Source organism: Rhizobium sp. KNZ14-9A (assembly GCF_056755015.1).
Genome location: NZ_JBPGXB010000002.1, coordinates 4406344 through 4462571, shown reverse-complemented (window position 1 = coordinate 4462571; position 56228 = coordinate 4406344). Strand labels below are relative to the sequence as shown.

Sequence of the window (56228 nt, the reverse complement as noted above, 5' to 3'; positions counted from 1 at the left end):
TCCAGCTTCGGCCTTGCCGCGCATGCGACGAAATGTTTTTCTCCTTCAGGGGATTTAACAATTCGATCATTGTCGAAGGGATGAGCCATGGCAGATCCGCAAGGAGAGACCACGGCAAGAACTGCGGAAAACTCGGCCTCTGCCGCCCGCAGAAGCGGCTATTGGCTGATCGCCGTCGTGCTGGCGATGCTGGCGGGGCTGCCCCTTGCCGTCTGGCTTGATATCAGCGACCTCTCCGAAAGTGCGCTGCGCCGGCAGGCGCGGGACATGAGTTCGCTCGTCACCAGCATACGCTCCTATTATTCAGCGAATGTCGTCGGCAGAGTGCTCGCCGCCCATCAGGCGGGCGATGTCAGCGGCACGGTCGTCTCACACAACTATGCCAATATTCCAGGCGCCATTCCGCTGCCCGCCACGCTTTCGCTGGAACTCGGCGACGTCATCAAGGAGCAGCAGGCCAACATCACCTATCGCTTCCTCTCCGACCTGCCCTTCAAGAATCGCGCGCCTCACGATCTCGACCATTTCGAAACGGCATCACTCGCATCCTTGCGCGCCAACTCCAGCCAAACGCTGACCGACCTCACCCGCGTCGGATTTACAGATACACTGCGGCTTATCACGCCTGTGATCATGGGCCAGGCTTGCGTCGCCTGTCACAACACTCATCCTGAAAGCCCGAAGAAGGATTGGAAGGTAGGCGATGTGCGCGGCATTCAGGAAGTCATCATCCGCCAGCCCTATGCGAGCAACGTTCTCGCCTTCAAATATCTGCTCTGCTATTTCTTCTTCGTCGCCATCATCGGCATCAGCTTCATTGTTCTGCAGCGCCAGCAGACACGCGTCATCCACAGTGCCAACCGCGATCTTGAAGCGGCTAACGAATTCCTCGCCAGCGTTTCCCTAAAGATTTCCCGCTATCTCTCGCCGCAGATCTACAAGAGCATCTTCAGCGGCCAGAAGGATGTGGTCGTCCATACCGAGCGAAAGCGCCTGACGATCTTCTTCTCCGACATCAAGGATTTCACCGCCACGACCGAGCGTCTGCAGCCGGAAGCACTGACGGAAATGCTGAACGAATATTTGACCGAAATGTCCACGATTGCGCTCAAACATGGCGGCACGGTGGACAAGTTCATAGGCGATGCCATGCTGGTCTTCTTCGGCGATCCGGAAACCAAGGGAGCAGAAGAAGATGCCAAGGCTTGTCTGCGCATGGCAGTCGACATGCAACGCCGGCTCGGCGAACTGAAAGAGAGATGGCGCCGGAACGGCACGGAAGAGCCCTTCGTGGTGCGCATGGGAATTAATAGCGGCTATTGCAACGTCGGCAATTTCGGCAGCAGTGACCGCATGGACTATACGATCATCGGTGCCGAAGCGAACCTCGCCGCACGCCTGCAATCGATCGCCCAGGGTGGGGAGGTCGTCATCAGCTACGAAACCTATGCGCTGGTGAAAGATATTGTTGATGCCCATCCTTTGCCGCCGATTACCATGAAGGGCATCCAGCGGGAGATCGTACCCTACGCCGTGGACGGACTGATGCTCGGCGCCGATCACAAGAGCCGCGTTCTCAGCGAACATCTGGCCGGACTGGACCTGCATCTGGACACGGCTCGGCTTGAGCCAGCGGATCGCTCCCGTGTTATCGCCGCGCTGAAGGAAGCGATCGCAGCTCTGGACGAAACGAAACCCGAGAAGGCACGCTCCTAGCTCCGTACAGGCATGGGCGGGATTTTTCCGCCCGATCGCATATCCCTTCTGGACTTCATTCCGTCGATCTGATATTTCGCAACACCAATCGCAAGGCCGCGGCCGCGCGAACGTTATTTTTTTGCCCCAGGCGCTGCGCCGCCTTTCGGCATTAACCAAACCAAAGGAACGTGATTCTCGTGCAGGTACTTGTCCGCGATAACAATGTTGACCAGGCTCTCCGCGCTCTCAAGAAGAAGATGCAGCGCGAAGGTATTTTTCGCGAAATGAAGATGCGCGACTACTACGAAAAGCCGTCGCAGAAGCGTGCTCGCGAGAAGGCTGAGGCTGTTCGTCGTGTTCGCAAGCTGGCCCGCAAGCGCGCTCAGCGCGAAGGTCTGGTTGCAGCACGCTGAGGCGGTGCCGTCGTTTTTTCGACGTTTTCAGGTGCATGTGTGGCGGGGGCGATCAGTGTCGCCGCCGCCTTTTTAATTTTTTGCCGCTGAAGATTGCATATCCGTTTGTCCGGATATGATGCATGGGGAAAGCGAGCCCGAATGGCTGTCATAACCTTCAATCCGTCCCGCTCTTTGCGTTCGCAGAAATCGGTCATGCTTGTCTCGCTGGCGCTTGCCGCCGCGCTCGGCCTTGCCGGTTGTGAAACGACCAACACCTCGGATGCCGTGATCCGCATCGACAAGGCACAGGGCTCGCAGGAAAACATCGCTTCGCTGACCGGCGTCATCAACGCCAATCCGCGCGATCCGGAAGGCTACAATGTTCGCGGCTCCGCCTATGGTCGCGGCGGCGAATTCCGCAAAGCGCTTGACGACTTCAACACCGCGCTGCAGATCAACCCGCGCTTCTTCCAGGCCTATGCCAACCGTGCGCTGGTCTACCGCAACATGGGCCAACAGGCCCAGGCGATCGCCGATTACAATGCCGCCCTGCAGATCAATCCGAGCTATGACGTCGCCTATATCGGTCGCGGCAATGTCTACCGCATGGCCGGCCAGGACGATCAGGCTTTCAATGATTTCTCAAAAGCGATTCAGCTCGGCACGACCGATGGTCGCGCCTATCACAATCGCGGTCTGATCTATCAGAAGCGTAATCAGCAGGACAAGGCGATCGACGACTTCTCCAAGGCGATCTCGCTGTCGCCGAATTCACCCGAGCCCTATAACGGCCGCGGCATTTCCTATATCGCGCTGAATGACAACGACAACGCATTCGCCGACTTCAACCACGCGATCGAGCTCAACGGCAACCTCGCCGAATCCTGGGCAAACCAGGCTCTCGTCTATGAGCGCCGTGGTGAGAAGGACAAGGCAATCCGCTCCTACCGCCACGCTGTCGGCCTCGATCCGAAATACCAGCCGGCCCGGGATGGACTTGCCCGCGTCGGCGGCACCACCGGTTGACGGATAACGGAAAGAGGTGGCGACGATGACAGCGAAACCGCATGTGATCGTCGTCGGCGCCGGCATCATCGGTGCCTCGATTGCCTGGCATCTCACACACAAGGGTGCAGCAGTCACCGTCGTTGGCGAAGAACTCGGCGGCGTGGCGACACCCTGCTCTTTTGCCTGGATCAATGCGAGCTGGGGCAATCCCGAATTCTATTTCCATTTTCGCCGTCGGGCGATGGCCGAATGGAAGCGACTGGCACGGGAACTGCCCGGCCTGCCGCTCGCCTGGTGCGGCGGTCTCTGCTGGGATAGGCCGGCGGCAGCTCTCGAAGCCTATGCCGATGAACATGGCCGCTGGGGCTACGGTATCAGCCGGCTGAACCGGGAAGAAAGCGCGCTGCTCGAACCCGGCCTTGGCGAATATCCGGATTTCGCCCTCTATATCGCAGAAGAAGGTGCGGCGGAGCCTGTTGCCGCCGCACGTTTGATGCTTGCTGATGCCGAGGCACATGGCGCGACATTCGTTCATGCCACGGTCAACGGTCTGTTGCAGAGTGCCGGACGAATCGTCGGGCTTGTCACGTCGGAAGGCATGTTCGAAGCCGATCATGTCGTGCTGGCCGCAGGTGCAGGCTCAGTTCCGATCGCCGCCTCAGCGGGGATCACATTGCCGCTGTCCGCACCGGCCGGCCTGATCGTGCACTCCCGTCCTGTCTCGAAGCGGTTGAACGGCCTCGTCATGACACCGCAGCTGCATATGCGCCAGACGGCGGAAGGCCGTATCATCGCCGGCTCGGATTTCGGTGGCGGCGATCCCGGTGAAGATCATCAGGCAAGTGCAGCGGAACTCTTCGCACGCGTGAAAGCGATGATCATAGACAATGCCGATCTGAAGTTCGATTTTTTCACAGTCGGCTATCGCCCGACACCGGCTGATGGTTTTCCCATCATCGGCAATGCGGGCCTGCCGGGTCTCTATGTCACGGTCATGCACTCCGGTGTCACGCTTGCTCCGCTTGCGGGCCTTCTTGCTGCCGACGAGCTTCTGTCAGGCAAGAGTGACGAAAGCCTCATGCCCTTCCGGTTGCAGCGCTTCACCGACGCAGAATAGTCCATAAAAAATTGACGATTTTGCACCTGACTATTTTAGTAGGTTGCAACCAAATGCCCCGCCCCCTAACATGATCCCGCTTTGATAGCGGGCTATTGGGCGGTACGAAATGTAAGGGGCGTTTGCGAGCGATGCGGATTCTTGCTTTCGTTAGACTCTGCGAAACCGAGCTTCCCCAGCATCCAGTCCCGGCAGTTCGGGGGCGGTATCGATGAGGTTCGCCGTACGTCTTTTTCCGAAAGCTTCCATCGGAACATATCTTATCGCCATGGCCGTGGCGATTGCGCTGCCGATCTTTGCCTTCGTTGCTCTTCTTCTCATGCAGCTGGAAGACAATCAGCGGTCTACGCTCAAGCGCGAAACCGCGCAGGATGCGCTCGCCCTCTCACGCACCATCGACCGCCAGCTTCAGGATATGGCAACGACGCTTCGGCTGCTGTCCTCCTCGCCGGAGCTGGAGAGCGGCGACTATGAGTCTTTCTACAATCGCACGGAAACAGCGCTGCGCGGCGATACGCTCTATGTGATCGCCGTCGACAGGGCCGGGCAGCAATTTCTGAATACTCGTCGCGCCTTCGGCACGCCACTCGGCAAGACGACGAACATCGCGGCTTTGGAAGCCGCGATGAAGTCCGGCCGGATCGAAGCCTCCGACGTCTTCATGGGCGCGACGAGCGGCATGTGGGTCTATAACGTCACCCTGCCGCGTGACGAGGATCCTGTCGCCGCATTGATCATCACCCAGAATGCCACCGATCTTGCAAAGCTCGTCACGACAGAGGGCCTTGCCTCCGGCTGGTCGGCGGCGGTCATCGATCAGGGTGGTCATGTCGTGGCGAGCCGCGGCCCTGCCAATCTGCAGCCTGGCGAACCCTTCGACCCGCGCATCCTGCCTTCGCTCGTCGCATCCAGCGGCGTTTTCGAAGACAGCGATATCCTCCCACATGCCCTGTTGGGCTATGCGCAAATTCCCGGTTGGTCCTGGAAGACCGTGGTATGGGGGCCGATCGCCACCGCCCAGGCACCGATCCTCAGCACCTGGCGCTTCCTGTTGATCGGCGGCCTCGTGCTGCTGCTCGTTGCCGTACTTGCCACCTATGCCGTTGCCCGGCAGGTCCGCTCGACGATCCGCGAAATAGCAGACATGGCGAACCGGCTCGGCGAAGGCCATATCGTCTCTCCCGTCGAAACCAGTGTCATCGAGGCCAACCAGGTGGCGATTGCGCTTTCCAACGCCTCTTTCGACCGTAGCCAGAGCGAAGACCGGCTGCGCTTCGTCATGCATGAGCTGGTTCATCGCACCAAGAACCTGCTGACGCTTGTTCTCGCAATGATGCGCCAGCTCTCCAAGCAGGCCGACAGCGTCGAGACATTCCGGCTGGCCGTCGCTCACCGCCTTGAGGGACTCGTGCGCTCGATCGAGCTTCTGACGGGCGAGCAATGGTCCGGCGTCTCGCTGCATCGCGTCATCGATATTCATCTCCAGGCCTTTCCACAGGCTCGCGAGCAGGTGAAAATCGAGGGCATGGATTTCATCCTCAAGCCCGATGCCGTGCAGAATCTCGGCCTGGCGCTGCATGAACTCGCCACCAATTCGGTGAAGTACGGAGCGCTCTCCGTACCACAGGGCCGTGTGCGCTTCGAATGGCAGCCAGCAGAGGACAACATGTTGCGTTTCACCTGGACTGAAAGCGGTGGCCCGCCCGTCAGCCCGCCGTCGCGCACCGGTTTCGGCACCACCGTCATCAAGGCGCATGCCGCCTCCGCTTTCCGGGGCAAGGTCGATGTCGACTTCCGCCCGGAAGGTCTCGTCTGGACCCTCACAGCCCAGCGTGGGACGATGGAGCGCGAGTAGCGCAAGCGGAACAATCACTGCAATCGCCCGTTTCGAACAGGTCATTCAAAAGGAGAAGGACCATGTTCAAGCAAACCATGATTGCCGCGGCAATCGTTTCGGCTGCAACTTGGGCCAGTTCGGCCGCGGCAGCCGACTATATGTCGCTTGGCCGGCTCGTCTGCGGATCGGATGGCGGCCAGGGACTGATCGTCACTTCTGAGAAAAACCTGATTTGCACCTATACGCCGGCTTCCGGTGGCCCTAAGGCGGTCTATGCCGGCAAGATCGAGAAATTCGGCATCGATATCGGCCAGACCGGCAAGAGCGTGATGATCTGGCAGGTGCTCGCCAAGACCGGCATCAACATTCCTGATTTCGCACTCGCCGGCGAATATTACGGCATCGGCGCAGATGCCAGCCTCGGCGCCGGTGGAGGTGCCAAAGTCATTGCCGGTGGCACCGACAAGGCTTTCATGCTGCAGCCGCTGAACCTGCAGGCGCAAGAAGGTCTCAATCTCGCCATCGGTGTCGAGAAGATGACGCTGGTGCCGGGCGAGATCTGAAGTGCACCGATAAAAGAAAAGCCTGCCGAAGCGGGCTTTTCGGTTAGTGGGCGATTGCCTTGTTGATCTCTTCGGTCACCTTCTTGGCGTCCCCGAGCAGCATCATCGTGCCGTCCTTGTAGAACAGCGTGTTGTCGATGCCGGCGTAACCCGAGCCGAGCGAACGCTTGACGAAGAGGCAGGTTTTGGCCTTGTCGACGTCAAGGATCGGCATGCCGTAGATCGGCGAGGACTTGTCGTCGCGCGCCGCCGGGTTGGTGACGTCATTGGCGCCAATGACATAGGCGACATCGGCCTGGGCGAATTCCGAGTTGATGTCCTCAAGCTCGAAGACTTCGTCATAGGACACATTGGCCTCGGCAAGCAGCACGTTCATATGACCCGGCATGCGGCCGGCGACCGGATGAATCGCATACTTTACTTCCACGCCGTTCTTCTTGAGATTGTCGGCGAGTTCGCGCAACGCATGTTGTGCCTGCGCCACCGCCATGCCGTAGCCCGGCACGATGATGACCTTGGAGGCATTCGCCATCAGGTAGGCCGCATCCTCGGCCGAGCCGAGCTTGACGATCTTCTCCGACGTATCCGCAGCGCCGCCTGCCATCTCGCCGCCGAAACCGCCGAGGATGACGGAAAGGAAAGAGCGGTTCATGCCCTTGCACATGATGTAGGACAGGATCGCACCCGATGAGCCGACCAGCGCACCGGTAATGATAAGCGCCAGATTGCCGAGCGTGAAGCCGATGCCGGCGGCAGCCCAACCCGAATAGGAATTCAGCATCGACACGACGACAGGCATGTCTGCGCCGCCGATCGGCACGATCAGCAGGATGCCGAGTAACAGCGAGAGCGCAACGACCGCCCAGAAATCCAGGTGGCTCTCAGTAACCGCCAGACTGATGATGAAGAGCACGATCAGGACAGCGAGGGCGATGTTGATCAGGTGGCGGAAGGGCAAAAGGATCGGCTTGCCGGACATACGTCCATCGAGCTTCAGGAAGGCGATGATCGAGCCGGTGAAGGTCAGCGCGCCGATCGCCACACCGATCGCCATTTCGATGCGTGCTTCCGTATGGATCTGGCCAATCTCGCCGATACCGAAGGCATCAGGCGTATAGAGCGCCGATGCCGCGACCAGAACCGCGGCAAGACCAACCAGCGAATGGAAGCCGGCAACGAGCTGCGGCATCGAGGTCATGGCAATGGTGCGGGCAATATAGGCGCCGGCGCTGCCGCCGATGGCAAGACCGAGAATGATGAGCACGAAGCCGCCGAAGTCAGGCGTCGCCAGCACCAGCGTCGTGAGGATGGCAATCCCCATGCCGATCATGCCGTAGAGATTGCCCTTGCGGCTAGTCGCCGGATGCGAGAGCCCGCGCAACGCAAGGATGAAGAGAACGCCGGAGACGAGATAGAGGAAGGCTGCAAGATTGGTCATCGGCCCCTCACTTGTCCTTCTTGCGGTACATCGCCAGCATGCGCTGCGTGACGAGGAAGCCGCCGAAGATATTCACGGAGACGAGCACGAGCGCCACGAAACCGAAGCCGGTCGCAAGACCACTTGTCGAAATGCCGACGGCGAGCAGCGCACCAACGACAATGACCGAGGAGATCGCGTTGGTAACGGCCATCAACGGCGTATGTAGCGCCGGCGTTACCGACCAGACGACGTAGTAGCCGACGAAGATCGACAGCACGAAGATCGCGAACTGGAAGACGAAGGGATCGATTGCACCGCCGGTGGCGGCACTTGCCGCTTCAGGCGCCTGGGCAGCAGCGGTGATGACCGCGGTGACGGCCTGGTCGAGTTGCTCCAGAGCCTTGTCCATTGCTTCACTGGCCATCAGTTATCCCCCTTCTTGGCGCCGCCGAATGCCGGATGCACGACATCCCCCGCATAGGTCAGAATCGTCGCCCTAATGAGCTCGTCCTCGAGGTTGAGCACGACCGATTTCGTTTCCTTGCTCACCATCGTCTCCAGGAAGGTGACGAGGTTCTTGGCGTAAAGCGCTGAGGCGCTGGCCGCCACACGGCCCGCCATGTTCGGAAAGCCGATCACCTTCACACCTTCGACATCGGCGACCTGCCCGGGAACCACACCTTCAATATTGCCGCCCCGCTCGACTGCGAGATCGACAGCAACCGCCCCCGGCTTCATCGAGGCCAGCATGGTGCGCGAGACGAGCCGCGGCGCCGGACGGCCGGGAATGAGAGCCGTGGTAATGACGATGTCCTGCTTGGCGATGTGCTCGGTCACGAGCGCAGCCTGCTTCGCCTGATAGTCGGCCGACATTTCCTTGGCATAGCCGCCGGCCGTTTCCGCCGCCTTGAACTCGTCATCCTCGACGGCGATGAACTTCGCGCCGAGCGAAGCAACCTGTTCCTTCGCTGCGGGGCGAACATCGGTTGCCGAAACGGCGGCACCGAGACGGCGCGCCGTCGCAATCGCCTGGAGGCCGGCAACGCCCGCACCCATGACGAAAACCTTGGCGGCAGGAATAGTACCCGCTGCCGTCATCATCATCGGCATGGCGCGATCATAGACGACGGCTGCCTCGATGACCGCCTGATAGCCTGCAAGATTGGCCTGCGACGAAAGCACATCCATGGACTGCGCACGGGTGATGCGCGGCATCAGCTCCATCGCGAAGGTGGAAAGACCGGCGCGGGCCATCGCGGCGACTGCCTCGTCATTGCCATAGGGATCCATGATGGCAATGACGACGGCACCCGTCTTATAGCCGGAAATTTCGCTTTCGCTCGGCCGGCGGACCTTGAGGATCACATCGGCGGACGCGGCATCTGCGAACGTGCCGATTGCGGCGCCCACGGCCTCGAACTCACAATCCGGAATGCGAGAAAGTGCCCCTGCGCCCGCTTCGACGATGACATCGAAGCCGAGCGACTTTATCTTTTTCACGGTTTCGACAGACGCGGCAACGCGCGTCTCATCGCCCGTGATTTCCTTTGCTACGAAAACGATATTGGCCAACTGCCCCCTCCTCCGGGTCAGCTGGGCCGTGGCAGGCTGCTTGCCTGCACGGGCCAAGCATCTACATCACAAAGTTCGGAAGACCGTGTCTTCCCGCAGGCCGCGCTTAGCGGAGCAGGAAGATGCCGGCAACGAGGATGATGAGGAAGACGAGGATGCCGCCGAGGAAACCGGCGCCGCCGAAGAAACCGGCAGCCATGGCAAGCATCAGGGCGATCAGAAGCATCGAGCCGTATTTCGTGCCGGCAATGAACATGTTGTAGGTCTTTTCATGTTCCTTGTAGTCCATCGGCGCGCCGGTCTCGACCGGTCCGGTATGATGTTCGGCCATGAATATCGTCTCCCTGAAATGCCTTAGCGCTGCCTGATTCCCTCGCCTCGGCGAGGCAAATCCCCACCCGCAGGGATTACACAATGACGGGCGAAAGCGCAATGCATGAGAATGCCGCAGGGACACTCCGCAACGACCTCATCAGAGCGAGGAAGAAGACCTGAACGATCGTGTGGGGAGTGGGCGACAGATACGGTCTTCGCCTGCCACCCAACCCCTCATCTGCCCTCACGGACATCAACTCTCTACCGCGAAGAAAGGGAAATCACAGCGGCAGGTCAGTGCCGAGTTCTCCTGGCGGCACGAAACGCGCCGTCGGAATGATGGTGAGCGGCGGCAACGTGTCGTTCGGATTGCGCGAAAACATCATGCGCTGCTCGCTGGCGCCGGAGATGAAGAAGGGGTAACGCGTCAACAGCTTGCGCCCGACCTCGACCACATTCGTCGCCATCAGCGTCACGTCAACCCCGTAACTCTTCGCCAGTCGGCCAGGCACAATGGTATCGGCGTAGAAGACCCGCTTGTAGAAGGCGGCATGCGGGGGCCGGACGGACTGAATAACGCGGTCAGCCCGGAAATACGCTGCCGCAACGATGGCGGGTCTCAGCGTCAGATAGGGAACCCATGGCATGTTGGCGGTGATCTCCGGATCGGCCGCGAAACGCGCCGGGTCGATCAAGGTCAGCCCGGCGTCCAAAAGCTCATCCATCGCCTCGGGAAAGGCCTCTCCGGACCGGCTGATACGATGCTCCGGCGTCACATGGTGAATTCGGATCGTACTGACCAGTTCACCATAATAGTAGAGACCGAAGATATAGGCATAGCTGTCGAAATCGACATCATCTAAGAGACCCTCCGGGGCAAGCGACAGCGCGCCGTGGGCCTTGTAGGCCTTGTAGCGCAACCGCTCCACCTCTTCCATGTCTTCGCTGCTTTCGACACGGCGATATTCGACATGATCCAGAATTTCCAGGATTTTCCTGCTGAAATCGCCACGCGTAAAAAGTGTGTCTGACATTCTCTTGATCCGCTCGTTAACGGATCATTAATCATACGCCGCCGATATATAGGCAAGAAAATCTGAGAATTTGCGTTAAATTTAAATTATTAAGGTTAACGGCGTGCGAGATTTTTCGGCTGAACAACCAATCACCTGCAGGCGGCTCAGGCGGCCTTGGTGCGACGGCGCTGGACGGTGCGGCGGCCGATGATGCCCTCTTGCAGCAGCGTGATGTTCTGGGAAGGTACGGGCGGCGAGAAAACATAGCCCTGCACGAGATCGGCGCTGCGGTATTTGTTGAGCAGCGCCAGCTGCTCCTCGGTCTCCACACCCTCGATGACGATCTTCAAACCCAGTTCGCGGGCGAGATTGACCGTGCCGCGCAAGAGCTTGAGGCGGCGCGCATCCTCGACGATGTTGCGCACGAAGGAGCGGTCGATCTTGACGATATCGAGCGGCAGCGTGTCGAGATAGCTGAGGCTGGAGAAGCCGGTGCCGAAATCGTCGATGGCGATGGTGATGCCGCGGGACCTGAGCTCCGCCAGGATGGCGCGCACCGCCGCCGGTTCGTCGATCAGGCAGCTCTCGGTAACCTCGAGATGCAACCGCGCCGCGGCGAGGCCGGAATGAGCAAGCGCATCGGCGACGACTGAAAGGATGTCAGCATCGCGCAGATCCCGCGCTGAAAGGTTGACCGAGACGGCGATATGTTCCGGCCAGGTCATGCATTCGCTGCAGGCCTTGAATAGCACGAAACGAGTGATGTCGGAGATGATGCCCATATCCTCGGCGAGCCGGATGAAGACGTCGGGTGGGATCGAACCCCTCTCCGGATGCACCCAGCGCGCCAAGGCCTCGGCACATTCGATCCGCGAGCCGTCGGCCCTGAACATCGGCTGGAAGACGAGATGCAGCGCTTGGGCCGAGACCGCGTCGCGTAAATCCGCCTTCAGCTTCTGCTGTTCGATATAGCGGCCGTCCATCTCCCGCTCGAAGCCTGAGATACCGCCCTTGAAACGCGACTTGCTTTCGAACAGGGCAAGGTCGGCCTTGACGCTCCATTCGTCCATCGCGAACGCATCGCTTTCGAGGATCGCATAGCCGGCGCTGAGCGAAACGAGAAAGGTTACTTCATCGACCTCGTAGCGGCCCTGGATCGCGGCGTGAACGCGGCGGATTTCGCGGTCGAGCGACGCCTGCTCCTTAGCACGCGGGAAGAACAGGATGAACTGATCTCCCATCAGCCGACCGAGAATGGCATTCCCGGAGGCCTGCTTGATGCGGGCGGCGATAGCGCAGAGCAGATGGTCGCCGGTCACATGGCCGCGCATGTCGTTGACATGTTTGAACTCGTCGATATCGAGCACCATGAAGCCGAGCGGCCCGTTCTTCTTCGGATACTTGGCAAAATACTCCTGCACCAGCTGGCCGAAATATTCCCGGTTGGGCAGGCCGGTCAGCGCGTCGAAACGCACCATGTGCAGGATCTTCTGCTCCGCCTTCACCCGGCTCGACACGTCCTCGAAGATCAGCACGGCGCCGCCGTCCGTCCTGCGGCTGGCGGAGAATTCGAGCGACAGGCTCTCGGGAAAATGAATGAGCGTGCGCGACAGGCTGCCCTCGGCGACCTGGGTGAGTTGGCGCAGGATGAGCTCCGGCTGCGAGCCATCCATGAAGCTGTAGCGCGCGCCATAGCGCAGCACGGCACCGAGATCGCGGTCCTTCAGCCGCTCCGGCGCACCGATCTTCAGAAGCTCGCAGGCCTTGCGATTGACCACCTGGATGCGGTTTTCGGCATCGACCATGACGAGGCCGTGCGGCATGTTGTTGAGCGCCGTATCGAAACGGTCGGCGATGATGGTGATTTCCCGGCGCGCAATGACGTTCTCATAGAGAAACTCGCGCACGCCGTTCGCCATGGCCCGCGTCGTCAGCCAGAAAGGAATGAGGAAGATCGAAAGCACGCCGCGATAGAAATCCAGCGCCAGGAGGCTGCAGACGATCATCGGCAGGCAGCAGAAGAGCGTCTGGAGGTCGACTGCGAAGCGCGAGCCGTAGTTGCGGCCGACGACGGAAACCATGGTCGCCATGGTGACGGAAATGCAGGCAAGCTCCGCAAATGAATCATGCACGACGAAGATGGCGTAGCCACTGGCGATGCCGAGGAGCGCGGTGGTGCAGGCTCCACTGGCAACGAGAATCCGCTCCCAACGCTCGATTCCGGCGTGCGACAGGCTCTGCTTGTCGACACGATCGAACCGCCGGAAGATCACCATGCGAGCGCTGAAGACCAGAAGGAAGGCGACTGACAGCAGGATGTAGATGGAGTACTGCGTCTTGGCAGCCACGGCAAGGCACGTCGCAACATGCACAATCACGCCAACAAGAAGCGTCATGCGGTTCCCGGACAGGGAACTCACAAACGACAGATACACATCCTTAGGGACCCTGTTCGGGTTATGTGGCTTCATCCATACTTTCCCTGTGCGCGGGAAATGTAAATCGAACCCTTTAAAAATTGATTTCAAACGGTTCAAACATTTGGTCAATTTTTCTAAAACCCTAGGATGAACCACGCATCCCAGGCGCGATAATGCAGCTTTCTCGCGAGGTTTTTGAAAAATATATCCGCGCCTGAGTTGCCGGAATTTTCCAACGGGATCACAGGGTCTAGCCGTATACGACTATACTCCAAGGCGGGTCATTTATCCTTCCAATTTCAAAAACCCTGGTTTACACCGGTTGCAGGGGAAGAACTGCCGAAAACGGCAAGATAATAAGGGGAGGCGAATGTCGGTATTCCTGGCCGTCAGTCGGCTGATCGACTCGATCAGCGAGTTCATTGGCAAACTATCCGAATATATGGTGTTGTTCTGCTGCCTGATCAGCGCCGGCAATGCCGTCGTCCGCTACGCCTTCAACTACAGTTCAAACGGCTGGCTCGAGATCCAGTGGTATCTCTTCGCCTTCGTCGTGGTGCTCGGCGCCTCGCATGCGCTGCGCAACAACGAGCATGTCCGCGTTGATCTGATCTATGGTTCGGTTTCCGACAGGGCGAAGATCTGGATCGACATCGTTGGCCTCATCCTCTTCCTCATTCCCGTCTGCATCTTCCTCACCTGGGTCTCCTGGCCCTTCTTTGCGCTTTCCTACCGGCAGGGGGAAATATCGGGCAACGCCGGCGGGCTGATCCGCTGGCCCGTCAAGCTGGTCCTTGTCGCCGGTTTCGCGCTGCTCTCCCTTCAGGGCGTTTCCGAGCTGATTAAGCGGATCGCAGCCGTTACCGGCCATATCAGCATCGACACGAAATACGAAAAGCCGCTGCAGTAACGCGCCCCTGGAGGAACGGATTTGTTTGATTTCGGCATCATTCCGCCGGCCATGTTCCTGGGCATGGTCATCTTTATGCTCTACGGCTTTCCGGTCGCCTTTTCGCTGGCCGCCGTCGGCCTGTTCTTCGGCATCGTCGGTATCGTCACCGGCCATTTCGACGAAGCCCTCCTGCAGGCGCTGCCGCTGCGCTTCTTCGGCATCGTCTCCAACGACCTCTTGCTTGCCATTCCCTTTTTCACCTTCATGGGCGCGGTGCTGGAGCGTTGTGGGCTGGCCGAAGACCTGCTCGAAGGCACCGGCAAGCTCTTCGGTGGCATTCCCGGCGGCCTGGCCTATGCTGTCATCCTCGTCGGCGCCGTGCTTGGCGCGATCACCGGCACCGTGGCCGCCTCGGTCATCACCATGGGTGTGATTTCGCTACCGATCATGCTGCGCTACGGCTACAATCCGCGCCTTGCTACCGGCGTCATCGCCGCCTCCGGCACAATCACCCAGGTGATCCCGCCCTCGCTGGTACTCGTCGTTCTCGCCGACCAGCTCGGCAAATCGGTCGGCGACATGTATCGCGGCGCGATCGGCCCGTCGATCCTGCAGGTGGCGATCTTCGTGCTCTTCATCCTGGTGCTGTCGATCGTCCGGCCAAAATCGATGCCGCCGCTGCCAAAAGAAGTGCGCGGCGACTTCAATTGGGCGCTGCTCATGAAGGTGCTGATGGGCATGGTGCCGTCGATCGTGCTGATCTTCCTCGTGCTCGGCACGATCTTCATGGGTCTTGCGACGCCGACGGAAGCCGGCGCGCTCGGCGTCGTCGGCGCCATGGTGCTCGCGGCCATGAACCGGCGCCTCACCTGGCCGCTGATCCGCGAGGCGATGACATCGACCACGCACATCACCTCCATGGTTGTGATGATCCTTATCGGTTCCACCTGTTTCAGCCTGGTCTTCCAGGGCATGGACGGCTCGCGCTGGATCGAGCATATGCTCTCAGGCATTCCCGGCGGCCCGGTCGGTTTTCTGATCTTTGTCAACATCTTCATCTTCGTGCTCGCCTTCTTCCTCGATTTCTTCGAGATCGCCTTCATCGTCATCCCGATGCTCGCCCCGGTCGCCTCCAATCTCGGCATCGACCTGATCTGGTTCGGCGTGCTGATCTGCGTCAACATGCAGACGAGCTTCATGCACCCGCCCTTTGGCTTTGCGCTCTTCTACCTGCGCTCGATCGCCGGCCGCGAGGTCAAGACCTCGGATATTTACATGGGTGCGCTTCCATGGGTCGGCATGCAGCTGATCCTGGTGGCGATCGTGATCTTCTGGCCACAATCGGTGACCTACTGGCTGGACCATGGCCCGAAGGTCGACCCGAACTCTATCAAGATTGAAGTCCCGGGCTTCGGCGGTCAGCTCGGCTTGCCCCCGCTCGGCGGCAACAATGGCTCGCCGCAGATCCCGGGCCTGACCCTGCCGGCCCTGCCGAGCGCGCCTCCGCCTCTACCTGCGCAGTAGAGCAATTCCAGTAAAAGTGTGCAGCGGTTTGCGTCCGGAATTGCGTGAAAAACAAAGAAATAGAGGAAAACAAAAGCCCCGGATTTTCATCCGGGGCTCTTTTATTGATATCGCCGAGAAGAGGAAGATCTCTTAGATCTTACCCGCGCGCTGCTGGATCATCATGAACGTATCGAACGTGTATTCCGAGAGCTGCATCCAGAGATAGGCATCCCGCTTGAAAGCAGTCTGGTCATCGTAGATCTTCTTGAAATATTGGTTCGTGCCTGAGATTTCGTCGTAGATGCCCATCGCGGCCTGGAAGCAGGCTTCCATGATCTCCTGGCTGAACGGCCGCAGCGTTGCGCCTTCCGCAACAAGCTGCTTCAGCGCGCTCGGGTTCTTCGTATCGTATTTTGCCAGCATGTTTGTGTTGGCGAAGGCACAGGCGTCGTTGAGCGCTGCCTGATAGTGCTTCGGCAGGCTGCTCCACTTATCGAGATTGAAGAAGGCATGCACCGTCGGGCCACCTTCCCACCAGCCCGGGTAATAGTAGTACTTCGCCACCTTGTGGAAGCCGAGCTTCAAGTCGTCATAGGGGCCGACGAATTCTGCCGCATCGATCGTTCCCTTTTCCAGCGCCGGATAGATGTCGCCGCCGGCGATCTGCTGCGGGATGACGCCCACTTTCTCCATGACGCGGCCAGCGAGACCGGCAATGCGCATCTTGACGCCCTTGAGATCGTCGAGCGTATTGATTTCCTTGCGGAACCAGCCGCCCATCTGCGCTCCGGTATTGCCGGCCGGCAGGGCATACATGCCCTGTGTGGCATAGAATTCGTTCATCAGTGTATTGCCGTTGCCCTGGTAAAACCAGGCATTGGTCAGGCGGCTGTTCAGTCCAAACGGAATGGCCGTTCCGATGGCGTAGGTCGGATCCTTGCCGACGAAATAATAGGAGGTGGTGTGGGCTGCCTCGACAGTACCCGCCGCCACCGCATCGACGGCCTGCAGGCCGGGGACGATTTCGCCGGCTGCGAAAGGCTGGATCGTGAAATTACCGTCCGTGGCAGCCGAAACATGCTTGGCAATATCTTCGGCGCCGCCGTAGATCGTGTCCAGGCTCTTCGGAAACGACGAGGTCATACGCCAGGCAATCTTCGGGTTTTCCTGCGCAATTGCAGGTGCTGCCAAAGCAGTCGCGGCAACGGCACCGGCGCCGGCTGTTCCCGCCTTTTTCATAAATGAACGACGATCCATCAAAAACCTCCCGTATAGATGGCACTGCGTGGTCAATCCTCACCCCTACCCGCAGTAATGGCAAAGCTAAGCATGGCGGAAGAAGCGTTTCAAGCTTTAGTCTATTAGTCTTTGGGATCACGACGCTTCTGTGGCACACGCCACACATCCATCGGAATCAGCAGCTTAGCTGTATCGTGCCGGCCGCTTCCGCGATGAAGCGACCGGGCTTGCCTTCAGGAGAAACGATCAATGATGATCGTCGTCCTCGTCGTCATGCTCATGTTTCAGCCAGGTGCAGAGTTCGGCCGGAAGCAGTTTTTCGTAGGCGTCGTCGCTGCCCACGAACTCTCCGAGATCCCTGACGCTGACGAAACCGACATTCGGGAAATGCTCCGCAGCGCTGCGCAGGAATTCGAACTTCTCGTCGCCGATACCAACCATGACATAGTAAATCTGCGATTCAGCCTGTTCGGCCTTCTGCAGCAAGTCCCAGGCCGCGTCCCTGTCGGAATTCTCCCCGTCTGTCAGGAAATAATTGATTGCCGGAATGCCCGATCGCGTTTCTTCACCGAAGGCGTCGCGCCGCATGCCGAAGATCATGCCGAGCAGGCCACCTGCCTCTTCTTCCTCCATCAGCCCGTAAGTCATGAGGTTCGAGCGGATGACCGGACCGTAGTCAGTGCCGCCCCACAGGATCGGCTGGACTTCCTTGTTGCCGACAATCTCGCGCTGAATGTAGCCCTCGTAATTCTTGGCCGTGGCAGGCGTCAGTGACGCCATATTCTGCTTGTTGGAAAAAGCCCAGGTATCGATACGGCCATCATCGTCGAAATAGAGAGCGACGGGAAGGATACGCTCCAGCGCTGCCTGCACCGCGCCGGATTTGAAAAGGTCGCTCATGGAGCCAGAGACATCGATATTGATGCCGACCTGCGCCGGAATGCGCTCGTGAATGCCCTGCTTCTGCAAAACGAAGCCGACGCGGCGAACCTCTTCCTCCGGTTTCTGTAGCTTGAATGTCGTCACGGCCTATTCCTCTCCAGTTTGAGTTTTCCAAGAATGCGGGTGTGAAGGTCGCGAAGCGGCACCGTTGTCCTTGCCTGCTCCGCCGATTGAGCGGTTAGGGCTGCGGAATATGCCGCATGCCAGGCAGGCAGGTCTTCCTGCAATAGGCCCTCGGCCAAGCGGGCGAGCGCTTCGATTTCCTGCGAGACGGCCGCAACGGTCCAGATACTCATCTCGACGGTCGCCTTCGTGGCCGAAAGGCTTGATGTCCGTGTCTCCAGTGCTTCAGACTGCGAGGCATAATGAGCCTGCCGCTCGCGGTCGGACAGTTGAAGGCTACTGATGTGGTGGACGAGAAATCGACCGGCAAGAATATGCCCGGCAAGGTTATTCGAGAGTGACTTATAGGCCTTGCCAACAGCACGTACCTGCTTGGCAACGGCAACAATCTCGGGCGCAAGCACGTTAAGTTCAGTCGCCAAAGCCCGCACCTCCGGATAGAGGCGAGAAAAAAGGCCGGCAGGATCACGGGGCGCGGCTAGAGCCTTGACGGTATTGAGAAAACCGCCGCGGACAGCAAACACCCTGTCCGGATCGAGGTCCGTCAGGCGCTGCAGCAATCCGGCCGCGAACCGTCTGCCCTCTGCCACAACTTCACTGCTGACGATCTCGAGTTCGCTTTCCGCCAGTCTGCCGTGCTCGGTCTGCAGAGCAGCACCAAAGCGGACCACATCATCGAAATAATGATCATCGAGATTGGTGCTGTCGACGATCCGCAACGCCGCTTTTGCCACAGCCTCGGTCGCATTCGCATCCATGCCCCGGAGGTCGGCGATGCCGCAGGAGATGCGTTGCCTCACCTCCCCGGCGGCTAGAACCCGTGGGCGATCGCCCTTGGGCGTGGGAGAACGGGGCGCACCGAAGAGTATCTTCGGCTGATTTCCGTCCTTCGGAGCGGCGACAGGCTCGGGCGCGGCACTTTCCGGGAAAAGCACCCTGGGCGATCCGCCCGGCTTTTTCTCCGGCGGTTCATCTGCCTTGCCGCTGGTCAAGCAGAGCCTCCGCTCAGCCGAGATAGGCCTGGATGACATCGCCGAGCCCGGCATTCGATCCCGCGCCGACGGCATAGAATTTCCAGGATCCGTCCGCCTGCTTCAGGAAGGACGCAACCTGGATCGTCGTCTTGCCGGCAAATTCGGCCGTCAGCTGATAGCGGCAGAGCTCGTCGTCCATGGCATCGCAGACTTCGATATAGGCGTTCTTGACCTTGCCGAAATCCTGCTTCTTGCGAGCAGCATCGTGGATCGTTGCCCAAACGGCGAGCTCGGAAATCTCGTGCGGCAGCTTCGCCAGCACGATCTTGAACTCCTCGCGAAACCCCTCGTCGTGATGACCGCCGCCATGATGATCGTCATCGTCATCGGGCTCCGGCTTCGTGAGAGCGCCGCGTCCGGTGCGGTCGTCGCGCTCATGCCACATCGAGCCGTCATCCGTCTGGAAGGATCCATCGGCATTCTTGGACAGTGATCCCTCGGGATTGCTGGAGCTGCGCACGAATGCGTAACACAGTGCATGCGAACCGTCATTGTAGAGCCGCGCCCGGTTTAAATCGCCACCGGGATGAACCAGCGCAAAACAATGGACATCGAGGTCGAAGGCCGGGCCGGAGCCTTCCGGCGGATCCCAGACCAATCCGGAATGAACGAGCTGGATCTCTTTCTGGATCTGGAACGACTGACCCTTGTTGAGATTGAAGGTTGCCATGCGCTGTCTTCTCCTGAGGTCTCAGATCGGGCGGGCAATCACGATCTGGCGTGCTTGTTCAAGCTTGGTACGGGCGGCGGCATAACGCTCCTTGTTGCGCTCGCCTTCGGCAACGACCTTGTCGGCGATCGCCCGCAGCCGCTGGGCGGTACCGAGCACAAGATCGGCATCCGCAAGCCGGGTTTCGCCAGCTGCCTTGACCGCATTGACCGAAACATCTTCGAGCACCTGCGAGCCATATTGCTGCAGCGAGGCCCGCAGCTCACGCCGCATGGCATTGATCTGCTGGATCGACTGCATCTGGAAGAGCGCATGCAGCCTGATCAGGATCGACTTGATGTCGTTGAATTCGGCATTGGCAGAGGAGACGGTGTCAGCGAGCGTCGCAAGAGCCGCACCCCGCGCAATGCCGATCGAGTCGAGATCCGTCGGCGCCTTGGCGTAAGCCGTTTCAAGAACGAGCACGCGGTTCTGGAAGATATCCAGCTTCTGCGAGAAGTCGCGAGCCTCCTGAACCTTGAGCGGATCGCCCGAGACCGCTTCTTGCTTTAGCCGTTCGAGATCCCTGCCTGCGTCAGCGATGATGCGACGGCCGGCCTCGACGAAGACCCCGAGCGAAACGATGGTATCGCGATATCCCTTCGCCAGGGTGCTCATGCGCGAGACTTCGAGAATGAGCTTGCCGCTTTCCTCATCAATCTGGGCTTCCATCGGCTTGATGAGATCGCTGAGCGACTTCGCCTTGCTCTGCAGCATGCCGCGCACTTCATCCGTCACGGCCTTCAGCCGTTTGGCGGGGTCGCCAAGACCGATTGCGATCAGCAGACGTTCGAGAAAGCTTCCCTTCAGCTTCTCCCGGATGCTTGCCTCCAGCTCTTTCAGATCCGCATCCTTCACGCCCTCGCGAATCGTGCGGAAAAGCTCGAAAAGCACCGGCGACTGGGCGTTGGTGATCTGCGAGAGAATAGTATCCAGCTTGGCACCGAAACTGCTGATGGCTTCCTGGCCGAAGGTAACAAGCGTATGCGGCTCTGCCGTCGCCAACCGATATCGTTCTGCCAGATCGCTGATATCGCCAGCCTTTTCCAGCGGAAGCACGACGGTCACTACGGCAGGCGGGCCGCCAGCCGCGATCGACGGCATGAGGTCAGGTTTCGTCTCGAGTGCCGTCGTCTTCGGTTCCGACATGCCGTCAATCCTCTTGGTCCGTCCTCTTAACGATACGGTCAAGCCGCACGAAAATTACGAACACAGGTTGCATAAATCAGGTGGAATGTAATTCAAGGGATGACACTCGGCAACACGATCCCCAACAATATTGGATGTGTTTACCGACATTCCAATATTGTTGCGTTTGAAACTTGAAAGAGCTGGAAAACTTTAAAATCAATTATTTAGCCAACTTCCAGTAAACACCGGACTTTTGAGGGGCCGCAATTTGGCCACCGCGTGCATCCAAGCGTTGACTTCACGGTCGATCTGGCCGCACAAACATCCGATATTGTTTTGTTCGGGGCAAAAAATGACGAAACCGATCGTTGCGATTCCTGCCGATATCCGCAGCCTTGATGGCGCGACCTGGCATGCAGTGCAGCAGCAATATGTGCGCGCGGCGCTGAATGCTGCCGGCGTAATGGCCTTCATCATTCCCGCCTTTGAGGAAGGCTATGACACAGATGCCATTCTCGATCGCGTGGACGGCGTGCTGGTTTCCGGCTCGGCAAGCAATGTGCATCCCTCGCTCTATGGCATCCAAGCCACCGAAGCCGATGGCCCCTTTGACCCGGCCCGCGACGCCACCAGCCTGCCGCTCATCCGCCGCGCCATCGACCGGGCTGTCCCGCTTCTTGCCATCTGCCGCGGCATTCAGGAATTGAATGTTGCGCTTGGCGGCTCGCTTGCGAGCGAAATCCAGGAACAGCCCGGCATCTGGGACCACCGGAAACCCGATGTGAAAGATCGCGACAGCATGTATGCGATCCGCCAGAGCGTCTTCGTCAAGGAAGGCTCCTGCATCGCCGGTATCATCGGCGCCGGTGAAATTCGCGTCAACTCGCTGCATCGTCAGGCAATCGGCAAGACCGCCCCGCGCCTGCAGGTCGAAGCCACAGCAGAGGACGGCACGATCGAAGCCGTCTCCGTCATCGACGCCAAGGCCTTCGCAGTCGGCGTGCAGTGGCACCCGGAATACTGGGCCGAGACCGACAAGCCCTCGAACAAGCTCTTTGCCGCTTTCGGCGATGCCGTCAGAGATTACGCCGCCAGCAAGTTGCCGCTGCTTCAGGCACAGGCAATCGCCTGAAAACGGAAAGGCCGCCGGATCGCTCCGACGGCCTTCTTCATCTCCAACTCAATGGCTCAGCGACCGCCTTCGATCTTGCGGTGACGCTGGTTGGTGCCATTCGCACCATACGGATATTGCCCCGGCGTCGGCGCGCTGACTTCGTTGAGCTTTGCCGTCTCTTCGGCCGAAAGCACGAATTCCGCCGCAGCGAGATTGTCGGCGAGCTGTTCGGATGTGCGTGCGCCGAGAATGACCGAGGTCACTGCCGGACGCGCGGCCACCCAGGAAAGCGCCACCTGCGCCATGCTGACGGCGCGTGCCTTGGCAATCTCCTCGACAGTGCTGATGATATCCCAGGTCCGCTCCTGCGCGTTACGGGCAGCATAGGCCTCGCCGCCGCGATTGGGATTTTCGCCGAGGCGCGTCGCACCTGTCGGCGTCTCGTCGCGCTTGTACTTGCCAGTCAGCCAGCCACCGCCGAGCGGCGACCAGGGCAGCAGGCCCATGCCTGCATCCTGGCAGGCATCGACGATCTCGAGCTCGATGTCGCGCATCAACAGGTTATACTGCGGCTGCAGCGTCACTGGGCGCGTATAGCCCTTTGCCTTGGCGATCTCGGAAGCCTTGGCAATGTGCCAGCCGACATAGTTGGAGAAGCCGTAGTAACCGATCTTGCCCGCGCGAACGGCATCATCAAGAAATCGCAGCGTCTCCTCGATCGGTGTCAGCGCATCCCAGGCATGCATCTGGTAGAGATCGATATGCTCGACGTCGAGGCGACGCAGCGAGTCGTTCAGCGCCTGATTGAGATGGCGGCGGGAAAGGCCGATATCGTTCGGCCCGTCGCCCATCGGGAAACGGCCCTTCGTGGCGATGACAGCCTGCTTTGCCTGCGCGGGACGCGCCTTCAGCCAGCGACCGATGATCTCCTCCGATACACCGTTGCTATAGACGTCTGCCGTGTCGATGAAATTGCCGCCCCAGGCGAAGTAGTCGTCGAGCATCTTGAAGGAAGCCGCCTCATCGGACTCCTTCCCGAAGGTCATGGTACCCAGGCAATATGCGGTGACGATGGCCCCGCTGGGACCGAGCTTGCGATAATCCATTTCTGCCTCCTTCCAGAGGCGCCGGCTGCCCGCACGAAAAGTCGCCGGGCGGAGCAGACGCTCCCCGATCAAATCGCTATGTGTAAGCTTGAGACGGCGAAATGCCGCCGATGAAATCACGGCCGCTGGGAATGGACGCGGCCGGAGGTAATCATAGCCAATCCTTCCCGGTCGACCAAGTGGGAAACAGGAAAAAGACTAACGGCAAAATAGGAACAAGCGAAACGCGCTCTCCGCCTTCACGGAAGGAGGGGGAACGGCCTATTGCTTGACCGAAGTTTCCGCAACGGGTGTCACCGGCTTGCCCTGCTCGAACCACGAGACGAGGTTTTCCGCCACCAGATCCGCCATCGCATTGCGCGTCGGGATGGAGGCCGAGCCGACATGCGGCACCAGCACGGTATTCGGTGCGGAAAGCAGACCGGCCGGCACGTTCGGCTCGTCATAGAAGACATCGAGGCCGGCGCCACCGATAGTGCCTGCATTGAGCGCAGCAATCAACGCATCCTCATCCATCGTCCAGCCGCGGCCGACATTGACGACGATGCCATCAGAGCCGAGCGCAGAAAGAACCTCCGCGTTGATCGTGCGGTGCGTCTGCGGCGTTTTCGGCACGATCGCAATCAGCGTGTCGACGGCCTCGGCAAGACCCTTCAGCGTCGGATGATAATCATAGGGCGCATCGGCATGGCGGGAGCGGGTGTGATAGCTGATCTTCACCTTGAAGGGTTCCAGGCGCTTGGCGATCTCAAGACCGATGCGGCCAAGGCCATAGAGGCCGACATGGCGGCCTTTCAGGGAAAAGCGCGTCAGCGGATAGGCAGAACCCGGCTTCCAGTTGCCGCCCCGCAGCCAGGCCTCGGCCTTCGGCAGCTCGCGAATGGCGTTTAGCAGAAGCGCAATGGCTGTGTCGGCCACCTCGTCGTTCAACACGTCGGGCGTATTGGTGACGATGATGCCCTTCGAACCTGCAAGCTTCGCATCGATGCCGTCGTAACCCACCCCGAAACTGGCGACGATCTCCACATTCGGCAATTGTTCGAACCAGGCGACCGGGAAAACTCCGCTGAGCGCCACGCCGCGAATACGTTTCGCCGTCTCGGCATCGAGCTTCAGCGTCTCGTCGCGATCGACGGTTACTACCTCGAAACGATCCTTCAGCTCGGCGAGAACGCGATCATGTATCTTCCCGGGAACGAGAACGGCAATGCGGGACATGGCTTTTCCTCTTGGCTTCGGCGGTCAGGAACGCGGCCGATAAGGGCTTGTGGACTGGCGGATACGCATTTCCGGCTTGATGAGATGGATGCCATCAGGCTCATGACTGCCGGCAAGTCGATCAAGTAGGGCGCGGGCGGCAAGACGTCCAACCTCCGTCTGGCCGTTCCAGACGGTGGTCAGTGCCGGCGTGGCGATCGAAGCTTCCTCCAGATCGTCATAGCCGGTCACCGAGATATCGCTGCCAGGCACGAGGCCCGCGCGGGCGATACCGTTCATAAGGCCGATCGCGACCAGATCGTTCCAGCAGACGGCCGCCGTAGGCTTCTGCGGCAGGGAAAGGAAATGTACCGCGGCCTCGAAACCGCCCTGCTTCGAGCGCGGGCCGGGAATGCGCAGGTTCGGATCGACCTCGATGCCGGCCTTGCGCAGCGCATTGACATAGCCCTGATAGCGGTCGCGCCCAGTCGAGGTCTGGTCCGTACCGCCGATCATCGCGATCGTGCGATGGCCGAGGCCGATCAGGTGGTTGGTGGCAAGCGAAATGCCGTAGCTGTCGTCGCCGCGATAAGTCGGCACATCCTGGCTGTCCATGGAACGGGCGACGAGGATCGCCGGCATGCCGTTTTCTTCCGCGAGCTGGATATCCTCCGGCGGCGTGCCGATCGCCGGCGACATGATGACCCCGTCACCACCGAGCTGCAGCAGGGTTTCGATGAAGGTGCGCTGCTTCTCGACGGAATCGTAGTGATTGGAGAGAATGAAGGTGTGGCGGCTGCGATCGAGTTCGCTTTCGATCGCCTTCAGGATTTCCCCGTAGAACGGGTTCATGATGTCGTGAACAACAACGCCGATAATGCCGGAGCGTGACGTGCGCAGGCTGGCGGCGCGGCGATTGTAGATGTAACCGAGCGCGCGGGCCTGTTCCTTGATCTTTTCGCGAGTATTGCCGGCAACCAGCGGACTGTCGCGTAAGGCAAGGGAAACGGTCGCCGTTGATATGCCGAGTGTTTCGGCAATCGTCGAAAGCTTGATCTTCTGAACCACGTCTCCTCCTCCGGGCAACGCGTGAAGCTGGTCGACGGCTGCCGCGGTGCAACGCCAGCCTTAAAAAGTTTAATTAAAAGATTTAAGCGGCGCAGGCAATTCGCCTTTTGAGGAAATTTTCAGTCTTCCTCATCTTCGTCGACATGCATTGCCTCCGCCTGCAGATTGGCGTCGATCGCCTTGAGCAGACGCACCAGATTGCGGATCTCCTTTTCGGAGAAATCGAGCGTCGCCAGCTTGTCGCAGGAGGAAGCCGCAAGCTCGATTGCCTGCACGCTGCCACGACCGAGTTCAGTGAGGTATACCTTGGTGAGGCGGGCGTCTTCGGCGTCAGGCTTGCGTTCCAGGAAGCCCTGAGCCTCCATGCGGCCGATGGTGCGGGTCATGGTGGGCGCCTTGACACCGAGCTTCTGGGCAAGCCCGCCGGCTGTCATACCATCGCTTTCGGCAAGGGAAGTGATGACCCCGTCCTGGCCGGCATAGAGACCACTTTCAAGAAGGTTGCGCGACAGGACCGTACGCATGGAGCGAGCAGCCTGCGTCAGAGCCGGCGAAAGATCGACAAGCGTATACTCGGTCTGGTCCTTCTTTTTCTTGTGCTTCTTGCCGTCCTTATGCTTCTTGCCCATTGCCATCCCTTTGATCTTTAAGCACTGCCCAGGCTGGGTTATGACATTGCCCATCATCTCGTCATAAACAAGAGGCAACGCCCGATGTTGGTTCCGTCGTTCCGTTTCGAGGACAATGATCCGGCACTCGCTCCGGAGGCACGCCGCCGGTGGATAGCGGTCCTGCCACTCGGCGCACATGAACAGCACGGCCCCCATCTGCCCTTCGAAACCGACACATTGATCGCGCAGGGCATCGTCAACAGGCTGAAAACCGCCCTGCCGGCCGGTTTGCCCGTCACCGTACTCCCCATCGAATCGATCGGCTACTCCTTAGAGCACATGGATGTTGAAGGAACGAAGACGCTCCCTTTTGATACAGCCGTAAAGCGCTGGCTCGATATCGCTGAAAACCTCTCGAAGCTCGGTATCCGCAAATTCGTGATGCTGAATGCCCATGGCGGCAACTCGCCGCTGATGACCATCGTCGCCACGGAAGCGCGTGTGCGCTTCAGCATGCTGGCCGTCGCCACGAGCTGGACCCGCTTCGGCCTGCCGGAGGGTGTGATCTTGCCGGATGAAAAGGCTGTAGACATTCATGGCGGAGATATCGAAACATCCGTCATGCTGGCGCTCTATCCGAGCAGGGTGGATATGGAGAAAGCTGCCGACTTCCCTTCCAACCAGACAGAGTTCGCCCGGTGCTTCAAGCACCTGCGCGCCTATGGCCCGCATGCCTTCGGCTGGAAGATGTCCGATCTCAACCCGCAAGGCGCTGCAGGCAATGCGAAAAAGGCGACTGCAGAAAAGGGTGAGGCGCTGATAGCCCATGCGGTCAGCGGATTGGTGGAGCTGCTGCAGGATGTCGATGCTTTCGACGCAGAAACGCTGCGATGAAGGCGCGGCTTTGCATAGAAAGCAATGTGATCTTATAACATACAAAACCCTTTGAACTGCCGCTTCCAAGCGCCTATATGAAACCGACCCATTCAGGCCCCGCACTTTGCCCTCGGGGTCAATATCCTACTTTCGAGGTTCTCATGACCGACGCGATCCAGACACAGCAGAAGCCCATCCCCGTCACCGTGCTCACCGGTTATCTCGGTGCCGGCAAGACGACGCTGCTCAACCGCATCCTTTCCGAAAACCACGGCAAGAAATATGCAGTCATCGTCAACGAGTTCGGCGAGATCGGCATCGACAACGACCTGATCGTCGAATCCGACGAAGAAATCTACGAAATGAACAATGGCTGTGTGTGCTGCACGGTCCGAGGCGACCTGATCCGCGTCGTCGAGGGCCTGATGCGCCGTCCCGGCCGCTTTGACGGCATCATCGTCGAAACAACCGGCCTTGCCGATCCGGTTCCGGTCGCTCAGACCTTCTTCATGGATGATGACGTCCGCGCCAAGACCGAACTCGACGCCGTCGTTGCCCTCGTCGATGCCAAGCATCTGCCGCTGCGCCTGAAGGACAGCCGCGAGGCCGAGGACCAGATCGCCTTCGCCGACGTCGTCATCATCAACAAGACCGATCTCGTCACGCCAGAAGAACTGGCGCAGATCGAAGACATCGTGAACGCCATCAACCCGGCTGCTCGCGTCTATAAGACGAGCCGTTCCGGCGTTGATCTCGCCCGCGTTCTGGACCAGGGCGCCTTCAATCTAGAGCGCGCGCTGGAAAACGATCCACATTTCCTCGAGCACGGCCATGACGATCATGTCTGCGGCCCGGACTGCGATCATGATCACCATGGTCATGATCACCATCATCACGATCATGACCACGACCATCACCACCATCATCATGGTGAGATGTCGGCCATCCATGACATAACGGTGCAGTCCGTTTCGCTGCGCGGCGGCGAGATGAACCCGGAGCGCTTCTTCCCCTGGATCCAGAAGATCACCCAGACGCAGGGCCCAAGCATTCTGCGCCTCAAGGGCATCATCGCCTTCAAGGGTGACGCCGAGCGCTACGTCGTCCAGGGCGTGCATATGATCATCGAAGGCGACCATCAGCGTCCTTGGAAGGACGGAGAGAAGCACGAGAGCCGTCTCGTCTTCATCGGTCGCGACCTCGACCGCGCCAAACTGGAAGAATCCTTCAAGGCGTGCGAGGCGACCGCCTGATGCCAACAGTTGCACCGCTTGATCTCGACGGCCACGTTCTGGCCGTCGAATTTTTAGGTGATGTTCCCTTCTTCGCGAATGCCAACGGTACTTTTCACCGGCTCGGTGGCGGCGACAAGGTCATCGAAGCCCATCAGGGCATGCTGACGGCGATCCGTGATCCCTACAGCGAAAGCCTGATTTCGGGCGGCGAGGATGGCAAGGTGCTGCGCATCGCTGCTGACGGCAGCGTCAGCGAAATTGCCTCGGCCCCGCGCAAATGGATTTCTCAAGTCGCCGCCGGCCCGCAGGGTGCGATCGCTTATTCCTATGGCAAGAGCACGCTCGTGCGCCTCGCCGATGGCACGACGAAGGAATTTCCCGAAGAGCGCACGGTCGAAGGCATCGCCTTCGCGCCCAAGGGCCTGCGCATCGCAGCCGCTCGTTATAACGGCGTATCGCTGCATTGGGTCGGCACAAGCGCCAAGCCTGTTGATCTCGAATGGAAGGGCGCCCATACCGGCGTCACCTTCTCGCCCGACGGCAACTTCCTGGTCACATCAATGCAGGAAAATGCGCTGCACGGCTGGAAACTCGACGTCAAGTCTGGCACCGAAGCCCGCCACATGCGCATGACCGGCTATCCGGCCAAGGTGAAGTCGCTCTCCTGGTCCGCCAAGGGCAAGTGGCTTGCCTCCTCCGGTGCGCCGGCCGCCATCGTCTGGCCCTTCCAGGGCAAGGACGGCCCGATGGGCAAGGCGCCGCTGGAGCTCGGCACCCGCGCTAACATCATGGCAACTGCGGTGAAATTCCACCCGGTTGAAGATATACTCGCCATTGGCTTCATCGACGGCATGATCCTTGCCGTTCGCCTCGCCGACAGCAAGGAAGCGCTACTGCGCCGCCCCGGCAAGGGCGCTATCACCGGTATGAGCTGGAGCAAGGACGGCAAGCTGCTCGCTTTTGCTTCCGAGACCGGCGATTGCGGCGTCGTGGATATTGCGACGGCCTGATCCCATGGCTGTCGAAGTTACAGCCCTGGTTCCAAGGACATGTATGAGGCTGCCATGGTGCGGCGCATCGCACTATGGAGCGTGATGCCGCACCTTCCCGATCTTCACGCCCCTGAGGAAGGCGAGGAATACTGGCGAACACATCTGCTGCGAGAACACACGGTTCTTGGCGCGCTTGTCGACAGACGGCTGGTTGGCGTTATCGCCTACGGCAATGGTTGGATCGAGCAGCTCTACGTTCTGCCCGACGCCCAGCGTGCGGGAATCGGTACGACGCTTCTCTCTTCGGCAATGAATGATATGGACGATATTCGCCTCTGGACCTTCCAGCAAAATCGCCGCGCCCGTGCCTTCTATGAATCACATGGATTCTCGTCCATTGAAGAAACTGACGGCAGCGGCAACGAGGAAAGAGAGCCCGACATGCTCTATCATTGGCGCCGCCTGCCAGAACCGGTGTATGATCCCGGCCCAGCCCATCGCTGACACGCCGTCGCAAGAAGATTTTTGAGAAGGACCCGACAATGCCTGTTCCGAATAACGCTGCCGCCGATGAGCCGCGCGCGTTCTGGTCCGTCTGGTCGGCAATCCGCACGGAAGCGGTCGATCTGGCAACGCGGGAACCAACCCTGCGGACACTCCTTGAAACACAGATCATCGGCGCAGAAAATGACGCCGATATCATCGCGCATGTGATTTCGGCGCGCCTCTCGGTCGCGAGGGTCGATGCCGAAGACCTGTTCCAGCTGTTTTACAGCACACTGCAGGAACATCCCGATATCGGCGCCGCCATCGAAGCCGATCTTCTGGCCGTGCGCGAACGAGATCCCGCCTGCACCACCTATCTGCACGCATTGTTGAACCTCAAAGGCTTTCACGCCCTGCAGACCCATCGCATTGCCCATGCCCTGTGGATGGCTGGTCGTGTCGAGATTGCGAGCTGGCTTTCCAACCTCGCCTCGCTGGTCTTCGGCCCGGATATCCATCCGGCTGCAAGGATCGGTTCCTCAATCATGCTCGACCATGGGTCGGGCATCGTCATCGGCGAGACGGCCGTCATCGAAGATGAAGTCTCTATCCTGCAGAACGTTACGCTTGGCGGTACGGGCAAGGAGACAGGTGATCGCCACCCGAAGATACGCCACGGCGTGATGATCGGCGCCGGTGCAAAGATCCTCGGCAATATTGAGATCGGTGCCTTCAGCAAGATCGCAGCCGGCAGTGTCGTACTGAAAGCAGTCCCGGCTCATTGCACGGTAGCCGGCGTTCCGGCGGCTGTCGTGCGTATTCATCGCAACGATGAAATCCCGGCCGAAACGATGGATCAGAATATCTAAGCGGCTTGTTGGTTTTCCCCTGCCGCTTCGACGCGGTTGCGGCCTTCGCGCTTCGAACGGTAGAGCGCCTCATCCGCCTTCTGCACGAGCCGCTCAAAATCTCCGCCCTCGTCCGTGCGTGTGGAAACGCCGATGCTGAGTGTCGGGAAGATCGCCAAGTCCGGCATTTGCATGACGGCTGCCGCAAAGGAAAGGCGGATGCGGTTTGCGATCTCTACCGCTTCTTCCCGATCGACATTGCGGAGCACCGCCAGGAATTCATCCCCGCCTTGCCGGGCGAGCAAGTCGCCCGAGCGCATGATGCCCTTCGACACTTTGGAGAAAAGTCGCAGAACCTCGTCGCCGGCGGCATGACCGTGCTGGTCGTTCAACTGCTTGAAATTGTCGATATCGATGATGAGGAGCGATACCGGCTGGCCGGCAAGCAACGGCACATGCTGGGCAAGGCCGCCGCGATTGAGCGTTCCGGTCAGGGGATCATGATGCGCAAGTTCGATGAGCTGATTCCGGCTTCGCTCGGCTGCCATCAGCACCATTGCCATGCTGCGAAGCATGATGAAGGCCACGGCCGATACCGCCATCCAGCTATGGATGACGCTGCCGCCGAAGGGATCCGGCCCTGCGATGCCCCCGGTCGCGGCAAGAAAACTGCGAACTGCGAAAAGGATCGCGGTGGCAACGTAGAGCCCGAGGAGAAGCGCCGCCGAGTAAAGTTTCTCGCGGCGGAGAATTCCGGCGGCTTCCCTGGCGATGGTGACATCGCAAAGACAGCAGATCACCGAAATGTAAAGGAGACGTTGGGATATCGCGACCGGATCGCTAATGAAAAGTGCGACGGGTACGCTGCCGCAGAAGATTACGAGCCAGAAATAGCGCCGGTTGACGGGGTGTCCCGCAAAGTCGCGCACGGCAAAGAACATCAGCATGTAGCCGACGATGGTCAGCACATTGCCCGCATCGATCGAGATATAATAGGGAACGAGATTGCGCAGCGCGACGAAGAAGGAACCGATGCCGACCAGCAAGTTGCTGGCGCCCCACCAGAGCGGCCAACGTTCGAAGCGGCCCGTCGCATAGGCGGCGAACTGGAGGGCGCTCAGAACGACGCAGCTCACTGCAACGATGAAATAGATTGTCCGCAGATCCAGCAACATCGCGTCTATCCCGAGGTACGACGCGGCGAACCCTACAGGAAGCGATTTGCAGTTTGATTGGATGCTTCGCTAAAAATTTAGCGACCTCTAATTTTTCTCCGTCAGGCGGGACGTACCGTGCCGATGATATCAGCCAGCAGGCCGTGCAGCGAATCCCTGTAACCATTGCGGGCGGAAGGACCGCTCTCCTCCGAGGTCATGACGACCGTGAGGTTGAGCGTCGGTACGATGTAGAGCATCTGTCCGCCATAGCCCCAGGCAAAATGCACCTGCTCTCCGCCGATCTGCCGGGTGAACCAGCCATAGCCATAGTCATCCCCGGAGAAACGCGAATTGGTGCGGCGCTGCCAGGACTGTGCCACCCAGTCCGCCGGAATTACCTGTTTGCCGTCGTCCATGCGACCGCCATTGCGGTAAAGCTCGCCGAAGGCAAGCAGCGACCGAGCGCTCATCGCCATCTGGTTGCCGCCGAGATAGATGCCCTGCGGATCGCGCTCCCAAGCACCGATGCGGAAACCCTCGACCGGACCGAGCCATTCACGTGCAAGTGCCAGCGTCGACTTGCCACCGACCTTGGTGAGAATGGCGGAAAGAAGATGCGTCGAGGCCGTGGAATAGAGCATCTCTCCACCGGGCTGATCAACGAAAGGCTGCGAGAGCGCAAAGCGGACCCAGTTGCGTGAGGAGACCCAGCGCCCGTAATTCGCCCCGGACATGCGATCCAACCCCGCCTGCATGGAGAGAAGATTGCCGATGGTGATCTCGTTGAGGCGCTGATCCGGCGAAGCCGGTAGATCCGCCTTCAGGATCGGCGCGATCTTCTGGTCCGGTCCTTCCAGCAGGCCCTTGCCGATCGCAATGCCGACCAACGCTGAAATGATCGATTTCGATGCGGATTTGATATTGGTCGATTCCGATGGTGAATGACCGCGATAGCCGTGCTCCGCCACCACCCGCCCGTCACGGGCGACAACAACGCTTTTCAGCGGTTTCAACTCCTCCCGCTCTCCGAGGCTGTCCAGAAGAGTTGAGAGGGAGCTTCCCTGCTGCTGGGCGAGAGCGGCAATAGGGACGAGCAACAGTGAAAGGCAGAGAGCGAGGCGCTTGATCATGGAGCGATGAGCTAGCGCAGCTGCGTGACGAAATCAGCAGCGGAAAGCGCCGATTCACGCGGACGTGAAACTTTATGATCCGCGCACTGGCCACTTGCAGTCCTGCGAAGCGGCACGACATACTGCCCATGACCCGCCCATATGCGCATCTGGAGGAGACTGCATGGCTCGCGTGATCGTCATCGGAGCAACAGGACATGTCGGCACCTATCTCGTACCCCGCCTCGTCGAGGCCGGCCATGAGGTGGTGGCGATCAGTCGCGGCGCAGCCGCGCCTTATAAGGCACATGAAGCGTGGAGCCGTGTCGATATCAGGCATATGGATCGCGCAGCGCTCGAGGCGGAAGGCCGCTTCGGCGATGCGATCCGCGCGCTGGAGGGTGAGATCGTCATCGACATGATCTGCTTCACGCCTGAAAGCAACGAACAGCTCGCAACCACCCTTGAGGGTCATGTCCGCCATTTTCTCCATACCGGCACGATCTGGACCCATGGTTTCTCCACCGTCGTGCCGACGCCGGAGGAGGCACCGAAGAAGCCCTTCGGCGACTACGGCGTAAAGAAAGCCGCGATCGAAGCCGATCTGCTACGGATGGCTCGCGAGAAGAATTTTCCGGTAACTCTCATCCATCCCGGCCATATCGTCGGCCCCGGCTGGAACCCGCTGAACCCTGCCGGGCATTTCAATCCCGAGGTTTTCACCTCGTTGGCACGTGGAGAAACGCTGGCCCTGCCGAATTTCGGTATGGAAACCGTGCATCACGTCCATGCCGACGATATTGCAGAACTCTTCATGGCCGCCATCGCAAAGCCTGAGGCCGCAATCGGTCAGGCTTTCCACGCCGTTTCGGAAAAGGCGGTGACGCTGCGGGGTTATGCCGAGGCGATGGCCGCGTGGTTTGGCCAGGAAGCGAAGCTGGAATTCCTTCCCTTTGAGGCCTGGGCAAAAAAACAGAACCCAGAAGAGGCGAGAGCCACCTGGGAACACATCGCCCGCAGCCCCAACTGCTCCATGGAAAAAGCCCGCCGGTTGCTTGGCTTCACACCGCGATACAGCTCGTTGCAAGCCGTGCAGGAAGCGGTCCGCTGGTTGATCGAAAATGGCCGCGTCGAAGCAAAAGCTTCGTGATCATTCGGCGATGACCTTAAACAAAAAAGCCCCTCCCGAGAAAGGGAGGGGCTTCAGCCGGTCAGGCCGCCTTCCGGACCGGCGCGCCGGCCAGCATGCGTCCCGAAGGAACGATCATGCCGGCCGCGCCGCCAAGCCAGCCCTCGACGAGCTCAAGCGCCAGAAAGCGCGAGCGTTCGAAGGGGCCGGGCATGACAAGGTGACGAGCCTTCTCGGCAAAAAAGCCGAAGCGCTCGTAATAGTCCGCATCGCCGACGAGCAGGATCGCGCCGTGGCCGCGGTTTTTTGCTTCGAGGATCGCCGCGCGCATCAGCGCCGAGCCGATGCCTTTGCCGCCATGCTTGCCGTCGACGGCGAGCGGGCCGAGCAGCAGCGCATCGAGCGGCGTACCCTCGTAGTTGATGCCGGCTTCGACATTCCACAGACGCACCGTGCCGATCACATGGCCGTCGCGGTCGCGCGCGACCAGCGCCAGGCCTTCGGCCGGCACACGGTTGCGGCGGATCATTTCCGACGACTTCTTGCGACGATCCGGCCCCATGACGCGATCGAGCAGGGTTTCGCGAGCGACGACGTCGGACGGATTTTCCGCATCGATAGTGAAAGTAACAGGCGCAAAGAATGCGCGGACAGAATCAAGAACAGCGGCCATCTTGGCCTCCCGTACCCAATACCGTTATCAGCGGTGATGACTGGAAATTGTGAAGTTGCCGCCCCGGCTGGTTACGGGGCTGGCAGAAACAAGACCTTAGATGACGTAGGCCTTCAGCGGCTCGAAGCCATTGAAAGCGACTGCCGAGTAGGTCGTCGTGTAGGCGCCTGTACCTTCGATCAGAACCTCGTCGCCGATCGTCAGAGACATCGGCAGCGGATAGAGGTTCTTTTCGTACAGCACGTCGGCCGAGTCACAGGTCGGGCCGGCGATCACGCAGGGCTCCATCTCGTCGCCGTCGCGTTCGGTGCGGATCGGGTAGCGAATGGCTTCGTCCATCGTCTCGGCGAGACCGCCGAACTTGCCGATGTCGAGGAAGACCCAGCGGGCGTCGTCATTGTCCGACTTCTTGGAAATCAGCACGACTTCAGCCTTGATGACACCTGCATTGCCAACCATGCCGCGACCTGGCTCGATGATCGTCTGCGGGATCTGGTTGCCGAAATGCGTACGCAGCGCCTGGTAGATCGACTTGCCGTAAGCTTCTGCGGACGGAACATCGCGCAGATACTTGGTCGGGAAGCCGCCGCCCATATTGACCATCTGCAGGTGGATGCCCTGCTTGGCAAGCTGGACGAAGACGCGCTTGGCATCTGCAAGAGCCGAATCCCAGGCATCGACCTTGGTCATCTGCGAGCCGACATGGAACGAGACGCCATAGGACTGCAGGCCGAGCTGATGAGCATAGACGAGAACGTCGACGGCCATCTGCGGAACGCAGCCGAACTTGCGCGACAGCGGCCATTCGGCGCCTTCACCATCGGTCAGGACGCGGCAGAAAACGCGCGCACCCGGAGCTGCACGGGAAATCTTCTCGACTTCTTCGTGGCTGTCGACTGCAAAGAGGCTGACGCCGAGTGCATGCGCACGGGCGACGTCGCGTTCCTTCTTGATCGTGTTGCCGTAGGAGATACGGGCTGCGGTCGCACCGGCTTCCAGCGCCATTTCGATTTCTGCGACGGACGCGCAATCGAAGTTGGAACCGAGGCTGGCGAGCAGCTTCAGGACTTCCGGAGCTGGGTTGGCCTTGACGGCGTAATAGATCGCGCTGTCCGGCATCGCGTGACGGAAGGCGTGGAAATTGTCTCTGATGACATCGAGGTCAACCACGAGGCAGGGACCGTCGGGACGTCGGGTTGCGAGAAAGTCGCGGATGCGCTGGGTGGTCATATCAATTCCCTCTTCCAATTCCAGAGCTCCGGCACGAACCGGAGGACAAAGGGCATACAAGAACCGCTCAGGAACCAGCCGGTGGAGACCCCGGATCCTTGACGGCGCTTGATGCGCGAATAGTGAACCAACGCCGCGAATGCGGTATGGGTTCGGCTTTGTCTGCCATGGATTGGAGGGAGTATCCCTGCCGCACTTCCGGCAATGAAGGTGTGCCTCTTCAGTAACCCCCGCTGATGGAAAGCAGGGAGAGAACAAAAAGGCCCGCACCGTCGTTGCTTCAGGCGTCCTCGCATTTTCCGGTTGGCCGGAATAGCGACTGGAGGGGTTAATTCCAGGTACCTTACCGATTTCCTCACCAATTCGAGGGTTCGGCGGACACCCATGGGCACGTGCGACTTTGGGCTGAGTGGGAAATAAGAATATTCGCCGACATAATCAAGAGAATTTTTGATCGCGCCCCAAAAAATAAATTGAACAAAGCAGCCAGATTTGTTCAATATTCTGAAACAGATCGGAGGAATCATGGACACGCTGACCCGCATACGCGCCTTCATCGATGTGGTCGAAGCGGAAGGTTTTTCTGCTGCTGCGCGGCGCACCGGCCGCTCCAAGGCCCTGCTCTCGAAATACGTGCGCGAACTGGAAGACGAACTCGGCGCCTTGCTGCTCAATCGCACCACCCGTCAGTTCTCGATGACCGAGGCCGGACACACCTATTATCGCACGGCATCCGACATCCTGAAGGAGATCGATAACCTCGCCGACCTCGTGCGGGAGAACAATGCGCAACTGAAGGGCCGCCTGAAGGTTTCTGTGCCGCGCACCTTCGTCGATGCCGATGTCGGCCAGTCGTTGATCGACTTCGCCAAGGAAAATCCAAACCTGCAGCTGGAGATTGCCGCCGACGACCAATTCGTCGACCTGATCGAGGAAGGCTTCGACGTCGCGGTCCGCGTCACCAAACTCGAAGATTCCGGTATGATCGCCCGCAAGATCTCCGATTTCCGCGTCCATATCTGTGCCACGCCGGAATTCCTCGAACGCTACCCCAACATCGAGCACCCGAGCGATATCTCCAACGTGCCCTTCATCGTCGATACCAATTCCCGCAACCAGGCGAGCATCCGCTTCTACAATCCCGACAGCACCTCCTTTGCGGTCGCCGTTTCCGGCCCGATGGAAGTCAACAGCCCGCACGCGACACTGCGCGCCGCGCTCTCAGGGGTCGGGATTGCGCTGATTCCAGACTTTATCGCTCGCAAACCGATCGAAGACGGTCGGCTGGTGACGTTGTTCAACGACTATATTCCGACTGACCGCGGCATCTATGCCGTCTATCCGCACCGCCGCTATCTGCCGGCAAAGGTCAGGATCTTCGTGGACTACCTTTACAACTGGTTTAAGAAACATCCCTGAAGCGAGCGGGATGCGCGCCCAAGCGTCGCAGGGGCGGTCCCAATTCCGTCCCATTTTCTGGTGAGAAATCACCCCAACCGAACAGGGCAGCGGGTAAGCATGAAAAGTTCGACACTTCTGACGGCTGGGCTTCTTTCGCTCGCCCCCGCCACGGCCTTCGCCCATCCGCATATCTTCGTGGAAGCGCGGCTGGAAGTTGTCGCAGCACCCGACGGCAGCATTCAGGAACTGCGAAATGTCTGGCGCTTCGATGAGGTCTTCTCCTCTTCGGTCGTCATGGATTTCGACAAGAACACCGATCTGAAGTTGGAGCCGAACGAACTTGCCGAGGTCGGCAAGACGGTCCGAGATTCGCTTGCCGACTACGATTACTACATGAACTTGACGATCAACGGGAAGAACATCACCGTCCAGAAGCCCGACATCATCCACGTCGACTACAAGGAAGGTCAGCTTCTGATGTTTTTTGCGGTCAAACCGGTCGAAAAGATGCCGCTGAAGGGCAAGCTGACCTTCGGCGTCTATGATCCGACGCTCTACACCTCGATCGACTTCCCGACCGACAACGAACTCGCCACGGTCGGCGACGGCTTCAAGGCTTGCAAGCACGCAGTCGTGCGCCCAGACGCAGACGAGGTAATCTCGGAAAACAAGCAGTCGCTGACCGACGCTTTCTTCAACGATCCGACCGGCACCAATATGTCGAAGCTCTTTGCCACGCGGCTGGAGGTCACATGCTGATGAAGCGCCTGCCCCTCGCCCTGCTTGCGATCGCTGTCATGACCGTCGCTGCCCATGCGCAATCGCCGCTCGGCATCGGTACGGCCGAGCCGAGCTTCCAGCCGACGGGCGGGCCGCTGGCGCCACTCTTTCTCTACGTGAATTACGAGCAGCAGGCCTTCTATCGTGCGCTGACTGGCGCGCTGAAGGAGATGCGCCAGGATCCCTGGCAGCTTTCCTCGCTGATCGGCCTTTCCTTTGCCTATGGCGTCTTTCATGCCGCCGGCCCCGGCCACGGTAAGGCCGTCATCTCGTCCTACATGATCGCCAACGAAGTCGAGCTTCGACGTGGCATCGTCATCTCCTTCATCTCAGCCTTCGTCCAGGGCGCTATGGCCGTCGTGCTTGTCGGCGGCGCGTGGCTGGTGCTGCGCGGCACCGGTATCACGCTGACCATGGCAACACAGGCCATGGAAATCGCAAGCTTCGTGATGGTCATCCTCTTCGGTGGCTGGCTGCTCTTCCGAAAGCTGCGCTCGATGGCCGGCAGCCTGCCACGCCGTCGGCTCATGGCAACGCCGGCCGGGCCGGTCAGCATGATGCTGGACTGGAAGGAGAATGCCGCCGAACGCCAGCGCGCCAATTTCAGCTTCAACGGCAAGGCGCAGGCCGTGGACCCCGGCCATACCTATGTGCCCGGCATGGTCTGCGAGACCTGCGGCAATTCACACCTGCCCGATCCCTCGCTGGTCAGTGGCGACAAGTTTAACGCGCGTGAGGCATGGTCTGCAGTGATCGCTGTGGGCTTGCGCCCCTGCTCCGGCGCATTGCTGGTCATGACCTTCTCACTGCTGAACGGGCTTTATCTCGGCGGCGTGCTCTCGGTCGTCGCCATGTCGCTCGGCACCGCCATTACCGTTGCAATTCTTGCCACGCTCGCCGTCACGGCCAAGAGCACGGCGGTGCGCCTCTCCGGCCGCGGTTCGTCTGCCTCCGTCTGGATCGGCAATGCGATCGAGATATCAGGTGCAATTCTTGTAATATTGATGGGTGTATTGCTGCTCGGAGCCTCCCTGCAGGGATAGTCTTCAGGGCTTTCTGCTACGCTGATAGCGCGCTCGCAGCCAGAATATGCCGAAGAAACACATCAGCAGGCAGACGCCGACGATGACCGCCAATGTCGGCGAGAAACTGCCGATCCACAGCACGATGGTCGGCAGGAAGTAGACCACCAGCCCGGCAGAAAACAGAATGATTGCGGCGGCGGTCGCCTGCGAACGGCTTTCCGGGCTCATGGACATGCTCACTCCTCTTGTCCGGGAGTGGATAGGCCAGCCGCTTCGCAAAGGCAACTGGCCCTGATGCTACTGAGACAGAGTGACCTTGGCGGAGGAAACCGTTGCCTCGATATGATCGACAAGCTGATCGGGAAGACCGAGCCTGCCGGCGAGCAGATCGAGATAGCCGCGTTCGGCACGCGAATCCGGCTCGATCGTCAGGCGCGAGGCTGTGTAGAGCTCGACCTTCTGTTCCTCGGTAACGGCTGCGGCGATAAGTGCATCGATATCCGTCGGCTCCGAAAGCTCGCGTTCGATGAAGCTCGCTGCCTCGCCGCTGACATCGGCAGCCTTGACCTTGTCCATGATGAGCGCGCGCTCTGCATCGTCGATATGACCGTCGGCCTTGGCGGCAGCGATCATGGCACGGATGAGGATGAGCACGAATTCATTGCTGGTCGCCGGCGAGGCCGGACCGAAGCCGGATTCCGCGGGCGGAGGCAGGAGAACGGGATTGTTCGCCGTCGGCGCATCAGAGGGTGCCGCAGGCGCTTGCCCGGCCTGATAATTCTTCCAGGCCTGATATCCGAGACCTGCGATTGCTGCGAGACCGCCGATGGCGACGGCATTGCCGGCAATGTTGCGGCCGGTCTTGGTGCCGAGAAGGACGGCGGCAAGACCGGCGGTCTTCAACGGATTGTCCTTCGCCATCTGGATCGCGTCGCCCGCCCGGTCGCGCACGCTGCCGCCCACACCCGGCACTTGTGATCCCAGAAACTGGTCGAGTAGTTTCTTCGCGTCGAACATGTCCTCATCTTCTCCCTGTTTCAAAGGCTGGAGGAGAACATAGGTTTGCGACTGCCGAAATACAAACGAGGGCGGCACGGCCACCCTCGTTCAAACCTGTCAGCTTTCAAAACCCGGCGGCTTCGACAGATCAGGCCTTCAGCGCGAAAGCTTCGGAGGCGAGCTTGGTGATACCTGCCCAGTCGCCCGCAGCCACCAGCTCCTTCGGTGCGACCCACGAACCGCCGACGCAGATGACGTTCGGCAGCGAGAGATAGTCGTTGGCATTCTTCAGCGAGATGCCGCCCGTCGGGCAGAAGAGCGTGCCAGCAAGCGGGGAGGAAAGCGCCTTGAGATAGGCGGCACCGCCGGCCTGCTCGGCCGGGAAGAACTTCAGCACCTGGTAGCCTTCTTCGCGTAGCGCCATGACTTCGCTTGCGGTGGCGGCGCCCGGAAGCAGCGGCACCGGAGAATCGGCGGCGGCATCCAGAAGCTCCTGGGTTGTGCCGGGGCTGACGATGAACTTGGAGCCTGCCTGCACGGCGGCTTCCCAGTGGGCTGCGTTGAGGATCGTGCCGGCGCCGACTTCAGCACCCTCTACCTCAGCAGCAACCGCGCGCACAGCCTCGAGAGCTGCCGGGGTGCGCATCGTGATCTCGATGGCCTTCAGACCGCCGGCAACGAGCGCTCGAGCGAGAGATACGGCCGACTTCGCGTCCTCGACGATCAGGACCGGAACGACGGGCTGGAGTTTCAGGATGGAAAGGAGTTTTTCTGTCTTCTCGCCCATGGCCACGGTTCCCTTAAACGATTGAAATCGGCTTTCGAATAGCGCCCCCACAGAGGCTTGTCGAGATAAAACCAGCCCGTGCGACAAGCCGGGTATTAAATCATTATAAATTGGGGTACCGTGCGACGATCGTCACAAAAGGTTCATTCGTATGGCGAAAGAGATCGAACGAAAGTTCCTCGTACGCGGCGAAGCATGGCGCTCTGCCGTAGAGTCCAAGTCGGTCCTGAAACAGGGCTATGTCGCCTCGATGGATGATCGCTCTGTGCGGATTCGCATCCTTGATGAAAAGACCGCGCGGCTGACGATGAAAATCGGCCGCGGCACCCTCACCCGCGATGAATTCGAATACGAGATCCCTGTCTCCGACGCCGAAGAACTGCTGGAAAACGCCATCGGTATCGTCATCGAAAAGACGCGTTACCGCGTCCCCTATGAAGGTTTCGTCTGGGAAGTTGATGTCTTTGCCGGCGCCCATCGCGGCCTCGTCATAGCCGAAGTCGAGATGCAAGCCGAAACTGACAATCCTCCCTTGCCCGCCTGGCTCGGCCGCGAGGTCACGGGCGATTTCCGCTATTCCAATCAGGCGCTGGCCACAGAATTTGAGCACGACAGGCATGGGCTATCGCATACGGCCTGAGGCCGACTTTACCGACGAGTTCCGAAGCGCCGCTGAGGAGCAGTTGAAGCGCGCCATCACCGTTCTCGACAAGCGGCCGGAAGGCGCCCATGAGGCGATCCACGCCTTCCGCAAGAACATCAAGCGGCTGCGTTCACTTTATCGTCTTGTGTCTCGCGAAGTGCCGGAATTCCAGAAGCGGGAAAATGCCCGGCTGAGAGAAACGGCACGGTCGCTGTCTGCCATCCGCGATGCCGCGGCAATCGTTGGTACTGCCCGCTACCTGCAGGACAATGCTCGCAATCTGGAAGAGGCCGAGGCGCTCGGCCGTATCGTTTCCATTCTGGAAGCCCGGCGCGACTGGATGGCGGAAGCCGAAAGCGGCCTTGAGGAAAGGCTGCATTATGCTGCCGGCAAGTTGCGGGAAGCGATCGCGGCACTTGACGATGTCGCCTTCGACAAGAGCCACCGCAAGAATGCCCGTATGCTGGCAAAAAGCTGGCGCAGGACAGCATCGCGCGCCAGGGAAGCGCTCGATGCCTGCCAAGAGGACACAGCGGCCGGAGATTTCCACGAGCTGCGCAAGCGCACCTACGATTATCGCCTTTATCACGCGCTTCTGCGCGATCTCTGGCCAAGCGCCATGAAGGCCAAGCGCGACTTCGCCAAGGATCTTGTTGAACGTCTCGGCCATATCAACGATCTCGCCGTGCTTTCAGGCCTCGTGGAGGCAGAACCACAACTCTTCACCCGCAACGACGATCTCGCCCATCTGCTGGATGCCATCATCTTCCGCCAACAGGAGGATCGGCGCGAAGCGTTACGCGACGCCGAAACGCTCTATGGCGATGATCCTGACGATGAAGCGCAGCGTCTGGAATTGCTTTGGGTGTCTATCGGCAATTGACGTATTTGATCTGCTGACCTCAACTTTACTTGAGGTCTTAGCCTCGGCCCGGTCAATGAACCGATCGAGGAAAATATGTCTGCAGATAATGCCACGACGCCCCAGATCCTGGGCATCTACGAAACCCATCTCACCGTCGCCGATCTGAAGACCTCCATTCCTTTCTACCGCGATATTCTCGGCCTGGAGCTCGCCGCCGAATTTCCCGAGCGCCGCATTGCCTTCTTCTGGGTGAACGGCAAGAAGAACGCCATGCTCGGCCTTTGGGAAACCGGCACCGGTCCCTTGAAGATGCGCCTGCACATGGCCTTCCGCCTGTCGCAGGAAGAAATGATGAGGGCACCGGCGCTGCTGATCCACAAGGGCCTGAAGCTGCATGGCTTTCACGGCGAGCCGATCACCGAACCGATCGTCATCGGCTGGGTGCCGGCACTGTCGCTCTATTTCAACGATCCCGACGGACATTCGATCGAATTCCTGAGCGTGCTCGACGAAGAGCCGGATGCTGCGTTTGGCATGCGGTCCTACGCCGAATGGAAGGCGCGCGGATAGGCACAATCCCACAATGCCGTCCTTGCGTAATGTCATTGCGCAGGGACGGCATATTCTGTATTTCCACGCGCATGACCGACAATGCGACCCAAACAAGCCCCTTCCTGGTGGCAGCGCTCTATCATTTCGTATCCCTGCCACGCTTCGAGAGCCTGCAGGCGCCATTGCAGGCGCTCTGCGAGGAGAATGGCGTGAAGGGTACGCTTCTGCTTGCCCATGAAGGCATCAATGGCACGATTGCAGGACCGGATGCCGGCATCCATGCCGTCCTCTCCTTCCTGCGTGCACAGCCGGAATTTGCTGCCCTGGAGCACAAGGAAAGCCGCGCATCCAAAATGCCTTTCCTGCGCATGAAGGCAAAGCTGAAGAAAGAAATTGTCACCATGGGCGTCGAGAATATCGACCCCAACAAGGTGGTTGGGACCTATATCGATCCAAGCAACTGGAATGCCCTGATCTCCGATCCCGATACGATCGTCATCGACACCCGCAACGACTACGAGACGGCAATCGGCACCTTCCGCGGCGCAGTTGACCCCAAGACCAAGACCTTCCGTGAGTTTCCGGATTGGGTGCGCAACAATCCCGGCCTGCACAACAAGCCGAAGATCGCCATGTACTGCACCGGCGGCATCCGCTGCGAGAAGGCGACGGCCTTCATGAAGGAACAGGGCTTCGAAGAGGTTTATCACCTCAAGGGCGGCATCCTGAAATATCTGGAGGAAGTGCCGCAGGAGGAAAGTCTTTGGGACGGGGCATGCTTCGTCTTCGACGAGCGCGTTTCAGTGGAGCATGGCCTGAAGGAAGGCGAGCACAAGCTCTGCCACGCCTGCCGCAACCCGATCACGGCAGAAGAGGTCACCTCGCCCTATTTCGAGGAAGGCGTTTCCTGCAGCAACTGCTACCATACGCGCAGTGAAGAAGATCGACTGCGCTATCGTCAGCGCCAGCACCAGATCGCGCTCGCCAAGAAGCGCGGCCAGAAGCATATCGGCACGTAAAGCAATTCCAGCAAAACTGCGCAGCTGTTTTGCGTCTGAAATTGCATGAAAACAAAGAGATAGGGCGACGTTTTAGCCAGCGATCCGACGCAGGACCCGGGCTTCGCGGCGCGCCTGCAACAGGCCATTGATCTGGTCGGCCGCCATCGGCTTGCCGAAGAAATAGCCTTGCAGACTGTCGCAGCCAAAGAGGCGGAGCGCGACCGCCTGCTCTTCCGTCTCGATGCCCTCGGCGGTGACGGGGATATCCAGCGCGCGGGCAAGTGCGACCGTCGCCTGCAGCATTTCCCGCTGCCGGCTGTCGCCGGTAATATCGGTCACGAGCGAGCGGTCGATCTTGATGCGGTCGAAGCCGAACTGCCGCAGGTAGCCGATCGAAGAGAAGCCGGAGCCGAAGTCGTCGAGCGCCACCTTGACGCCGAGCGACTTCAGTCGCTCGATCGATTGGCGCGTGCGCTGCGGATTTTGGATCATGTAGCCTTCGGTGATTTCCAGCGTGACGCGGCTCGCCTCGATCTCCGTATGCTTCAGCACATAGCGAACATAATCGGTGAAGGCCGGATTGCGGAACTGGCCCGGTGAAACGTTGACCGAGATCTTCAGCTCCGGCCACTGCTTTGCCGTTTCGCAGGCCTTGCGCAATACGAAAAGGCCGAGGGATTCGATGAGTCCGCTGGTCTCTGCGATCGGAATGAAAACCTCAGGCGAAACCGGACCGTGGCCCGGCCGGTTCCAGCGCACCAGCGCCTCCACGCCATTCATCTCGTGCGTCGCGGCATCGACGAGCGGCTGATAGGCAAGCGTGAGATCGCCGCTTTCGATCGCTATTCGCAGATCGAGCTCCAGCGCGTTGCGCTGCGCGCGATCGGTATCCATGGCCGGATCGTAGAGCGTCATGCGGGCGCGGCCGGCTTCCTTGGCCTTATACATGGCAAGGTCGGCGCGGCGCACCAGTTCCTCCCGGCCGATCGAACCGAGCGACGACATGGCGATGCCGATGCTGGCGCCGACCACGACGATACGCCGGCCGACTTCGAGCGGTTCGGCAAGGAAATCGAGGATCTGCTCCGCAAGCTGCAGCGCGGCCGCATTCTCCGCATCCGATAGGAAAGCGATCGCGAATTCATCACCGCCGATGCGCGCGAGCACGGCATCCTCAGGGATCAGCACGTCCAGTCCCGCCGCAACAGCGCGGATCAACTGGTCGCCGGTGCCATGACCATAACTGTCGTTGACTTCCTTGAAGCCGTCGAGATCGAGATAGAGCAGCAGGACATTCCGCTTCGTCTGCCGCGCTTCTGCAACGAAGCTGTCGACGGCAAGCCCCAGGCCATCGCGATTGGAAAGGCCGCTCAGGCGATCACGAAGTGTTTCTTCCCGCGCACTGTTTTCCTCCGCCTTCAGCCGCCGCCCGGCCAGCCAGCCGATGATGAGCAGGACGACGAAGAACAGGCCGACCAGACCAAGCGCCTGGATGACCATGGGCCTTACCTGCGCATAGCCGATATCGCCGGGCGAACGCGACACCCAGACAAGTTTGCCGAGAACCGCTCGAGCAGGATCTGCAATTTCCACCGAATAGGCCGAGGCAAAGTCCGCAGGCACCAGCCGCAATCCATTCAGCACATAAGTGGTGCCGAGAGCAGATATTTTTGCATCATCAAGATGCCGGGCAAAAATCAGATAGCGATGCTGACGGGCAGGCATATCAAGCTCACCTGACTTCTCTCGCACCAGCGCGATACCAACGGCGGCAATGCCTCTTGCTGTCTTGATGAAACCGATGGCTTCCGGCTTCTCGCCGGCATCAGGTGCACGAACCTTGTCCAGAAGCCGCCAAAGCGAGGGGGAGAAGAAATCACTGACCAACATCTGCATTGGCAAACCGTCCTGATAGGCCATGACGGTTTTCTTCTGGTCGTCAATGACGATGGCCATATCGAAGAGAGGGCTATTGAGGGACATCTCGCCGTAGTTGCTGATCGTCCACGCCATGCCCTCCGGGGCATAGACATTAGCAGCCGCATCATCCCAGGCGGCATAGTCGTCAAGCGTGGCGGCAAGCTGATCTTCGAAGGTCTTGAGCGCCCCGACGGTCGTTTCGCGCGAGCGCTCGTCATCGAGCACATTGGCATTTTCCGAGACGCGCTCCAGCGCTGTCAGAACCATGATGGTGACAACTGCGACAATGACCGCAAAGGAAAAGAGCACGCCAGTAACCGTGGTATGGCGGCCTAAACCCGATCCGCTGCTTTTAGACCTCAAGACTGCCGGCAATTCATACAACTCCCCGTTCGAGAAATCTTCGCAGTCAAGGGTCAAGAAACGCTTAAGATCATGGGAACTATCGAGAATCCGGCTCAGGATTTACCTAAATACCGCATGTCTTCGCAAGTTGACAACTAGTTTCCAATAATGGTAACTAGTTTCCATTACTGGAAACGGAGAATCGCGAATTTTGAAGCGCACGATCGAAGCCGATCTGCTGACGGACATCATGCTGATGGTCTTCCGCATCAACGGACGACTGTTGGACGGCGGCGACCGGCTGGGCGCATCGCTGAACCTCACCAGCGCCCGCTGGCAGGTGCTCGGAGCAATTTCGCTGTCCCCAGGTCATATCACGGTGCCGGGAATTGCGGAGATGATGGGCATGACCCGGCAGGGCGCCCAAAAGCAGGTGAACAAGCTCGAGGAAGATGGCTTTATCGAAAAGCGGCCCAACCCGCGCCATCAGCGCTCGCCCTTCTATGTGCTGACACCGCAAGGCACTGAGAGCTATGCGCGGATATCAGCGCTTCATACCGGCTGGGCCAATGCGCTGGCCGGCGGACTAAATGCACCGGAATTGCGGGCGGCGCTCGATCTCCTGCACAGGTTCGACCAACGGCTGGCGCTGGACGCCACGGAAAGCGAGGAGCAGAGATGAAAACGATCGTTCATGCCGGCGCAGGCACTCTTGCCATGGTCCTGATTGCGGGTTTTCTAACCGCAACGCTGATTTCCGAATTTCTTCTGGATACGACTGCTATTCTTACCGTCAAGAAAGCGATCCTTGCCGGTCTCTGTCTGCTGATCCCGATGCTCGCAATGTCAGGCGGCAGCGGATTTTCGCTTGCCAGCGGTCGTCATTCGCCGGCTATCGAAAAGAAACGCAGACGCATGAAGATTATTGCCGCAAACGGGCTGCTGATCCTGCTGCCCCTGGCAATCCTGCTTTACCTTCGCGCGGCGGCAGGCCTGTTTGACGGTGTTTTCTATGCCATGCAGACGCTCGAAGTTCTGGCTGGCTGCGTGCAGCTGACGCTACTTGCCCTCAATTTCCGCGACGGGCGGAAAATGACGAGAGGAAAACGTCTCGCCGCGGCAAAGACGTTGAACGCGATCTGAAGTGGCAGGGCATCGATGCCCTGCCGCAAATACCTGACCTCAAACGACCTTGTGGTTGCCCTTCGGGAACTGGCTGGCCAATTCGCGATACCACTTGCCGCTCTTCTTGACCGTGCGAACCTGTGTTTCGTAATCGACGTGAACGAGGCCGAAGCGCATGCGATAGCCTTCCGCCCATTCGAAATTGTCCATCAGGCTCCAGGCGAAGTAGCCGCGCATCGGATAACCATCCTTGATGAGGTCGGCGACGACATTGAGATGGGCGCTGGCATAATCGAGGCGCATCACGTCATCCACCGCGCCGTTGACCACATCGGTATTGTCGCAGGCGCCGTTCTCGGTGATGTAGCATTCCGGCAGCTCGTAGCGGCGATAGAGATCTTCGACGAGCAGCTTGAGGCCCGGCGAATAGACTTCCCAGCCGATATCCGTCTTCACGTCGCTTGCGGGAGGCGCTTCCACCGTCCAGGGGAAATCGCCCTTACGGCTGGCATCATCGGCAACGCGCTCCGGCTTGTAATAGTTGAGACCCCACCAATCGAGCTTCTGGTTAATGATCTTGAGATCGCCGTCTTCGATGATGGGCATACGATCGCCGAGCGCTTCGACGAATTCCTTGGGATACTCGCCCTTGAAGACGGGATCGAAGAAAGCGCCGTTATGGAACTGGTGCGCGCGTTCGCCGGCAGCAAGATCAGCCGCGCTATCAGAGCCCGGAATGATCGAGGAGGCATTGAGCACCAGACCAACAGGCACGTTCGGCGCTTCCGAACGGATCGCCTCGACGCCAAGGCCATGCGCCAGGTTCATGTAGTGCATGGCGTGAAGGGCTGCCTGCATGTTGCGCTCGCCCGGTGCATGAATGCCATAGAGGTGGCTGAGCCAGACGATGCACCACGGCTCGTTGAAGGTTGCGACGCTGTCGAGGCGATCTCCGAGGCGGTTCATGACCGTCTTGGCGTAACGCTGATAGGCATAGGCCGTCGAACGCGCCGTCCAGCCGCCGTCACCGGCGAGCAGCAGCGGCAGGTCCCAGTGATAGAGCGTCGCGAAGGTCTTGATGCCGCGCGCCTTGCAGCCATCGACGAGACGATCGTAGAAATCGAGGCCGGCCTCGTTTACCGGGCCTGTGCCGTCGGGGATGATGCGCGGCCAGGCGATCGAGAAGCGATAGGCCTCGACACCCATGTCCTTGATGAGATCGAGATCCTGTTCCAGCCGGTTGTAGTGGTCGCAAGCAACATCGCCGTTGTCGCGATTATAGACGCGACCGGGCATGTTGCAGAAGGCGTCCCAGATGGACGGCTTGCGGCCATCTGCCTTGCTGGCGCCTTCGATCTGGAAGGCAGCGGTGGCAACGCCGAAGGTGAAATCACCGGGGAAGCGGTCTGCAAGCTTTTTCGGATCGATCATCTGTAAATCCCATCTCTCAGTTGTGGACTGACCGTCTGCGCGGGGTTTAGCCAAGCCTGATGGCAAAGTACAGGCCGGCGGAAAGAAAACTGCAACGTTGCAGGAAGAAAAACAAGACAGCTGCAAGCCCGCCAGACGCCCTCTTCCCAATCTCATAACGCCAATGTCAGCAGTCGTGATTTGCTGTTGCGACCGCGATCCTTACACGGAAAGAGCATCACAATATGAAAGGAAACGAATGTTCTCTTCGATCCATTTGCTGCAGCCGCATCTCCTGAGCCTGCTGCGCATCATCTCGTCCCTCGTACTTTTCAGCTACGGAACGCAGAAGATCCTGCTTTTCCCGGCCGCAGCAAGCGTGCCGCCCGTCGGCTCGCTGTCCTGGGTTGCCGGCCTTATCGAACTCACGCTCGGCTTCCTAGTGCTCATCGGTTTCCAGACCCGCATCGCAGCCTTCGTGCTTTCGGGCCTGATGGCCTTTGCCTATTTCATCGGCCACGCATCGAAGGGCTTCTTCCCGGCACAGAATGGTGGCGTCGCGGCGATCCTCTTCTGCTTCGTTTTCCTTTATCTGGTCGCCGCCGGTGCAGGTCCGTTCAGCGTCGATAACCTGCTGAAGCGCGGCCGCACGACGGTTGCCGCCTGATCATCACAAAAGAAAAAAGCCGAGGCGATATCGAACCGCCCCGGCTTTTCTAATGACATGCGCCTTATCGGCTCAGAAGCTCAGACCTTGACCCAGGCCCCGTTGCGCTTGGACGACGCCACGCAGGCTTCCACGAAGGCGACACCCTTCACACCATCATCGACGGTCGGGTAGACGACGGCCTTGTCGACCGCTTTACCCTTCTTGTGAGCGTTGATGGCATGCGCGGCTTCCGTATAGATCGTCGCAAAGGCTTCGAGATAACCTTCAGGGTGACCCGACGGAACACGGGAAACGCGGGCGGCGGCAGCGCCGGAACCGGCGCCGTTGCGGGTGATCAGCCGCTTGGATTCGCCGAACGGCGTGTACCAGAGATAGTTCGGATCGGCCTGAACCCATTCGATCCCGCCCTTGGTGCCGTAAACGCGCACCTTGAGGCCGTTCTCATGACCCGGCGCCACCTGGCTGCACCAGAGCATGCCCTTCGCCGGCTTTTCCGAACCCTTGGCCTTGAAGCGCAGCATCACATGGGCGTTGTCGTCGAGACGGCGGCCCGGCACGAAGCTGTCGAGATCGGCAGCAAGGCTGTCGAGCTCCAGCCCGGTGATGAACGAAGCGAGGTTATAGGCATGCGTGCCGATATCACCTGTCGAACCGCCGACGCCTGATTGTGCCGGGTCGGTGCGCCATGCAGCCTGCTTCTGGCCGGACTGCTCGATCGCTTCCGTCAGCCAGTCCTGCGGATATTCGGCCTGGACGATACGGATATCACCAAGCTCGCCATTGGCGACCATTTCGCGCGCCTGACGAACCATCGGATAACCGGTATAATTATGCGTCAGGATGAACAGTGCACCGCTCTCGTCGGCAACCTTCTTCAGCTTCTTGGCATCGGCAAGGTTGGAGGTCAGCGGCTTGTCGCAGATGACATGGATGCCGCGGCGCAAGAATTCCTTGGCGGCGTCATAATGCACATGGTTCGGCGTGACGATGGAGACGGCTTCGATGCCGTTCTTCAGCTTCGCTTCGCGGATCGCCATTTCCCGGTAGCTGGAATAGGTGCGCGACGGATCGAGACCGAGATCGCGACCGGACTGGGCAGCCTTTTCCGGCGTCGACGACAGTGCGCCGGCGATCAGGTCATACTGATCGTCGATACGCGCTGCGATACGGTGGACGGCGCCGATGAAGGCCCCTGCGCCGCCGCCGACCATGCCGAGCCGGATGCGCGGCTCGCGGGTCTGTTCGGATGATGCTTCGATTGCCATAATATTCTCCTCGAAATCCCGATCCGCTTACGACAGACCCAGCATGCGCCGGTTGGCCGCCTGATCGGTGCCGCCGGCAGCGAAGTCGTCGAATGCCTTTTCAGTGACGCGGATGATATGTGCCGCAACGAATTCAGCGCCTTCACGCGCACCGTCTTCCGGATGCTTCAGCGCGCATTCCCACTCGACCACGGCCCAGCCATCGAAATTATTGGCGGTCATCTTCGAGAAGACGGCGCCGAAATCGACCTGGCCATCGCCCAGCGAACGGAAGCGGCCGGCACGCTCGACCCAGCCCTGATAGCCGCCGTAGACGCCCTGGCGTCCGGTCGGATTGAACTCGGCATCCTTGACGTGGAACATCTTGATCCGGTCTTTGTAGATGTCGATGTTGTCGAGGTAATCGAGGCACTGCAGAACATAGTGCGACGGGTCGTAGAGCATGTTGGCGCGCGGATGATTGCCGACGCGCTCCAGGAACATCTCGTAGGTGATGCCGTCATGCAGGTCTTCGCCCGGATGGATTTCGTAGCAGACGTCGATGCCGTTTTCGTCTGCATGATCGAGGATTGGCTTCCAGCGACGGGCAAGCTCGTCGAAAGCGGTCTCGACGAGACCGGCGGGGCGCTGCGGCCACGGATAGATGAAGGGCCAGGCGAGCGCGCCGGAGAAGGTCGCATGCGCCTTGAGGCCGAGATGCTTGGAAGCCGTCAGCGCGTACTTGACCTGCTGGACGGCCCATTCCTGACGCGCCTTCGGATTGCCGCGCACTTCCGGCGCCGCAAAGCCGTCGAAGGCTTCGTCATAGGCCGGATGGACGGCAACGAGCTGGCCCTGCAAATGGGTGGAAAGCTCGGTGACTTCGACGCCGTTTTCACGCGCCTTGCCAGCGAATTCATCGCAGTAGTCCTTGGAGGTCGCCGCCTTCTTGAGGTCAATGAGCTGGCTTGCCCAGGTCGGAACCTGCACGCCCTTGTAGCCGATATCGGCCGCCCATTTGGTGATCGCGTCCCAGGAATTGAAAGGAGCGGTATCACCCGCGAACTGTCCGAGGAACAGGCCCGGTCCCTTGATCGTCTTCATGTCAGTTTCCTCCCTGAATATCGATCGTAAACGTTTCCGATAAATCTTAGTGCGCCGTTCGATAAAGAAAAGGCGCCTCCCCGCCAGTGCGAAAGATTTAGCGGGTGGGCCAAAATCAACGCGGTCTGGACCTAATCACGCTCACCGCTGATCGGCAAGAGGTACGTGCCGCATTTTGGCTTCAACTTGTCTGAAGGCATGAAAAATGCGCCCATCCTTTCGAATGGGCGCATGCATGAAAGTATTATCAGAACGGAGAATCCGGGAAGTAGAAGTTCTTGGCATTCTCCTTGGTGACGAGCGTTGCGTCGAGGATGTAGTTACCGTGAACCGGAACCTGATCGTAGAGCGCAGCAGCCGTCAGCTCCATGGCCGTACCGACCATTGCCGGCGGATACAGAACGTCGACCGGGATCAGCTTGTCACCGTCCATGACCTTCTTGACCATGTCCTTGGAGCCGGCGCCGGCAACGACATATTGGATGTCGGTGCGCTTGGCCTGCTCGATGGCCTGGAGGACGCCGACTGCCATGTCGTCATCCTGGCACCATACGACGTCAATCTTCGGATACTTCGTCAGATAGTCCTGCATAACCTTGAAGGCGTCGTCGCGGTTCCAGTTGCCGTACTGGCGGTCGAGAACCTTGACCTTGGAGCCGGCAATACCCTTGTCGAAACCGTCCTGACGCTGCTGGTCGATCGGGATCGGCAGGCCGCGGATGATAACGACCTCAGCTTCCGGGGTCTTTTCGGCAATGTACTTGCCCGCGACTTCACCGAGCGCCGGATTGTTGCCGGCGACATAAAGGTCACGCACGGAATTGTCGTTGTTCGACGGCGCGCGGTCAACGAGCGCGACGAACTTGCCCTTGCCCTTGACTTCCTTGATGGCATTGACGAGCGGATCCGGATCCGACGGCAGGATGACGAGTGCGTCGATGCCCTGCGTATCAAGGTCCTGCACGGCGTTTGCCTGCGTTGCGGCATCCGGCGAGGTCTTGACGATGACGTTCAGGCCCGGATGTTCGGCCATCAGCTTCTTGGCAACGCGCTCGGCGTGAAACACGACGCCCGACGTCCAGCCATGGTCGGCGGCCGGAATGGACACACCGATCGTGTAATTCTTGTCCTGGGCGTAGGCTGCGCCGGCAAAAGCCACCCCCGCAACCGCCAGACCCAACATGAGCTTGCGCATACTATTTCCTCCCAAAAATATCAGGGACTTATTCAATCCGGGCCGGGTGCCCTGGATAGCCCGGCCAATCCGAGAAGCACTTGTCTTACGATTTGCGCACCAGCGACCGCTGCACCAGCATGGCGATGATGATGATCGCACCCTGGATTGCGCCGATCAGGTATTCGCTGATGAAATTCGAAAGCAGCATGATGTTGCCGACGAGCTCGAGAATGAAGGCGCCGCAGATCGTGCCCCATACCCGGCCGGCACCACCCTTCAGCGCTGTACCACCCACGACGACAGCCGTGATGGCCTGCAGCTCCCATAGGATGCCGGTCGTTGCCGAGGTCGAGCCGAGGCGCGGCACATAGAGCAGTACGGCGATCGCCACGCAGAAGCCCTGGATGACGAAGGCAATTGTGCGCACGCGGTTGACCGCAATGCCGGAATAACGCGCGACATCGCTGTTCGAACCGACAGCCACGACATGGCGGCCGTAGCGCGTGCGATAGAGAATGAAAGCCGCGACGGCGGTAACAGCCAGGATGACGACGATCGGCACCGGCATGCCGAGAATGCTGCCGAAATAGGCCGGACGATAAAGCGTTTGGATATCTGCCGAGCGCAGCGTGATTGCGCCACCCTGCGACAACCATGTCGTCAGGCCGCGATAGATGCCCATCGTACCGAGCGTCGCGATAAAGGGTTCGATCTTGCCGACTGTCGTGATGAGGCCGTTTGCGAGACCGCAAAGCGCACCGGCGACCACGGCGAAGACGACGGCAGCGGTCAGCATCAGCACCGGATCGGCAATGACGCCGGAATTGATAAGCAGGATCATCAGGCTGGCGACGAAGGCCACCATCGAGCCGACGGAAAGGTCGAGGTCGCCGGCCGAGATCACGAAGGTTGCACCGACAGCGATGATGGCAATGAAGGCGCAGCGCGTTGCGACATTCGTAAGGTTGGTGATGCCGATGAAATTCGGGTTGACCAGTGCGCCCACGATGAGGAGCAGGGCCAGTGCGGCAAAGGGCGCAACCGCGCGCAGATCGACGTCACGCCAGGATCTGCGCCGGATTTCCCTGGTCTCCTCGTTAACACTCATGTCCAAAACCAACCTCCCGTCCCATGACTGCTGGGCACTTTGTTTGTCCCGCGCGCAGCACGCCCGTGCCGCGCCATGCCGGCTCAGGCAGCCGCCTGACGCTTCAGCCCCGCGGCGTAACGCATGATTTCCTGTTCGGAAATTTCATCCCCCTCGAGCATGCCGACGATCCGGCCTTCACGCATGACAGCCACGCGTGTGCAGAGACCGATGATCTCGGGCATTTCCGAGGACACGACGATGATCGACCGCCCGTCGCGAGCAAGCGCCGAGATGAAATGGTAGATCTGCTGCTTGGTACCGACATCGATGCCACGCGTCGGCTCGTCGATGATGATGATCTGCGGCTCTGTTTCCATGACCTTGGCGAGCAGCAGCTTCTGCTGGTTACCACCAGACATGCGGCCGGCAACGATATTGCCGTCGCGTACGCGGATGTCGAAGCGCCGCTTGGCCTTTGCAAGCGCTGCCGCTTCGCTGTTAGGGCTCAGATAACCATGGCTGACATGGCGTTCGAGCGATTGCAGTGTCAGGTTGGCGATCATGCCCGAACCGAGCAGCAGCCCCTTCGACTTGCGGTCCTTGGTCATATAGGCAAGGCCGGCGCGATTGGCGGCGCGCGCATCACCCGAAGACGCGCTTTCGCCGTGGATGACGACCTCGCCCGACAGGCGCGAGCGCAAGCCGGCAATCGCTTCCATCAGCTCGGTACGACCTGAACCGATAAGTCCGGAAAACCCGATCACCTCGCCCTTGCGCACTTCGAAGCTCGCATCCTGCACGTAGCCGGTCGAAACCGAACTGACGCGAAGCACAACTTCCTCGTCGACATTGGGCTCGACTTTGGCGGGATAGAGGCTAGAAAGCTCGCGGCCGACCATGAGCTGCGCGATGGATTCGCCATCCAGCATGGAGGTCGGCGCCGTCTTCACCCATTGGCCGTCCCGCAGGACCGTGACCCTGTCAGTCAGTTCCATGACTTCGTCGAGCTTGTGGGAAACGAAGACGAAACTGGTGCCCTTATCGCGAAGCTTGCGCACCTGCTTGAAGAGCATATTGATCTCCTCGCGCGACAGAACCGCCGTCGGCTCGTCCATGAAGACCACGCGCGCATCGCGGCTGATCGCCTTGGCAATCTCGACCATCTGCTTGTCGGCGATGGAAAGCGAACTGATCATCGCATTCTCGTCGACATGCGAACCGAGCATGTCGAGCACCCGGCGCGTCTCACCGCGCATGTACTTGCGATCGAGCACGCCGAAATGCGTGACCTCGCGGCCGAGAAACAGACTCTCCGTCACGGTCAAATGTTCAGCGAGATTGAATTCCTGATGGATGATGACGATGCCCAGCGCCTCGGCAGCACCATTCGGCGGCAGCACTATGGGTTTGCCATCGAGCAGGATCTCACCCGATGTTGGCTGCTCGAAGCCGGAGAGAATCTTGACAAGGGTGGATTTTCCGGCGCCGTTTTCACCCATCAGCGCATGGATTTCACCGGCGCGAAGATCGAAGTTGACGCTGAAAAGAACCTGCACGCCGCTGAAAGACTTGCAAATGCGCCTGGCGGACAACACCACTGGTGCAGCCTCTGCGGTATCCACGGTCATGATTTCCTCCTGCGGCTCCCATCCGCTTATATTGGGCATATGTAAACCTTTACATCAGGCATGTAAAGGTTTACATCGTGGATTTACACAGACTTGTTGGCAGTCGCCTTTGACCTCCCGACAAGTCTGTGTAGTGTGCGGCGAAGACAGCCCAAGGCAGAGCCCCCGTGTCGAATTCCACGCCCGCAACAATCGAAGACGTCGCCCGGATCGCCGAGGTTTCCATCGCGACGGTTTCACGGGCAATTCACATGCCCGAAAAGGTGGCCAATTCCACACGCCTGAAGGTCAACCAGGCGATCGCCATCACCGGCTATACGACCAATGCCATGGCGCGCAGCCTGAGGCTTGGACGCTCCAACATGATCCTGGTCGTGGCGCCCGATATCGGCGACCCCAACTTTTCCAATATCTTGATCGGCCTGGAAAACGAGGCACGGGCCCATGGCTACGGCGTGCTGATCGGCCACACGCAGAATGATGCGCAGCGCGGCCTGGAATATCTGAAATTCTTCAATTCCAACCAGGCGGCCGGCTTGATCCTTTTTACCGGCATCCTGCCCTTCGGCCATCAGATGGTGACGGCGCAGCTGCCGCCGAGCGTCGGCGTCTTTGAACCCGTCTTCAATGGCGGCATTCCCTATGTTGGCGTCGACGATATGGAAGGCGCGAGGAAGGCTGTCGACCTGCTTCT

The 56228-nt window shown here is 59.7% G+C and carries 55 protein-coding genes (1 of these 55 running past the window's edge); 26 read left to right on the top strand and 29 right to left on the bottom strand.

What is annotated here, in order from left to right:
• The first annotated feature begins 87 nt into the window (after positions 1-87).
• From ACR9ZQ_RS28805 to ACR9ZQ_RS28780, 6 genes are all read left to right on the top strand, one after another.
• Positions 88-1716 (top strand): adenylate/guanylate cyclase domain-containing protein, encoded by a 1629-nt coding sequence (locus ACR9ZQ_RS28805; RefSeq protein WP_481429176.1) that lies wholly within the window; start codon positions 88-90, stop codon positions 1714-1716.
• A 179-nt stretch (positions 1717-1895) separates the two neighbouring features.
• Positions 1896-2111, top strand: a complete 216-nt coding sequence (rpsU, locus tag ACR9ZQ_RS28800; protein ID WP_003542939.1) for a 30S ribosomal protein S21 — start codon at positions 1896-1898, stop codon at positions 2109-2111.
• A 141-nt stretch (positions 2112-2252) separates the two neighbouring features.
• Positions 2253-3119, top strand: a complete 867-nt coding sequence (locus tag ACR9ZQ_RS28795; protein ID WP_310383717.1) for a tetratricopeptide repeat protein — start codon at positions 2253-2255, stop codon at positions 3117-3119.
• A gap of 25 nt (positions 3120-3144) precedes the next feature.
• Positions 3145-4218: an NAD(P)/FAD-dependent oxidoreductase gene (locus ACR9ZQ_RS28790; RefSeq protein WP_310383720.1), complete on the top strand. Its 1074-nt coding sequence runs from the start codon at positions 3145-3147 to the stop codon at positions 4216-4218.
• Positions 4219-4429: 211 nt separating this feature from the next.
• Positions 4430-6073: a sensor histidine kinase gene (locus ACR9ZQ_RS28785; RefSeq protein WP_310383722.1), complete on the top strand. Its 1644-nt coding sequence runs from the start codon at positions 4430-4432 to the stop codon at positions 6071-6073.
• Positions 6074-6135: 62 nt separating this feature from the next.
• A complete protein-coding gene (locus tag ACR9ZQ_RS28780; protein ID WP_481429175.1) occupies positions 6136-6618 on the top strand; it encodes a DUF992 domain-containing protein in 483 nt (160 codons plus the stop codon).
• A 43-nt stretch (positions 6619-6661) separates the two neighbouring features.
• Here ACR9ZQ_RS28780 and ACR9ZQ_RS28775 read toward each other — a convergent pair whose 3' ends face one another.
• The 6 genes from ACR9ZQ_RS28775 to ACR9ZQ_RS28750 all read right to left on the bottom strand — a co-directional run bounded on the left by ACR9ZQ_RS28775 (position 6662) and on the right by ACR9ZQ_RS28750 (position 13412).
• Entirely contained in the window at positions 6662-8056 is a 1395-nt protein-coding gene (locus ACR9ZQ_RS28775; protein WP_481429174.1) for an NAD(P)(+) transhydrogenase (Re/Si-specific) subunit beta, read from the bottom strand.
• A 7-nt stretch (positions 8057-8063) separates the two neighbouring features.
• Positions 8064-8462 (bottom strand): proton-translocating transhydrogenase family protein, encoded by a 399-nt coding sequence (locus ACR9ZQ_RS28770; RefSeq protein ID WP_007817406.1) that lies wholly within the window; start codon positions 8460-8462, stop codon positions 8064-8066.
• Positions 8462-9610, bottom strand: coding sequence for a Re/Si-specific NAD(P)(+) transhydrogenase subunit alpha (locus ACR9ZQ_RS28765; RefSeq protein ID WP_481429173.1), 1149 nt, complete (start codon positions 9608-9610; stop codon positions 8462-8464). Before ACR9ZQ_RS28765 ends, ACR9ZQ_RS28770 begins: the two co-directional genes overlap by 1 nt.
• A gap of 106 nt (positions 9611-9716) precedes the next feature.
• Positions 9717-9941, bottom strand: a complete 225-nt coding sequence (locus ACR9ZQ_RS28760) for an aa3-type cytochrome c oxidase subunit IV (RefSeq protein WP_007817412.1) — start codon at positions 9939-9941, stop codon at positions 9717-9719.
• Positions 9942-10206: 265 nt separating this feature from the next.
• Positions 10207-10959: an N-acyl amino acid synthase FeeM domain-containing protein gene (locus ACR9ZQ_RS28755; protein WP_481429172.1), complete on the bottom strand. Its 753-nt coding sequence runs from the start codon at positions 10957-10959 to the stop codon at positions 10207-10209.
• Between the two features lie 146 nt (positions 10960-11105).
• Positions 11106-13412, bottom strand: coding sequence for a putative bifunctional diguanylate cyclase/phosphodiesterase (locus tag ACR9ZQ_RS28750; protein ID WP_310383734.1), 2307 nt, complete (start codon positions 13410-13412; stop codon positions 11106-11108).
• Positions 13413-13731: 319 nt separating this feature from the next.
• Between ACR9ZQ_RS28750 and ACR9ZQ_RS28745 the strand changes: the two genes are divergently transcribed.
• Together ACR9ZQ_RS28745 and ACR9ZQ_RS28740 are read left to right on the top strand one after the other, a co-directional pair.
• Positions 13732-14271, top strand: coding sequence for a TRAP transporter small permease subunit (locus tag ACR9ZQ_RS28745; protein WP_113181518.1), 540 nt, complete (start codon positions 13732-13734; stop codon positions 14269-14271).
• 21 nt (positions 14272-14292) lie between these two features.
• Complete coding sequence (locus ACR9ZQ_RS28740; RefSeq protein ID WP_310383737.1) at positions 14293-15777, top strand: TRAP transporter large permease; 1485 nt, start codon at positions 14293-14295, stop codon at positions 15775-15777.
• Between the two features lie 132 nt (positions 15778-15909).
• Here ACR9ZQ_RS28740 and ACR9ZQ_RS28735 read toward each other — a convergent pair whose 3' ends face one another.
• The 5 genes from ACR9ZQ_RS28735 to ACR9ZQ_RS28715 form a co-directional block, all read right to left on the bottom strand.
• On the bottom strand, positions 15910-17016 hold the full coding sequence (locus ACR9ZQ_RS28735) for a TRAP transporter substrate-binding protein (protein WP_310383739.1): 1107 nt from the start codon (positions 17014-17016) through the stop codon (positions 15910-15912).
• 228 nt (positions 17017-17244) lie between these two features.
• A complete protein-coding gene (locus tag ACR9ZQ_RS28730; RefSeq protein ID WP_310383741.1) occupies positions 17245-18024 on the bottom strand; it encodes a VWA domain-containing protein in 780 nt (259 codons plus the stop codon).
• The gene (locus ACR9ZQ_RS28725) at positions 18021-19055 is read right to left on the bottom strand and encodes a hypothetical protein (protein ID WP_481429171.1); all 1035 of its coding nucleotides are present in this window, start codon (positions 19053-19055) and stop codon (positions 18021-18023) included. Before ACR9ZQ_RS28725 ends, ACR9ZQ_RS28730 begins: the two co-directional genes overlap by 4 nt.
• A gap of 13 nt (positions 19056-19068) precedes the next feature.
• Complete coding sequence (locus ACR9ZQ_RS28720; RefSeq protein ID WP_481429170.1) at positions 19069-19767, bottom strand: TerD family protein; 699 nt, start codon at positions 19765-19767, stop codon at positions 19069-19071.
• Between the two features lie 21 nt (positions 19768-19788).
• Positions 19789-20955, bottom strand: a complete 1167-nt coding sequence (locus ACR9ZQ_RS28715) for a toxic anion resistance protein (RefSeq protein ID WP_481429169.1) — start codon at positions 20953-20955, stop codon at positions 19789-19791.
• Between the two features lie 334 nt (positions 20956-21289).
• On the opposite strand from ACR9ZQ_RS28715, the gene ACR9ZQ_RS28710 reads away from it, so the two are divergent.
• Positions 21290-22069 carry a gamma-glutamyl-gamma-aminobutyrate hydrolase family protein gene (locus ACR9ZQ_RS28710; protein WP_481429168.1) on the top strand — a complete coding sequence of 260 codons (780 nt, stop codon included), beginning with the start codon at positions 21290-21292 and terminating at the stop codon, positions 22067-22069.
• A gap of 56 nt (positions 22070-22125) precedes the next feature.
• On the opposite strand, the gene ACR9ZQ_RS28705 is transcribed toward ACR9ZQ_RS28710, so the two are convergent.
• The 4 genes from ACR9ZQ_RS28705 to ACR9ZQ_RS28690 form a co-directional block, all read right to left on the bottom strand.
• A complete protein-coding gene (locus tag ACR9ZQ_RS28705; protein WP_310383750.1) occupies positions 22126-23157 on the bottom strand; it encodes an aldo/keto reductase in 1032 nt (343 codons plus the stop codon).
• A gap of 261 nt (positions 23158-23418) precedes the next feature.
• Positions 23419-24375, bottom strand: coding sequence for a 2-hydroxyacid dehydrogenase (locus ACR9ZQ_RS28700; RefSeq protein ID WP_481429167.1), 957 nt, complete (start codon positions 24373-24375; stop codon positions 23419-23421).
• A gap of 24 nt (positions 24376-24399) precedes the next feature.
• Positions 24400-25422 (bottom strand): LacI family DNA-binding transcriptional regulator, encoded by a 1023-nt coding sequence (locus tag ACR9ZQ_RS28695; protein ID WP_113321897.1) that lies wholly within the window; start codon positions 25420-25422, stop codon positions 24400-24402.
• Positions 25423-25541: 119 nt separating this feature from the next.
• The gene (locus ACR9ZQ_RS28690; protein ID WP_113321898.1) at positions 25542-26051 is read right to left on the bottom strand and encodes a MarR family winged helix-turn-helix transcriptional regulator; all 510 of its coding nucleotides are present in this window, start codon (positions 26049-26051) and stop codon (positions 25542-25544) included.
• A gap of 84 nt (positions 26052-26135) precedes the next feature.
• Between ACR9ZQ_RS28690 and ACR9ZQ_RS28685 the strand changes: the two genes are divergently transcribed.
• The 5 genes from ACR9ZQ_RS28685 (at position 26136) to cysE (ending at position 30491) form a co-directional block, all read left to right on the top strand.
• Positions 26136-26927 (top strand): creatininase family protein, encoded by a 792-nt coding sequence (locus ACR9ZQ_RS28685; protein ID WP_481429166.1) that lies wholly within the window; start codon positions 26136-26138, stop codon positions 26925-26927.
• Positions 26928-27070: 143 nt separating this feature from the next.
• Positions 27071-28162: a CobW family GTP-binding protein gene (locus ACR9ZQ_RS28680; protein ID WP_310383760.1), complete on the top strand. Its 1092-nt coding sequence runs from the start codon at positions 27071-27073 to the stop codon at positions 28160-28162.
• The gene (locus ACR9ZQ_RS28675) at positions 28162-29154 is read left to right on the top strand and encodes a WD40 repeat domain-containing protein (RefSeq protein ID WP_481429165.1); all 993 of its coding nucleotides are present in this window, start codon (positions 28162-28164) and stop codon (positions 29152-29154) included. The genes ACR9ZQ_RS28680 and ACR9ZQ_RS28675 overlap by 1 nt, the downstream gene beginning before the upstream one ends.
• A 54-nt stretch (positions 29155-29208) precedes the next feature.
• Entirely contained in the window at positions 29209-29640 is a 432-nt protein-coding gene (locus ACR9ZQ_RS28670; protein WP_481429164.1) for an N-acetyltransferase family protein, read from the top strand.
• 38 nt (positions 29641-29678) lie between these two features.
• Entirely contained in the window at positions 29679-30491 is an 813-nt protein-coding gene (gene cysE / locus ACR9ZQ_RS28665) for a serine O-acetyltransferase (protein WP_481429163.1), read from the top strand.
• On the opposite strand, the gene ACR9ZQ_RS28660 is transcribed toward cysE, so the two are convergent.
• Both ACR9ZQ_RS28660 and ACR9ZQ_RS28655 read right to left on the bottom strand, forming a co-directional pair.
• Complete coding sequence (locus tag ACR9ZQ_RS28660) at positions 30488-31645, bottom strand: GGDEF domain-containing protein (protein WP_481429162.1); 1158 nt, start codon at positions 31643-31645, stop codon at positions 30488-30490. The two genes, cysE and ACR9ZQ_RS28660, sit on opposite strands and share 4 nt — an antisense overlap.
• Before the next feature lie 101 nt (positions 31646-31746).
• On the bottom strand, positions 31747-32757 hold the full coding sequence (locus tag ACR9ZQ_RS28655) for a serine hydrolase domain-containing protein (RefSeq protein WP_481429161.1): 1011 nt from the start codon (positions 32755-32757) through the stop codon (positions 31747-31749).
• Between the two features lie 163 nt (positions 32758-32920).
• Between ACR9ZQ_RS28655 and ACR9ZQ_RS28650 the strand changes: the two genes are divergently transcribed.
• Positions 32921-33886, top strand: a complete 966-nt coding sequence (locus tag ACR9ZQ_RS28650) for an NAD-dependent epimerase/dehydratase family protein (protein WP_310383771.1) — start codon at positions 32921-32923, stop codon at positions 33884-33886.
• A 61-nt stretch (positions 33887-33947) separates the two neighbouring features.
• Here the strand turns inward: ACR9ZQ_RS28650 and ACR9ZQ_RS28645 are convergent, their stop codons facing one another.
• Together ACR9ZQ_RS28645 and odc2 are read right to left on the bottom strand one after the other, a co-directional pair.
• Positions 33948-34538, bottom strand: coding sequence for a GNAT family N-acetyltransferase (locus tag ACR9ZQ_RS28645; protein WP_310383773.1), 591 nt, complete (start codon positions 34536-34538; stop codon positions 33948-33950).
• A 96-nt stretch (positions 34539-34634) separates the two neighbouring features.
• The gene (odc2, locus tag ACR9ZQ_RS28640) at positions 34635-35768 is read right to left on the bottom strand and encodes an ornithine/lysine decarboxylase (protein ID WP_113321906.1); all 1134 of its coding nucleotides are present in this window, start codon (positions 35766-35768) and stop codon (positions 34635-34637) included.
• Positions 35769-36293: 525 nt separating this feature from the next.
• On the opposite strand from odc2, the gene ACR9ZQ_RS28635 reads away from it, so the two are divergent.
• The 3 genes from ACR9ZQ_RS28635 (at position 36294) to ACR9ZQ_RS28625 (ending at position 38992) form a co-directional block, all read left to right on the top strand.
• On the top strand, positions 36294-37187 hold the full coding sequence (locus tag ACR9ZQ_RS28635; RefSeq protein ID WP_481429160.1) for a LysR family transcriptional regulator: 894 nt from the start codon (positions 36294-36296) through the stop codon (positions 37185-37187).
• Positions 37188-37286: 99 nt separating this feature from the next.
• Positions 37287-37928, top strand: coding sequence for a DUF1007 family protein (locus tag ACR9ZQ_RS28630; RefSeq protein ID WP_310383778.1), 642 nt, complete (start codon positions 37287-37289; stop codon positions 37926-37928).
• Positions 37922-38992, top strand: a complete 1071-nt coding sequence (locus ACR9ZQ_RS28625) for a nickel/cobalt transporter (protein WP_481429159.1) — start codon at positions 37922-37924, stop codon at positions 38990-38992. The genes ACR9ZQ_RS28630 and ACR9ZQ_RS28625 overlap by 7 nt, the downstream gene beginning before the upstream one ends.
• A gap of 3 nt (positions 38993-38995) precedes the next feature.
• On the opposite strand, the gene ACR9ZQ_RS28620 is transcribed toward ACR9ZQ_RS28625, so the two are convergent.
• The 3 genes from ACR9ZQ_RS28620 to ACR9ZQ_RS28610 form a co-directional block, all read right to left on the bottom strand.
• Complete coding sequence (locus ACR9ZQ_RS28620) at positions 38996-39202, bottom strand: hypothetical protein (protein WP_481429365.1); 207 nt, start codon at positions 39200-39202, stop codon at positions 38996-38998.
• Positions 39203-39271: 69 nt separating this feature from the next.
• The gene (locus tag ACR9ZQ_RS28615; protein ID WP_481429158.1) at positions 39272-39991 is read right to left on the bottom strand and encodes a tellurite resistance TerB family protein; all 720 of its coding nucleotides are present in this window, start codon (positions 39989-39991) and stop codon (positions 39272-39274) included.
• Positions 39992-40121: 130 nt separating this feature from the next.
• Positions 40122-40760 (bottom strand): 2-dehydro-3-deoxy-phosphogluconate aldolase, encoded by a 639-nt coding sequence (locus ACR9ZQ_RS28610; protein ID WP_310383784.1) that lies wholly within the window; start codon positions 40758-40760, stop codon positions 40122-40124.
• Positions 40761-40911: 151 nt separating this feature from the next.
• On the opposite strand from ACR9ZQ_RS28610, the gene ACR9ZQ_RS28605 reads away from it, so the two are divergent.
• The 4 genes from ACR9ZQ_RS28605 (at position 40912) to trhO (ending at position 43839) form a co-directional block, all read left to right on the top strand.
• The gene (locus ACR9ZQ_RS28605) at positions 40912-41400 is read left to right on the top strand and encodes a CYTH domain-containing protein (RefSeq protein ID WP_113321912.1); all 489 of its coding nucleotides are present in this window, start codon (positions 40912-40914) and stop codon (positions 41398-41400) included.
• Entirely contained in the window at positions 41378-42286 is a 909-nt protein-coding gene (locus ACR9ZQ_RS28600; protein WP_310383786.1) for a CHAD domain-containing protein, read from the top strand. Before ACR9ZQ_RS28605 ends, ACR9ZQ_RS28600 begins: the two co-directional genes overlap by 23 nt.
• A 75-nt stretch (positions 42287-42361) precedes the next feature.
• A complete protein-coding gene (locus ACR9ZQ_RS28595) occupies positions 42362-42838 on the top strand; it encodes a VOC family protein (protein WP_310383789.1) in 477 nt (158 codons plus the stop codon).
• A 71-nt stretch (positions 42839-42909) separates the two neighbouring features.
• Complete coding sequence (trhO, locus tag ACR9ZQ_RS28590) at positions 42910-43839, top strand: oxygen-dependent tRNA uridine(34) hydroxylase TrhO (RefSeq protein WP_481429157.1); 930 nt, start codon at positions 42910-42912, stop codon at positions 43837-43839.
• A gap of 72 nt (positions 43840-43911) precedes the next feature.
• Here the strand turns inward: trhO and ACR9ZQ_RS28585 are convergent, their stop codons facing one another.
• The gene (locus ACR9ZQ_RS28585; protein WP_481429156.1) at positions 43912-46116 is read right to left on the bottom strand and encodes a bifunctional diguanylate cyclase/phosphodiesterase; all 2205 of its coding nucleotides are present in this window, start codon (positions 46114-46116) and stop codon (positions 43912-43914) included.
• Positions 46117-46297: 181 nt separating this feature from the next.
• Here ACR9ZQ_RS28585 and ACR9ZQ_RS28580 point away from each other — a divergent pair, with 181 nt between their 5' ends.
• Together ACR9ZQ_RS28580 and ACR9ZQ_RS28575 are read left to right on the top strand one after the other, a co-directional pair.
• The gene (locus ACR9ZQ_RS28580; RefSeq protein WP_310383795.1) at positions 46298-46768 is read left to right on the top strand and encodes a MarR family winged helix-turn-helix transcriptional regulator; all 471 of its coding nucleotides are present in this window, start codon (positions 46298-46300) and stop codon (positions 46766-46768) included.
• The gene (locus tag ACR9ZQ_RS28575) at positions 46765-47229 is read left to right on the top strand and encodes a hypothetical protein (protein WP_310383797.1); all 465 of its coding nucleotides are present in this window, start codon (positions 46765-46767) and stop codon (positions 47227-47229) included. Before ACR9ZQ_RS28580 ends, ACR9ZQ_RS28575 begins: the two co-directional genes overlap by 4 nt.
• A 39-nt stretch (positions 47230-47268) precedes the next feature.
• Here the strand turns inward: ACR9ZQ_RS28575 and ACR9ZQ_RS28570 are convergent, their stop codons facing one another.
• A complete protein-coding gene (locus tag ACR9ZQ_RS28570) occupies positions 47269-48642 on the bottom strand; it encodes a GH1 family beta-glucosidase (protein ID WP_481429155.1) in 1374 nt (457 codons plus the stop codon).
• Between the two features lie 238 nt (positions 48643-48880).
• On the opposite strand from ACR9ZQ_RS28570, the gene ACR9ZQ_RS28565 reads away from it, so the two are divergent.
• A complete protein-coding gene (locus ACR9ZQ_RS28565; protein ID WP_310383801.1) occupies positions 48881-49288 on the top strand; it encodes a DoxX family protein in 408 nt (135 codons plus the stop codon).
• An 80-nt stretch (positions 49289-49368) separates the two neighbouring features.
• Here the strand turns inward: ACR9ZQ_RS28565 and ACR9ZQ_RS28560 are convergent, their stop codons facing one another.
• From ACR9ZQ_RS28560 to ACR9ZQ_RS28540, 5 genes are all read right to left on the bottom strand, one after another.
• Positions 49369-50556: a Gfo/Idh/MocA family protein gene (locus ACR9ZQ_RS28560; RefSeq protein WP_007817496.1), complete on the bottom strand. Its 1188-nt coding sequence runs from the start codon at positions 50554-50556 to the stop codon at positions 49369-49371.
• 27 nt (positions 50557-50583) lie between these two features.
• Positions 50584-51639 (bottom strand): sugar phosphate isomerase/epimerase family protein, encoded by a 1056-nt coding sequence (locus ACR9ZQ_RS28555; RefSeq protein ID WP_007817498.1) that lies wholly within the window; start codon positions 51637-51639, stop codon positions 50584-50586.
• Positions 51640-51886: 247 nt separating this feature from the next.
• Positions 51887-52834 (bottom strand): substrate-binding domain-containing protein, encoded by a 948-nt coding sequence (locus tag ACR9ZQ_RS28550; protein WP_007817501.1) that lies wholly within the window; start codon positions 52832-52834, stop codon positions 51887-51889.
• 85 nt (positions 52835-52919) lie between these two features.
• Positions 52920-53924, bottom strand: coding sequence for an ABC transporter permease (locus ACR9ZQ_RS28545; RefSeq protein WP_310383805.1), 1005 nt, complete (start codon positions 53922-53924; stop codon positions 52920-52922).
• An 83-nt stretch (positions 53925-54007) separates the two neighbouring features.
• Positions 54008-55534, bottom strand: coding sequence for a sugar ABC transporter ATP-binding protein (locus ACR9ZQ_RS28540; RefSeq protein ID WP_439016620.1), 1527 nt, complete (start codon positions 55532-55534; stop codon positions 54008-54010).
• A gap of 167 nt (positions 55535-55701) precedes the next feature.
• On the opposite strand from ACR9ZQ_RS28540, the gene ACR9ZQ_RS28535 reads away from it, so the two are divergent.
• Positions 55702-56228, top strand: the 5' portion of a protein-coding gene (locus ACR9ZQ_RS28535; protein WP_113321922.1) for a LacI family DNA-binding transcriptional regulator. It continues 505 nt past the right edge of the window; the window shows 527 of its 1032 coding nt (coding positions 1-527); it begins with the start codon at positions 55702-55704; its stop codon lies off the right edge, out of view.

What these genes read in the sequence shown, in the direction of transcription:
- ACR9ZQ_RS28685 (WP_481429166.1), top strand. Translation starts at nt 26,136, where the DNA reads ATGTTGGTTCCGTCGTTCCGTTTCGAGGACAATGATCCGGCACTCGCT.
- trhO (WP_481429157.1), top strand. Translation starts at nt 42,910, where the DNA reads ATGACCGACAATGCGACCCAAACAAGCCCCTTCCTGGTGGCAGCGCTC.
- ACR9ZQ_RS28555 (WP_007817498.1), bottom strand. Translation starts at nt 51,639, where the DNA reads ATGAAGACGATCAAGGGACCGGGCCTGTTCCTCGGACAGTTCGCGGGT.
- ACR9ZQ_RS28630 (WP_310383778.1), top strand. Translation starts at nt 37,287, where the DNA reads ATGAAAAGTTCGACACTTCTGACGGCTGGGCTTCTTTCGCTCGCCCCC.
- ACR9ZQ_RS28635 (WP_481429160.1), top strand. Translation starts at nt 36,294, where the DNA reads ATGGACACGCTGACCCGCATACGCGCCTTCATCGATGTGGTCGAAGCG.
- ACR9ZQ_RS28710 (WP_481429168.1), top strand. Translation starts at nt 21,290, where the DNA reads ATGACGAAACCGATCGTTGCGATTCCTGCCGATATCCGCAGCCTTGAT.
- ACR9ZQ_RS28540 (WP_439016620.1), bottom strand. Translation starts at nt 55,534, where the DNA reads ATGACCGTGGATACCGCAGAGGCTGCACCAGTGGTGTTGTCCGCCAGG.
- ACR9ZQ_RS28645 (WP_310383773.1), bottom strand. Translation starts at nt 34,538, where the DNA reads ATGGCCGCTGTTCTTGATTCTGTCCGCGCATTCTTTGCGCCTGTTACT.
- ACR9ZQ_RS28690 (WP_113321898.1), bottom strand. Translation starts at nt 26,051, where the DNA reads ATGGGCAAGAAGCATAAGGACGGCAAGAAGCACAAGAAAAAGAAGGAC.
- ACR9ZQ_RS28750 (WP_310383734.1), bottom strand. Translation starts at nt 13,412, where the DNA reads ATGAAGCCACATAACCCGAACAGGGTCCCTAAGGATGTGTATCTGTCG.
- ACR9ZQ_RS28760 (WP_007817412.1), bottom strand. Translation starts at nt 9,941, where the DNA reads ATGGCCGAACATCATACCGGACCGGTCGAGACCGGCGCGCCGATGGAC.
- ACR9ZQ_RS28605 (WP_113321912.1), top strand. Translation starts at nt 40,912, where the DNA reads ATGGCGAAAGAGATCGAACGAAAGTTCCTCGTACGCGGCGAAGCATGG.
- cysE (WP_481429163.1), top strand. Translation starts at nt 29,679, where the DNA reads ATGCCTGTTCCGAATAACGCTGCCGCCGATGAGCCGCGCGCGTTCTGG.
- ACR9ZQ_RS28575 (WP_310383797.1), top strand. Translation starts at nt 46,765, where the DNA reads ATGAAAACGATCGTTCATGCCGGCGCAGGCACTCTTGCCATGGTCCTG.
- ACR9ZQ_RS28790 (WP_310383720.1), top strand. Translation starts at nt 3,145, where the DNA reads ATGACAGCGAAACCGCATGTGATCGTCGTCGGCGCCGGCATCATCGGT.
- ACR9ZQ_RS28775 (WP_481429174.1), bottom strand. Translation starts at nt 8,056, where the DNA reads ATGACCAATCTTGCAGCCTTCCTCTATCTCGTCTCCGGCGTTCTCTTC.
- ACR9ZQ_RS28735 (WP_310383739.1), bottom strand. Translation starts at nt 17,016, where the DNA reads ATGGATCGTCGTTCATTTATGAAAAAGGCGGGAACAGCCGGCGCCGGT.
- ACR9ZQ_RS28660 (WP_481429162.1), bottom strand. Translation starts at nt 31,645, where the DNA reads ATGTTGCTGGATCTGCGGACAATCTATTTCATCGTTGCAGTGAGCTGC.
- ACR9ZQ_RS28560 (WP_007817496.1), bottom strand. Translation starts at nt 50,556, where the DNA reads ATGGCAATCGAAGCATCATCCGAACAGACCCGCGAGCCGCGCATCCGG.
- ACR9ZQ_RS28715 (WP_481429169.1), bottom strand. Translation starts at nt 20,955, where the DNA reads ATGTCGGAACCGAAGACGACGGCACTCGAGACGAAACCTGACCTCATG.
- ACR9ZQ_RS28700 (WP_481429167.1), bottom strand. Translation starts at nt 24,375, where the DNA reads ATGTCCCGCATTGCCGTTCTCGTTCCCGGGAAGATACATGATCGCGTT.
- ACR9ZQ_RS28655 (WP_481429161.1), bottom strand. Translation starts at nt 32,757, where the DNA reads ATGATCAAGCGCCTCGCTCTCTGCCTTTCACTGTTGCTCGTCCCTATT.
- ACR9ZQ_RS28805 (WP_481429176.1), top strand. Translation starts at nt 88, where the DNA reads ATGGCAGATCCGCAAGGAGAGACCACGGCAAGAACTGCGGAAAACTCG.
- ACR9ZQ_RS28680 (WP_310383760.1), top strand. Translation starts at nt 27,071, where the DNA reads ATGACCGACGCGATCCAGACACAGCAGAAGCCCATCCCCGTCACCGTG.
- ACR9ZQ_RS28675 (WP_481429165.1), top strand. Translation starts at nt 28,162, where the DNA reads ATGCCAACAGTTGCACCGCTTGATCTCGACGGCCACGTTCTGGCCGTC.
- odc2 (WP_113321906.1), bottom strand. Translation starts at nt 35,768, where the DNA reads ATGACCACCCAGCGCATCCGCGACTTTCTCGCAACCCGACGTCCCGAC.
- ACR9ZQ_RS28795 (WP_310383717.1), top strand. Translation starts at nt 2,253, where the DNA reads ATGGCTGTCATAACCTTCAATCCGTCCCGCTCTTTGCGTTCGCAGAAA.
- ACR9ZQ_RS28565 (WP_310383801.1), top strand. Translation starts at nt 48,881, where the DNA reads ATGTTCTCTTCGATCCATTTGCTGCAGCCGCATCTCCTGAGCCTGCTG.
- ACR9ZQ_RS28755 (WP_481429172.1), bottom strand. Translation starts at nt 10,959, where the DNA reads ATGTCAGACACACTTTTTACGCGTGGCGATTTCAGCAGGAAAATCCTG.
- ACR9ZQ_RS28705 (WP_310383750.1), bottom strand. Translation starts at nt 23,157, where the DNA reads ATGGATTATCGCAAGCTCGGTCCCAGCGGGGCCATCGTCACCGCATAT.
- ACR9ZQ_RS28780 (WP_481429175.1), top strand. Translation starts at nt 6,136, where the DNA reads ATGTTCAAGCAAACCATGATTGCCGCGGCAATCGTTTCGGCTGCAACT.
- ACR9ZQ_RS28720 (WP_481429170.1), bottom strand. Translation starts at nt 19,767, where the DNA reads ATGGCAACCTTCAATCTCAACAAGGGTCAGTCGTTCCAGATCCAGAAA.
- ACR9ZQ_RS28570 (WP_481429155.1), bottom strand. Translation starts at nt 48,642, where the DNA reads ATGATCGATCCGAAAAAGCTTGCAGACCGCTTCCCCGGTGATTTCACC.
- ACR9ZQ_RS28615 (WP_481429158.1), bottom strand. Translation starts at nt 39,991, where the DNA reads ATGTTCGACGCGAAGAAACTACTCGACCAGTTTCTGGGATCACAAGTG.
- ACR9ZQ_RS28620 (WP_481429365.1), bottom strand. Translation starts at nt 39,202, where the DNA reads ATGAGCCCGGAAAGCCGTTCGCAGGCGACCGCCGCCGCAATCATTCTG.
- ACR9ZQ_RS28550 (WP_007817501.1), bottom strand. Translation starts at nt 52,834, where the DNA reads ATGCGCAAGCTCATGTTGGGTCTGGCGGTTGCGGGGGTGGCTTTTGCC.
- ACR9ZQ_RS28670 (WP_481429164.1), top strand. Translation starts at nt 29,209, where the DNA reads ATGGTGCGGCGCATCGCACTATGGAGCGTGATGCCGCACCTTCCCGAT.
- ACR9ZQ_RS28770 (WP_007817406.1), bottom strand. Translation starts at nt 8,462, where the DNA reads ATGGCCAGTGAAGCAATGGACAAGGCTCTGGAGCAACTCGACCAGGCC.
- ACR9ZQ_RS28595 (WP_310383789.1), top strand. Translation starts at nt 42,362, where the DNA reads ATGTCTGCAGATAATGCCACGACGCCCCAGATCCTGGGCATCTACGAA.
- ACR9ZQ_RS28785 (WP_310383722.1), top strand. Translation starts at nt 4,430, where the DNA reads ATGAGGTTCGCCGTACGTCTTTTTCCGAAAGCTTCCATCGGAACATAT.
- ACR9ZQ_RS28610 (WP_310383784.1), bottom strand. Translation starts at nt 40,760, where the DNA reads ATGGGCGAGAAGACAGAAAAACTCCTTTCCATCCTGAAACTCCAGCCC.
- ACR9ZQ_RS28600 (WP_310383786.1), top strand. Translation starts at nt 41,378, where the DNA reads ATGGGCTATCGCATACGGCCTGAGGCCGACTTTACCGACGAGTTCCGA.
- ACR9ZQ_RS28625 (WP_481429159.1), top strand. Translation starts at nt 37,922, where the DNA reads ATGCTGATGAAGCGCCTGCCCCTCGCCCTGCTTGCGATCGCTGTCATG.
- ACR9ZQ_RS28650 (WP_310383771.1), top strand. Translation starts at nt 32,921, where the DNA reads ATGGCTCGCGTGATCGTCATCGGAGCAACAGGACATGTCGGCACCTAT.
- ACR9ZQ_RS28745 (WP_113181518.1), top strand. Translation starts at nt 13,732, where the DNA reads ATGTCGGTATTCCTGGCCGTCAGTCGGCTGATCGACTCGATCAGCGAG.
- ACR9ZQ_RS28545 (WP_310383805.1), bottom strand. Translation starts at nt 53,924, where the DNA reads ATGAGTGTTAACGAGGAGACCAGGGAAATCCGGCGCAGATCCTGGCGT.